The organism is Nitrospira sp. CMX1 (assembly GCF_054902215.1).
In genome coordinates, this window is sequence record NZ_JBUBKD010000055.1 from 1 (window position 1) to 57671 (window position 57671).

A 57671-nucleotide genomic window follows, 5' to 3' on the forward strand; every position below is an offset into this window, starting at 1 on the left:
CCCCCCCCCCCCCCCCTCCCCCCCCCCCCCCCCCCCCCCCCCCCCCCCCCCCCAGCACGAGTCAGATCGCTGTCTACGGTCTCTACGCGTAGCAGCTCTTACTCTCTTCAACATCCTTCTCTAACGTATTGATGCTGACATGCGGCCATCGGATAAGACCGGGGCAGCAACCGGGTGGCAATCCATCCCGACGTGGGAAAAAATCCAGTATGACCACCTGTAAATACTGCAGGCGGAGTTTCGGGTCTCCATACTTATCCTTCTCCGCCAATTCCTGAATCCAGAAGATAGACTTCATGGCAGCAGCATTGGCCTTCCTCACGATAAAAGGAATATTCGAAATGCCACCCGTTGGATTCGTTGTGTCAACCGTGAGTGTTGTGGTCTTCACAACATTGACACCCTGATTGGCGAGTTCCAATAAAACATGGGTGCGTGTTGGGTCGAAGCCTGGGAATCCTGGAGCAGTGACATTTCCCTTAAATGGACTGTCATGGAATTGTTTATAGGGGCGAAGATAGGGATTACCATCTACATCTTGGGTGACCCCTTCCGGCAACGTATTAAGATGGGGAATACATGATGCCCCAGCATGTTCGCTGCTCTGACCGAGCGCCAGCACTGCGTCCCCATGTGGAATCGTCGCAAGCCTGGCGATATCAAATCCATCGGTGATCTGACTTTTCATATGCAACCACAAGCCTGGTTCATGATGGATGGCCAGACCTGGCTTGCCAGCCAACCCGCCGCTGTCCGGAGAATCGGTGGCCGCAACTTGCTCGATGGTCTGCTGATAATCCAACGTGACGATAAACTGGTCAGTTTGAACGGTTGGGGTGAAGTTCTTATCAACTCCACGATTCGGTACGTTATCATCAACAAAGTCAAATCGAAGCGTTTCGTTATACTGATTGAGCAACAGCCGATAATCCAGCGGGCTCGGCGCCGTTGAAAACGGCAATGCGATCATATTCCATCCACGCCCCTGGCTTTTCCACACGCCAGGAAGTAGTTTTAATGGTCCAAGATTCTTGTCGAACTTTTGAGGCCTGCCATACTTTCGCCAAGGGTAGTGTTTTTTCTCCTCAGACGGAACCGCCATGGCTATATCTCCTTTTTACATAATGTTGAGGGACACATCACCATTCAACAGAGGCACGCGTCCGCACGATAGAAAGAATGAACGGTTGATCAGTCATGAGGCTGACCTCCACCTCCTTTCCTTGACTCAGCCGATCGGCAGGACGCTGTGTCTCAGTCAACAGCAGTTGTTGACAGCACGACTCTTGAGCGCCATAGCACTCCTAAAAAGCAAGCGAGATGCCAGTGAGGTCAGGGAGAGGGTCACACTTGGTGCAATTCGCAATACCCCTTTGCTTTCAGCACCATAGTCCACTTTGAGACGTGTCCCATCGTAGAACGCTCTCTACAAAATCTTCAGACCTGTATCGAATGAGATTCAGCGATGTATCAGATCTGATTCAGATCGAGAACCATACATCCTGCTTTGAGCAGGGCGATGAAACTGCTAACGGGATGGGTTTGATAGACCAGCCAGTTCACCAAATGACGGATGGATAATGGCGGACGTAAAGACCGAGGAGACAAAGGACTGAATGGTCTCTTGAGAGGGCGGATCAAGCAGGATCAGAATGTCAATGTCGGTGGTCGTGCGAGGCTCAACCACCGGCCGATGCATACTGAACATATCGTCGGTCGAACTCGGCGAGAAGCTCAGTCGAAATGCGGACTAGGTCTGCTTCTCCTGTCATGCCCATTCTTTTGCTAAGCGAATCTTGTGCGTCACATCTGCCATGATGCAAGCATGATTCTGCTGTCGGAAAGCGGCAAGTCGTAAGGAGGGTGCCAGGTTTGCGAGTTCAATTCCTCGTCACAGGTTCGCGGACATCCGCGCTCTTTCTCGCTGATCATCCTGTAGGCGCATGGGCAATTCTGACAAAGAAATTGATGGGAGTCTACAAAATGGTCGGAGCGCCAGCTACGGAAGAGTGACAGTTCCGTTACGGCTCCGACTTCTCAGCGTTTGGCGCCGGCTGCTCTTCCGCCAGTTTTTTATGCAGATACTTCTTGCTCATCGTCGTGATGAGAAAAGCCAGGCCGATGGCGATGGGGACGAAGATCGCCGAGGCCAGATTCGCATTGCTCAGCCAACCGAGTTCATACAGCCCCTTGAAGACATATCCTGCCAATCCGGCTAGGTAGTAGGCGATGACGATCACCGACAACCCCTCAACCGTATGCTGGAGGATCACCTGGCTCTTCGTTGTCTCATCGACGCTCTGAAGAAGCGTGAGATTTTGTGATTCCACGATCAAGTCGATACGGGTTCGAATGATGGCGATGATCCCTTCAAATCCACCTCGGAGCGTATCGATCCGGCGCAAGAGCTGTTGATACCCTTCCGCCACCCCGGTAATGCCTCCCAACACGTAGTCGGAGATGGGGCGGTAGGAGGCTGTGGGTTGCTCCGCCAGCGAGGCCAACGTGGCATGCACGATCTTATCGTACGGAATCGAGGCCGACAGTTCGAAGTGCAGCTTGCCGGCCATCCGATTGGTTTTCAGCAAGTCTTGCGTGAGACTGTTCAACCACCGTTGCAACGTCTCCGAATTGGCATGCCCGATATGCCCTGTGATGATTTCTCGTTGCTTGAGGTGCACCTGCTCGAATTTATAGACTTGATCAATCGCGGCAGAGAAGAGCGGCTTCTGCATCAACAAGAGATGATAGTAGGTTTCAATCCGTACGATGGCATCGACGATGTCTTTTAGCCGTGAGTGGTCGCCCTGCAACGGGCCGACGCTCACCCAGTACCGTTCTCGCCCATGATTGTCCGGAGTAAAACTTGTGACGACGACTGCCTGCTCATTAAAGATTCGGCTGCCATACAACACAGGCCCCGGTAACTGCCCTCTCACCTCATCCCGAGAGGGCAGCGCACCCGCCTTCAGAATGATATCCAACCGACAGACGACAGTACCAAGTGGAGCCAACGACACCGGGGCAGCGGGAAACGTCAACGGTCCAAAGGTCACGGCGCTCGTTGTGGACGAAGGCACATGCCAAAACTGGTAGTTGTAGTATTCCGTGTGCGCTTGCCAGATGAGAATGAGCCGATCCCCATTCTCTGCTTCCTTCACGCCATAGCCAAAATTGTCTCGCAGCTCGATCCGTTCCTCGGGAATGTTGAATCGCTCCAGTAGCGATTGAAATTCAGCTCGGCTGGCAGGACGCTCCGTGGGCGGGTCAGACATGCGAAAGGCTTCGTACTGCACATGGGCCGGCGCGCGAAGCCACTCACTGATCGGCTGATGCGGACGTTCGTGCAACTTCCGCAAGAATGCGTCAGAACCCGATTGCGCGATATCCGACTGACTCACGTTGTGTTCCTCCCTGACTCACGACAAACTCACCCCTGCTCGCCCCGTGCCGTCTGTCTCGTGTTGTCCCTGAATCGCTCCCGCGCCGAAACAACCCTTCCGTCACGCGGTGCGGCCCCGGACAAACAACAAGCCGCAAACGATCTGGATCCGCATGACCCTACCATCCGGCACGACCATGTTCAATGATTCGGTGGTTGGCTCAAATATGTGCACCGCACGAGAGGGGTCAGTTGCAGGATGGATCGACCGGCATCTCTGCGTACGGCCGATAGGCTTCGCCCAACGTGCACAAGATGTCTCCCCAGACACGCGTCGGATCCTTTTCGAACACTGCCTGAGGATCGGCAGGAAGAATAATCCATGAGCCGGTTTTCATCTCGCCTTCCAATTGACCAGGTCCCCATCCCGAATAGCCGAGATAGGCTCTGAAGAATTCTTTGGTCTCGGCAGCGGTGAGAATACGTTCAACCATCCCGACATCCCCACCAAGACAGACGCCGTCAAAGACAGGATGAGCATTGTCCGGGAACTGGTCCCCCCGATAGAGCAGCATGACTTGATTGGTTTGTACCGGACCACCGGCATACAGGACATGCCCTGCGCCTTCGATGACTGGAATCTGTGGCAACGCCTCGGAAATCGACATGGCGGTCGGCCGATTCACAATGACACCCAGTGCACCCTCCGGTCCATGTTCGCACAACAACACCACGGTCTGGCGGAAATTTGGGTCTCGCAGGCCTGGCGCGGCGATCAAAAACATCCCTTTCCTAAGTTCCGTACTCATGATCGAAATCCTACCCTGCCCATGCGACTTGCGCAAGCTCCGGGCTTCTCTCAGCAGAATACGCGCGAGGGGTTACAACTTGTACAGGGATGCACGCCGGTCACGAAGCAGATCGTTGTAGCGATTGAGACTCTTATTGCGGGCTTCAGTCGGGTCGATCTCAATGATGGTCAGTTCTTCTTTGTCGCGAGCCGCTCGCTGCGTGATCACGCCTTTCGGTGTGACGATTTCACTCTGGCCGATATAGGTCAAGGGATCCTTCCCACCACGGGCTTCTCGACCGATGCGATTGCACGTCACGGCAAACACTCGGTTTTCAAGGCACCGAACGGGCATCGAATCCGGACAGTTCGGCAACACGAGGTTGGAAGGATGACAAATAATGTCAGCACCCTGAATCGCCAATGTGCGGGCAGCCTCCGGGTAGTACCAATCGAAACAGATCATGACACCGATCTTCGCTGGCCCGATATCCCACACCAGAAATCCAGAATCACCAGGCGCGAAGAACTGGGTTTCCTCGTAAAACAGATGGGTTTTTCGATAACACCCCAGAAACCCCGAAGGCCCAACGACCACAGCGGAGTTATAACACGCTGATCCGGATCGCTCAGGCAGTCCTGCCACAAGATGCATCTTACGGCGTTTTGCGATATCGACCAGCCGACGAACCGTCGGGCCATCCGGAACCGGCTCGGCGAGACGCTGGGCCTCCTCACGAGACACGAATTGATAGCCGGACGCGAACAATTCCGGAAGCACGAGGAGATCGGCATCCGCCTGTTCCAGTTTTGCCGCCACCACATCAAGATTCGCAGCGACTTCACCGAACTGTGGATCAAACTGGTAAAAGCCGACTCGCACCAGACTATCCCTCCAGATAAGAACGGGTAGGGATTCTCTCCCTACCCGCCTCAACTTCCCGCTGTCGGAAGACAGCGCGCATTCCTCGTCGTTACTTCACTTCAGCCAGATGCGTGGCACCGCCCTCAGCGTGCTCCGTGCATGCCTCCGCATGACCGGCTTTGCCATGCTTCACAGCTTCCGTAAGGTGTTTGACCCCTTCGAGTAAATGAGGGTTTTTCCCACCCGCAGCCGTCGCATGCTTCAGCGCTTCTTCTGCATGCTGCACACAAGCATCGGCATGCCCTTCTTTCCCATGCGATGCAGCGCCCCTTGCATGTTCAACCGCTTCCGCCACATGCTTGTCGCCAGCCAGTGCCACACCGTTCACCAACGGCGCCCCCAGCAACAGACCGCACCCAAACACCATCAACGCACTCCCAAGAACTCTTCTCATCATGGCTGCCTCCTTGATGGGTGAAGATTCACAGTTCAAAATACTGCTACGTCCCATGAATTCACCTTACACAGCGTGTCTCACGACTGTCAAGAATGTTGGGGGGCTGAGGAAAATCCAAGAATTTTCTGCAGCGCCTGCAAGTCCTTTTCGACTGGAGCGGCGAAGTCCCGGCTCCATTCCCACCACGACCCCGGGTAATTGCTGACCTTCGGATACCCTACCAGCTTGAGAATAAAGTAGAGCCAGGCCGACCGTACTCCTCCGGTGCAGTAGCAAATCACCTCCTGATCAGGTCGAACGCCCTTCGCCTCCAGCATTTCCTTGATGATGGTGACATCTTTGATCGTGGCATCCTTATTCAAGAAGCCGTTCCATGCCAAATGAATGGCTGATGGAATATGCCCGGGCCGTGGGATCCCCGACACTTCTTTTCCGAGGTATTCTTCAACACTCCTCGCATCCAACACCGCCGTCTGAGGATGCGGCATCTTCACGATCGTTTTCAGATCGTCTTTCACCATCATCAAGGCTTGCACTGGTCGAGCAGTAAAGTTCCCCATCGTTGAGGACACCGGCCCATGTTCGAAGGGCCGCTTCTCTGCCGTCCACTTCACCCACCCCCCATCCAGGATACGCAAGCGTGGGTGCCCCAGATATTCCAACATCCAAAACATCCGCCCTTCATCGCCCCAATTGTCGAACGGGTTCGAATAGATCACGACGTCACTGTCGTGATTGATCCCGAGACGACGAAGGATCTGCTCAATCCGGCCGAGATCTGGATTCAGCAACCCCTTCACGACGGCCTTGGGGTCACTGTACTCATGCCACGTTGAGTGAACGGCTCCCGGAATATGGCCGCCGAATTCATAGGCCGCTCTACCGCGCACGTCGATCACGACCAGCCCAGGCTTCCCCGACTGTGCTTGGAGTGTCTCAGTATCGATCAAGAATGGATGGTTCACGATGTCTTTCCTTTACGATCCAATCGCGCCTAATTCACGCACTCAATAGTGCCTGGATATGGGCATCCACGGAGTGGGCTAATGCAGTAAGGTTGTAGCCGCCTTCGAGCGAAGACAGAATGCGGCCCTTGGCGTGGCGCTGAGCGATCCCAGCGACAATGTTTGTCAGATCCCTGTATCCGGCCTCCGTTAGCCCCATACCGGCCAACGGATCGTCTTTATGAGCATCAAATCCCGCGGAGATGATCACAAACTCCGGCTTGAACTGATCGGCTGCAGGTACAAGCGATTGGAGGAAGATTGCGTGGTACTCCTCATCCCCCTCCCCGGCCTCCATCGGGGCATTGATGGTCAATCCTTCCCCGGCTCCCTTGCCTCGCTCGGTTCCGCGACCGGTACCGGGATAGTGCGGATACTGATGCGTGCTGAAAAAAAGGATAGAAGGATTCTCCTCAAAACTGTGCTGCGTCCCGTTGCCATGATGCACATCCCAATCCACGATCAGCACCCTGGCAAGCCCGTATTTCTTTTGAACATAGCGCGCGGCAATCGCCACATTATTAAAAAGGCAGAACCCCATTGCACGCCCGGCTTCGGCATGGTGCCCGGGAGGTCGGACGGCGCAGAAGACATGATCCACTTGATGGGCCATGATGGCGTCAACCGCTGCCAATGCGCCGCCTGCCGCTAAGTAAGCAGCCTGCAATGAGCCAGGTGACATCAAGGTATCAGGATCGAGCGAAACACGGCCCTCCGTGGGTGCATGCCGATTGAGCGACGCCACATAGTTCGGCGAATGGACCTGGGTGATCCATTCATCTTCGGCTCGTCGCGGCTCGATGCGCGTCAGGTGAGCGTCAGTGCCACTCTCCCCTAACCGTTGCATGATGGCACGAAGCCTGTTGGGTGATTCCGGATGTCCCGGACCCATGTCATGCTCAAGATATGCAGGGTGATAGACGAGGCCAGTTTTGCCCATGACAACGTCGCAAAACATGAAATGCAGAGGAGTTTCGGGTTACGGGTTTCTGGTATCGATAACCCGAAACCTTCAACTCTGAGCTCGATCACCTGTCAGATTAGCATGCAAGAAAGTTCATAGACAATGCACCAGCGGCGCTGCTATCGTCCTCACATGGAGGAAACCCATGCCGAATCCCAGAATTGAACCGCTCAAGAAAGTGCTTGCCATCGATCCGAACGACGATGTGGCCTGGTTTGGATTGGGGAAAGCCTATATGGACGATGGGAATTTTGAAGAAGCAGCCAAAGCCTTGCGGCAATGTGTCACCGTCAAACCCACCTATTCCGCCGCCTATTATGGACTGGCTCAATCTCTCCAGCGACTCGGCCGTCTGGACGAATGCCGAGCCGTCTGCGCCACCGGCATCGACGTCTCAACCAAGAACGGTGATGCCATGGTGACGAAAAATCTTGAAGCACTGAAGCAGTCACTTCCTTCGTGAAATCTGATAAACCATCCCCCTCCTCCCTTTCACCTGCCTGCTGAGCCACGGGTGATAATACCCGCCCGCAAGAGCCTATTGCTCGACAGGGCAGCTGGGCCTGCGTAGAATGATGGCGGTGAGGAGACGGTTGCGTCTCGCTTCTCACACGAGAAGGCCATGAAAACCATCAATGACATTCGCGAAATTGTTCGTCAACACCGTGATATTCTTGCCGACAAATATGGGGTGAGTGTCGTGGGGTTATTTGGTTCATATGCCAGACAGGAACAGCGCCCAGACAGCGATATCGACTTACTGGCCGACATTCTACGCCCTATCAGTCTGTTCGAATTGGTTGGGGCCGAGCTGTATCTCGGAGAGGTGCTCGAGACGAAGGTAGATTTGGTCCCTCGTCGAGATGTACGCGACGAACTAAAGTCCTCGATTCTGGAGAGCACCGTGGCCCTATGACCAGGCACGTGGCACTATATATCGGGCAAGAACAACGGGGTCTGACCCCTTAAGCTTCTTCACGGTTTTTGAGATACTCGATCGCGTCCTGGAGTGCATCATTCAGGGCTCCATCGCCCCGTTTGGTTTTTGCGCTGTACCAGCAGGGCTTGAGTGATGGGAACGTGAGGAGCGCATCATCCACCGGAAGGCGATGGACGTCTTGCTCCGGTCGGTCACAGCGAGCCTGGACGACAATGACCGGGCAGTCCTTGCGGCCCAGCGTGCGCACGTATTCCAACCAGTAGGGGAGCGGATAGTTGCGGAACCAGATGCCATCGGCGGACTGCTCGCCCGTGGTTTCGAAATCCGGGTGCCACGCGATGAGGAAGACCGCACTGGTCTTCATGAACAGCGTGTGGGCACCGTGATAGATGTCTTGCCCGCCAAAGTCCCAGATGTTCAGGATCTCTTCGTTCGTCGAGTCGGCCCACGGTTCTGCAGTCACGTTAATGCCGTGTGTAGACACCACGGTGTCATCGTACGGAAGTCCACGCAAGCGTCGACAAATCTGGGTCTTGCCGACTCGACCATTCCCCAGGACGACCAACTTGACCTCGCGGATCTCTTCGCTGCCACTCTCCACATCAACCAGGTGGGCTCGCAATTCTTCGAGACAGCTTGAAAATAGATCGGCCGAAAGTACCTCAGTCGGGATCCCAGGAATGGTCGTTTCATGGAGAACGAGCTTTTGTAGGTTCTCCCGAAAAAGTAACCGTCGTGGAAAATCTTTGAGATGACAGTCGTCCCCAATGAATCTCTGCAAACTCGGGATGCTGATGAGAGGGCTGAGGTCAGTGACTTGAGTGCCCGCGCAGTTCAGCTGCTGTAAGGCGGTGCAGGCCTGAAGCGGGCTGAGGTCGGTAATAGGATTGCCGGCTAGCGACAGCATCAGAAGGGAAGGCAACGCGCCAAACGTGCTTGGTAATACGCCTAGGCTATTGGAGCTATTGCTATCGCCATTGCATGACTCTTGATATTTTCCGTCCTTGTCCAGATACCAACTGCCAAGATTCAATTCTCGTAAATGGGTGAGTTCGAACAGCTCTGTAGGAACTTCTGTGAGTTCCAGGTTGCCGAGGTCAAGGAAGCCGGTTTGTTTCTCACGCTCCTCGGCGATCAGCTCTCGAGCGATCTGCATGCCGTCCATGTCTGTCACGCTATGGCTCAGGAAATACGCAGGTGCACCTAATGTGCCTGAACCGGAAGGTACCGATGAAGCGAGGAAGCTGTCAATGCCGCGAGGCCGATTACGGAAGTGGACTCACCACGCTGGTCGCGTAGAGTCATCCATCAGAGCGTCAGCCTGATCGCGTCTTCTTGTGGTTCACTCAATGCTGCTGCGGCACTGGGATTCTGAATCAACAGCCGCACCCGTGGCTGAGTCTTCTGGTGTCGTGGACGCTCTACCAATTCGACATTCGCCAATCTGGTTCCGGCTTTCGACGGCAAGGGTTCCACATCCCACAACGAGATCAACACGGCACTCACGGTCGAGATTTTGGTGAGTAAAACCGTGACCACCCCGGCAAGGGCTTTGAGGTCTAACCAAATCGGTTCAGGCCGAGAGGGCTTGTCACCCTGGAGGTCTGCCCGTGGGATCGAGATCCCGAGGATAACCGGATCACAGTAGTCAGCCAATTGTTTGGCCTTCTGGCGAATACGCGCGAGAATCCGGTGGGTGAGGATCACCCCTCGATCTTCCTCCTCACCGGCTATCTCATCCAGGTCAAGCCCGCGAAGCGGCAACCGTTGCCGTTCCGCCGATCCCACCATCGTGGTGACTTCCACGAAGAACCGTTCACCTCCAACGCGGCACTCAAGATCGGCTGTGCGGGCTTGGGATTCCGGCAAGAACGTGACGTGGGCCCCGGTGCGAATTAACTGGGTGGCAAGTGCTAGCTCGGCGAGCGCGGATTCCCTCACCCCGTAATCATAGTGTGTGAGACGGCGGACAAGTCGGCTCAGGCGCAGATGGCTCGATTGGTCCGCGCAATGCCGATGGAGGGAAGACCACTGCTCATGGAGACTGCACGACAGTCCTTGTTCCTCCCGCCTCCACGCGGGTATTTGCGCCGGATACTCACCGTGAAGGTGTGCAACCAACCTGAATGTCTTTCGCGGACGAAATCTCGCCATCGCTCATACCGGCGCCGAATCTTCGTCATCGTTGGGCGACAAGCCGAGTGACTGCGGCCGACGCTGCGCCACCTCTTCGTACAGATCGTCCAACCACCGGCCGGCACAACCCAACACCTCACGGACCAGCGGTTCAGGCTGACCGGTTCGCCTGATCGTCCATTGCGATACATACTCCAAGAGCGTCTCCCGGTCGAACTGCCGGCTGGCCTGCGTGGCCAACGTCACAAGTTCACCCAGTCCGATATGCAAGATCTCGGCGACCATGTCCTTCCCATAAGAAGTACTGGCCGTCACATATTGAATGGCGCGATTGATTTCTTGTTCTGTCATGGCGACGACACCAAAAACCTGTCACATTCTCGGCATCTCCGTCAATGCAGTCAGTCGGATTCCGCCTGCGGCCTCACATTTTTCTCTTCTCCTGAAGGGAACCGATGATATGATCGGCCTTTATTCGATTACGCATCAAGGAGTACCCAATGGCCGGAACGCCCACGACGCAACGTGCGACCAGACGAAGCCGATCGACATTTCCCGACCGATGGGACCTGACCCAGCTGGTCAACGATCCCGTGACCGATATCGACGCGCAGCTCGCCGAGCTGGAGTCAAAGGTTGCAAAGATGGAAGCCGCACGATCAACGCTGGCCCCCTCTATGTCCAGCCAAGATCTTCTCAGGCTGCTCCGGCTCAGCGAGGCAATCGCGCAGGGCGCATCGCGCCTCGGGGCCTATGCGTATCTGCGGTTTTCCGAAAACACCAAAAATGCCGACACCCGTTCGTTGAAGACCCGGGTGGAGGAGCAGCTGACAGGTCTGACGAATCGGCTGCTGTTCTTCGAACTTTGGTGGCAAAGTGTAGATGACGTCAATGCTGCACGCCTGATGACCGACACAGGCGACCTGCGTTATCACTTGGAGACCATCCGGCGCTTCAAGCCGCACACTCTATCGGAACCGGAAGAAAAGATCCTCAACCTCAAAAACGTCACCGGCCGAAGCGCCGTCCACACCCTCTATGATGTTGTAACGAACGGATTCACCTTCACCATGACCGTCGGCGGAAAGAAAAAGACGGTTAATCGGGAAGAGCTGATGACCTACGTGCGAAACCCGAAGGCCGCCGTACGTCAGGCCGCCTATCAAGAGCTCTATCGCGTCTTTGCCACCCAGCGTGATTTGCTGGGCGAGATCTACAAAGCACTCGTGAACGATCTGAAATCCGAAAACCTCGGGCTCCGCCGTTTTCCTTCTCCCATCGCCAGTCGCAACCTCAGCAACGACGTACCAGACCAGGCCGTCGATGTCCTGCTGGCGTCCTGCGCCAAGAACGCCGATATCTTTCAGACCTATTTCAGATTGAAAGCCAAGATCTGCAAGATCAAGTCGATGAGCCGATACCATCTCTACGCCCCGCACCGGACAGAAACCAAAAAGTACAAGTACGCTGACGCCGTCACGATGGTGCTCGCCGCCTATCGGGGCTTTTCGCCTCACCTGGCTGAGTTAGCCGAGCAGGTCTTCCGCGATCGACACATCGACGCCCCGACACGCCCCGGCAAACTAGGCGGCGCCTATTGCTACAGTATCGTTCCTGGCATGACCCCCTATGTCATGCTGAACTACACAGGGGAAGCCAGAGACATTGCGACCATGGCGCACGAACTCGGTCATGCCGTCCATGGCATGCTGGCCAAAGACCACTCCACCTTCACCTTCCATTCAACCCTGCCGTTGGCGGAAACTGCATCCGTCTTCGGAGAGCGCATCCTCTCCGACGCCCTCATGTCCCAGGAACGGAACAAGTCTGTTCAGCAAGGCCTTCTGTTGGGCCAATTGGACGACATCTATGCCACCGTGCTACGGCAAGCCTATTTCGTTCGGTTTGAAAAGCTAGCGCATCAGATGGTCGCGGAGGGCGCTACGGCCGATCAATTAGCGAAGACCTATGGGCAGGAACTTCGGCAACAGTTCGGCAAGGCCGTGACAGTACCGGAGGAATTTCACTGGGAGTGGCTGACCATTCCCCATATTTTCGCCAGCCCGTTCTATTGCTACGCCTACAGTTTTGGAAACTTGCTCGTGTTGGCGCTGTACCGTATGTACAAGGAACAGGGAACCTCTTTTGTGCCCAAGTATTTGGATCTTCTTGCCACGGGCGGCTCGCAGTCGCCAGAACAGATCCTCGCCACCGTCGGCGTCGATATGACCTCCGAAGCCTTCTGGCAATCAGGGTTCGATACGATCCGGGAGATGGTGGAACAGCTGGAAGAAACGATGTAAATCGCCGAACGACTGGTTATTGAAACCGGCTCATGCGTCAGCAAGGGGAGGGTGATGCCACCTGTGAAGAGACATCATGTCATCCTCTCTCAAATCCCGCCATTCACCCGGTCGGAGATCACCGAGACGCACTGCGCCAATGGCGATGCGCACCAGCCGCAAGGTGGGATGACCTACCGCCGCCGTCATGCGACGCACTTGACGATTCATTCCCTCATGAATCGTGATCTCCAGCCAGGCCGTTGGAACATTTTTCCGAAACCTGATAGGCACCGGCCGCTCGGGTAGCGACGGCTCCTCAATCAAGATCCTCACCTTCGCCGGCCTCGTTCGCCTCCCGCCAAGTACCACCCCCTGGCAGAGTTGTGCCATTGCACGTACATCTGGAATCCGTTCAACCTGCACCAGATACACTTTCGGCAGTTTATGCTGTGGGTCGGTAATCCGATGGGCGAGGGTGCCATCCGAGGTCAAGATCAATAGTCCCTCGCTGTCCTGGTCAAGACGCCCTGCCGCATAGACATCGGGTACGGTGACATAGTCCGCCAATGTCGGTCTTCCTTCCGGATCGGTAAAACAGGGCAACACCCCGTAGGGCTTATTAAATGCGATGGTCCGTAGAGACATGCCCCCTCAAATCCTACCGTGATCCATTCACCCTACGTGTTTCAAGTCTCCGTCAAACAAGGGGAAAGTCTTGATCCCGCCAAGCCTCGGGACAACGTTCCGTATGGGTTGACAGAACGTCTACCTTCTGGCATACTGAGAATGCTTCTCATAATCGTCGAAGGGAGAATTCCATGTACATGTGCTTGTGCAAAGGAATCACCGAGTCAGAGGTCAGAGCCGCGGGGCGGGACGGAGTTGTGATGCCCAGTCAACTCAAGGCCAAGTTTGACCTCAAGTGTCACGGCTGTTGCGGACGCTGCGCCAAGAACATCCATGAATTTGTCGAGGTCGCAAGTCAGGGGGCCGCGGCCTCCTGCCCTAGACGATAGAGCTGTCTTTTTCCTGAAACCTTGCTGAGACGTTCACAACCCAGCGCGCAGCGTTCCCTCACCGGATCAGACCCATCCGATCGTTTCGTCATCACTGTCCATGTAACGTTTCTATGCGAGGACACACTTATTTGGAGGAGGCTCTACTGATCAATATGGCCACGTCCGCGACTCGCTGCCCGAGAGCCCTCGCATCGGCCAGTTCCTTTTTGTCAATTCCCGGGCTATCGCCTTCTGTTGTAGCAGATGCTCCGAACGCACCCCCGCCGCTCACCACGATCATCTGATTACCCAGCATCGCGGCAAGAATCGTCAGCATCGTCACTTCCTTGCCGCTGGAGACCTGCCCTCCGGTCGCAAAGGCCGCACCGACTTTGTTCTTCATTTTGAAGTCAGGAAACACGCCAAACTTGAACTGCCAATTATCGAAGAACGTTTTAACCTCTCCGGACATGTTGGACCAATAGACCGGAGACCCGACGATCACTGCGTCGGAAGTGAATAGGTCTTCCGCCGTCACGAGGCCTACACGCTTCATCACTACCAGAGCGTTCGGCACAGACTTGGCTCCCTCGACGACCGCCTCGGCCATCCGCTCCGTATTGCCGGAAAGAGAGTGATAGGTCACAAGAATCTTCACGCCCGGCAAATCCTCGTCCGCCCAGGACCGCACGGCACAGCCAGTAGATAGGATCACCGACATGAGGACGACAGCGAAAAAAGACAGCGGGAAGTTTGAGGAGGGTCGTTGCGTACGGGGTGTCACCACGGGGTGATAGTCCAGATAGAACAAAGCCAGAGGATTAGTGTCGGAACGTCTCTTCCTCCATATGCTCTTCAACCGAGACTTCTGTCAGCGTCCCTCGGTAGGTACAACGGTGACATCGAATCCGCCACTCTTCAATCCATTTCTCCTGGACGTAGGACTGGCGACAGCCAGGACAGACGAACACGCCTTTTTTGTACAACACCCGCCGCTTCTCTTGCATGGGCTCCTCGCTTGATTCGGTTGGAGAATCGCACAGGACGCGACAGAATTGCAACATAACGCTGTCTCTCGTCATTACCACGAAGGCCGCCTCCTTGACTGGAGATGATCTCGATCATTAGGATGCGCGGATGCGACACACACTCTCGATGTGGCTTTTTCCCTATATCGTGCTCACTGGAGGATTGCTCGCCAGCGATGTGCAGACAGCTCGCGCCACGGGATCTGATCTTATCTCCATTCAAACGCCTTCGGGAGTCACGATCAAGGCCGAAGTCGCCGATACGCCGCTCAAGCGTTCGGTTGGCCTCATGTATCGAGATCATCTCAAGAAGGACCACGGCATGCTATTTTTCTTCGGTCAGCCCCAGGCCTGGAACTTCTGGATGAAGAACACCAAGATGGCACTGGATCTCATCTGGATTGACGAAAAAAAACGTGTGACGCATATCGAACGCAATGTGCCGATTTGCACGAAGAGTGATGATTCCTGTCCGCAGTATCGCCCAAACACTGATGACGCGCTGTACGTCCTTGAGATCGCAGGAGGAACCGTTGACGGGTACAAGATCGAGAAAGGGTCTAAGTTGCAGTTCGGCCAACCGTAGTGTTGGGTCGCAAATCGGTTGCGAGGAAAGCCCGTCCGGCAAGGTCTCCCCCGCCTGAAAAAACGAATCGTACATCGCTTCCCAGGTTCTCCTCTGGATCGAATCCCACAGGAAACTGGACGATCGTTCGACGACCAGACTTACAGTGCTTCTCAGCGCATATCCAGTCTGATCAGTGCTGCCAGGATCGAACCCGTCGTGCCGTAATGACACCATCGATCCGCTCAATAGTTTTCAGCACGCGATTCAGATGAGCCGTGTCAGCGATCTCCACAATAAAATCCAACTCAGCCTTACGGTCTTCTCGCGTGATGATTTCGGCACGGCTGATATTCGCCTTGCATTCGGCGATCGCCGAAGAGACATTCGCCAGCACACCGGTCTTATCTTCGGCAATGACGGCAACTTTGACGGCATGGAGACTGGGAGCAGCCGTATCCCATTCCACCTCCACCAACCGAGCGCGGTCGTAATCCAATGCCTCCAGATTCGGACAATCAACGGAGTGGATCGTCAGTCCTCTTCCTCGCGTGATGTAGCCTAAGATTCGATCGCCGGGAACGGGATTACAACAGCGGGACAACTGCATCAGCAAATCACGCCCACCTTTGACCTGAACCCCCGGTTCCTCCCCTCGACCACTCGATACCCTCTGGGGTGTTGCCGGTTCGTGCGAAACCGGCGTTGTCTCGGATGCCGGGGCAACCAGCCGATTGACAATTTGCGCGGTCGCAATATGCCCAAATCCAACGGCGATCGTCAGTTCGTCGGTCGTTTCGTACCCCTCCTGTTTGGCGACCTCCGCCAACTCGCTCGATTTCAACACTTGAGCAGGAGCCAATCCATGCCGCCGTAACTCTGTCTCCAGCAATCGCCGCCCGATCTCCAAACTTCGCTTCTGCTCCTCGGCCTTAATCCAATGTTTGATTTTTGTCTTGGCTCGTGATGTGCGGACAAACTTGAGCCAATCCTTATGCGGCGTCTGATTCGGCGAGGTCAGGATTTCGATCGTATCGCCGCTCTCCAGCTCGTATTTGAGCGGCACGATCTTGCCGTTCACCTTCGCTCCCACGCAATGATCACCGACCTCAGTATGGATCGCATAGGCAAAATCAATCGGTGTCGAGTCTTTCGGTAACTCTTTAACCGTCCCTTTGGGGGTGAAGACATACACGACGTCATGGAATAGTTCGAGTTTGACCGAATCCATGAACTGACGATTGTCCGGCAGATCGCTTTGCCATTCGATAAACTGCCTCAGCCATCCAAAGGCCTTACTGTCCTTATCCTGAACACGCCCCTGCTCCTTATACTTCCAATGCGCCGCAATCCCGTATTCCGCCACTCGATGCATTTCTTCCGTTCGAATCTGGAACTCGACATGCTCGCCTTTGGGTCCCACCACAGTGGTGTGGAGCGACTGATACAGATTCGACTTTGGAATGGCGATGTAGTCCTTGAAACGACCGGGAAGCGGGCGCCACAGCGAGTGGATCACCCCGAGCATGGCGTAGCAGTTCATCTTCGTGTCAGTAATGATCCGCAAGGCGGTGAGATCGTAGACCTCTTCAAAGGAGATCGACTGTTTGTTCATCTTTTGATAGACGCCGTAGAGATGCTTCGGTCTACCATAGACCGCGCCAGAGAGGCCGTGTTCTGCCAAGGCGTTCTCCACCAGCTCCCGCACCTCTTGAATGTACTGTTGGCGATCTTCATCACGCTTCGCGACCCGCACCCGTAACATCTCATATACATCCGGCTTCAGATGTTTGAGGCAGAGATCTTCCAATTCGTTCTTCACCCATCCGACCCCGATCCGATTGGCCAAGGGAGCATAGATCTCCAGGGTCTCCTGCGCGATCTCAAGTCGCTTCTTCTCGCTGAGATGCTCGAGGGTGCGCATATTGTGCAGTCGATCGGCGAGCTTAATGATCACCACGCGGATATCGTCCGCCATCGACAGCACCATTTTCCGAAAGTTCTCGGCCTGCTTCTCCTCGGAACTCTTGAACGTAATCTTCCCGATCTTTGTGACCCCATCGACAAGATGTACGACATCCTTGCCGAACTCTCGTTCCAACTCGCCGGCCGTCGCAACCGTATCCTCCAGGGTATCGTGCAGCAACCCGGCGACAATCGCCGTCACATCGGTTTTCAGTGAGGTCAGCACACCGGCCACGGCGATGGGATGTTTGACATAGGGCTCTCCGGAACGACGAACTTGTCCTTCATGCGCCTTCGCAGAAAATTCGTAGGCTTTGCGCACCATCTCGAGATCAGCATCAGGCTGATAGGATTGCACTCGCTCCAGCAGTTGATCGATGTTCGTCACCGTTTCGTACTTCATCAGTTACTCGATTCCTGCCGCCCGTATGTCTCGAATGCGCAATTGGATTCGATCGTAGCCGTTCCAGTGATTGAGTTCCGGCGTAAATGCGACGTCGATCGGTGTATTGATTGACAATCCCTGCTCCTCCAGGGACGGCATCCCAAATCCGATGCTATCAAACGGCACTGATCCTCCCTGCCGGACCGTCATCTTCAAATGCTTATCCCCCACGACGCGGGCTTGTAAGACATTCAATCCTCTTACGGCAAAAGTCGGTTCTGGATTGCCCGCGCCGAATGGATGCAGAGTCCCAATCTCTCGGATCAGTTTGAGCGTGACCTCGTCCAGCCGCAGTTCAGAGTCGAGGTGCAACATCGGCACACTGTGCGTACTCCGCATCCAGGCTTCCGCCGTGGCAGCAAAGCGTTCGGCAAACTCGGGTACTCGCTCCTCCTTGAGTGTCACCCCCGCTGCACTGGGATGGCCTCCGAACGCAATCAGTACATCCCGGCAGCCGGCCAATGCCTGATACAGATCGAAACCCGGCACCGTCCTCGCCGAACCTTTTCCGATACCGTCTTCATTGACGGCGATGACGATCGTCGGACGATGAAAACGTTCCATGATACGGGCAGCCACAATACCGACGACCCCAAGATGCCATCCCCGCGCATATAACACGATCCCACCAGGCAATTCCCTCGACTCGACTTGAGCCAATGCCTCGTCGAGTATCGTCGCCTCAAGGTCCCGGCGCCTATGATTCAGCTGATCCAGCTCCTCAGCCAACCTTTGCGCTTCCTGCTCAGAGTCCGTCGTTAACAGCCTGACCCCTTTGATCGCCCCATCCAACCGCCCTGCGGCATTGAGCCGAGGGGCGAGCTTAAACGCGATCGTATCCGCCGCACAGTCACGAGTCACGCCGGCGACCTGCTTCAAGGCCCGCAGCCCACAGCGTGCACCGCGCGAAATCTGAACCAGGCCTTCGCGAACAAATAGTCGGTTTTCATCCTGTAGTGGAACGACGTCGGCGATCGTCGCCAGCGCCACCAAATCCAACAGTGACTCTACACGCACCGTCCCAGAGCCGTATTTCGTCTCATACGCCTGCACGACTTTATACGCGAGACCACCGGAGCAGAGTCCATGAAACGGATACCGTGCATCCGGCCGATGGGGGTTCATCACCGCCAACGCCGGTACCATCGCCAGATCGCTCTGATGGTGATCCGTCACGATGACATCCATCCCCAGTTGACTGGCGAGAGCAATCTCACGATGCGACGTCGTCCCGCAATCCGACGTCACTAATAGCGTAGTGCCGTCCTGCGCCAGGGTTCGAACCGCCTGCTCATTCAGCCCATATCCTTCGCGCAACCGATGCGGGACGTAGGCTCGGACCTGTGCCCCAAGGCCACGAAAAAACGATACGTACACACTCGTCGCGGACATGCCGTCCACATCATAGTCGCCATAAAAGCAGACACGCTCCTGCCGCTGCATGGCTTGATGCAAACGATCAACGGCTCGCTCGATGTCGGGGATCAAGAAGGGATCATGCGTTCGGAGTGGAGACATCCAGGCCACCGCCTGGTCGACATTCATCACACCCCGGTTGAGCAACAACGAGGCGGTTGCGGAAGAAATTGATAAGGCCTGCGAGAGACGGCCCCGTTGGATTGGGTCGACCTGCCGAAAGACCCAGAGCTTAGACTTCACCGCTGCCTCCTTATTAAACTGGGCCTGGGCATCACTCAGGATATGATACTCAGAGAAACGTGCCTGACTCTAATAAGTCGCTTCTTCTTTGTCAAACAACGACAGGAGGGAAACACCGACGGGGTACACAGAAGAGGAAACCAGAGAGACGTGAAGAGAATCGATCGCCTACTCGCCTCCTTTTTGCACGTAGTTCTTCACAAATTCCTCCGCGTTCTTTTCAAGGACATCGTCGATTTCATCAACCAGCTTATCGATATCTTCTTTCAGCTTCTTCCCGGTCTCCACCACCTTCGGATTGGCTTTAACCTCTTCTTTACCTTGTGGTTCTCGTCTCGGCTCTTGCTTTCGTTCCTGCTTTTCCATTCGAGCACCTCCTGTCGGCCAGGTAAATCCTCGCGATCAGCCCGCAACCGCCGGTCATATGTTCACCATACTCTAGGGAACAGAAACCCGTCAAGGCAAGGGGGAGAAACGAAAAAGCGCCGTGCCCGGATCGGACACGGCGCTTCATCATTGGAATCAGGATGAGATCGGAACGAGCCTAACCCGCGATGAGCGACACAATGAGCAATGCCACGATATTGATGACTTTGATCATCGGGTTCACTGCCGGTCCAGCCGTGTCCTTATAGGGATCGCCGACCGTATCACCGGTCACCGCCGCTTTGTGCGTATCGGTACCTTTTAGACCTTGCTCTTCGATAAACTTCTTTGCATTGTCCCAGGCGCCGCCGCCACTCGTCATAGAAATCGCGACAAACAAACCGGTCACGATACTGCCGACCAACACCCCACCAAGTGCCTGTGGCCCAAGTACCAGACCGATGACCACCGGGGACGCCACCGGAATCAAGCCCGGGATCATCATCTTCTGGATCGCCGCCTGCGTCACAATATCGACACAGGTGCCGTACTCCGGCTTACCCGTCCCTTCCATAATTCCCTTGATCGTTCTAAATTGACGCCGCACCTCTTCTACGATCAACCCGCCCGCTTCACCGACGGCCCTCATACACAGTGAGCCAAAGATGAACGGCAACATGCCGCCGAGGAACAACCCGACCAACACTTTTGGATTGGAGAGATCGAATGCCGCCAGCGCTGGATTATGCGCAGCAACTTCGCGCGAGTATTCGGCAAAGAGGACAACTGCCGCCAACCCTGCGGACCCGATGGCATAGCCCTTGGTGACTGCCTTGGTCGTATTACCCACGGCATCCAATGGATCGGTAATGTCTCGAACTTCCTTGCCCAAATGAGACATTTCGGCGATACCGCCGGCATTGTCTGTGATCGGACCAAAGGCATCGATCGCCACCACGATCCCGGCCATCGAGAGCATGGCCACAGCCGCCACGGCCACACCATACAGACCACCCGACTCGGCACCGCCACAGATCCAGTAGCTGCCAAGAATCGCCATGGAAATCACCACGACCGGAGCCGCCGTCGATTGCATGCCTACGGCCAAACCGGCGATGATGTTCGTTGCATGGCCGGTTTCGCTTGCTTTCGAAATGTACTGCACCGGCTCATACTCTTTTGAGGTGTAGTAATCAGTGATGAACACCAGCGCCAGCGTCACACCCAGGCCGAGCAATGAGGCGATGTAGTAGCTGAATCCACCGACTCCACCAACACCCCCCATAATCATGAACGTAAACGGGAGAAACGCCACTGCGGCAATCCCCCCGGCTACAAACAATCCTTTGTATAGAGCGGGCATAATTTCGCCGCCCGGAGCGACCTTGACGAAAAGAACCCCTGCAATCGTCGCAAAGATCGTAATCCCCCCCAACGCGAGCGGATACAGAATAGGTGCCGTCACACCCTTGAACATCGTAAAGGCCAGGACCATCGCCGCAACCGTCGTGACCGCATAGGTTTCAAAGAGATCCGCCGCCATACCGGCACAATCACCGACATTGTCACCCACGTTATCCGCGATGACCGCTGGATTACGCGGATCGTCCTCAGGGATCCCCGCCTCCACTTTTCCGACTAAGTCTGCCCCGACGTCCGCGGCCTTTGTATAAATTCCGCCGCCGACCCGTGCGAACACGGAGATCAAGCTCCCCCCGAACCCGAGGCTGAGCAACGCATGGATGGCTTTTTCCTGACCGGCCATCGATTCAGCGATCGAATAAAATCCGGTAATAGCCAGCAGTCCAAGACCGATCAACAGAAGACCTGTCACCGCGCCACCACGAAAGGCCACGACCAAAGCCGCGTTCATTCCGTTATGGGCAGCTTGCGCCGTCCGCACGTTGGCCCGAACCGCGATGATCATGCCCACATAGCCGGCAATCGCCGACGCACCCGCGCCGACCAAGAACCCTGTCGCCGTGAGCAGACCAAACTTATCCGAGACCACGCCGGCGAGGGCCAACACCACGAACAATCCCGCCGCGACATAACCAACGGTCTTATACTGCCGATTCATGTAGGCACTGGCGCCTTCCTGAATGGCCTTTGCAATTTCCTGCATCTTCGCATTACCGGCATCGAGCTTGAACACCCACATCGCCAGGTACAACCCATAGCCAATGCCTGCCACGGCCGCGATGAGGGCAAATGTGATAATCGCTGAGTCACTCACGGGAAACCCTCCTACTGGTTAAACGAATTCCTGATGTCACACGGCTCTCCGTGGCTTCAACCCATCCTAAAGTACATGCGCGAGTGGGTAAATCCTAAGGTGGGCAGTGTCGAATTCGAAGCGAGCCACCCGAAAAGCTGGGCTATTCTATAGAGTCCCACAGGTGGGATCAAGACCAAATGCGGCCTACTTGCAAACACCTCCCCAGCCTGGTTCATACTGGTACACATCGAATTGGATGTGCCATCCCTGACTGGCACAGTGGTCTCCCCTTACAATAATGGAGCGAAAGGGGAGCTGCCGGGTGGAGGAGCACAGATCCAGACTATCTCCATAGGGAACAATGGGTTACAAATGAGATCCTTCATCATTCAGATGATCCAGTTCATGTGCTTGGCCGTCCTCATCACGGCCTGCAGCAGCGAAAGCACCACAAGAAATCCTGCCTCCGCTCTGATCAGTCTCAAGCTCCAAACGGTGACGAGCGACCTAAGTGCCCCCGTTTTCTTGACCGCACCCTCTGGGGATGCCGATCGCCTGTTTGTTGTGGAACAAGGAGGGACGATCAAGGTTCTCGAGAGGATGACCGGCACCACGCTGGGGACGTTTCTGACCTTGACGGAGATCACCAGCGGAGGAGAACAAGGATTACTGGGGCTCGCCTTTGATCCTCACTACAACACCAACGGCCGATTCTATGTCTACTATACAGACAGTAGTGGCGCGATCACCATCGCTCGCTTTGTGACCTCGGCAACGAATCCAAATATCGCTGATCCGGCTTCGCAAGCCATCCTCGTCTCTATTCCCCATCCGACCTTTCGCAACCACAACGGAGGGATGTTGGCGTTCGGACCGGATGGCTGTCTGTATGCAGGAATCGGTGATGGTGGCAGTGCAGGGGACCCGAACAATCATGCACAAACTCTCACAAGCCGACTGGGGAAACTCCTCCGAATCGATCCAGCGACTGGAACGGTCTGCACCAGTGGAACGCTGAACCCATTTGTCTCGGGCAACGGTCATCCGCTCGTGTGGAGCTACGGGCTACGGAATCCCTGGCGATTTTCGTTTGATGGCGATGATCTCTACATCGGCGATGTCGGCCAAGGTGCCCGAGAGGAGATCAATATATCGACAGGTCCTCACGCGGGACGCGGGCTGAACTACGGCTGGCGACTCATGGAAGGGTCGGCTTGTTTCAATCCTACGTCGAACTGCGATCCTGGCACCCTCACCCCCCCGATCGTTGAATACACCCACGACAAGGGAGCCTGCTCCGTCATCGGCGGATACGTGTATCGTGGCCAGGCCATACCAGCCATCCACGGGACATACTTCTACGGGGATTTCTGTGCCGGTTTTGTCCGCAGTTTCCGTTTCAGGAACGGCGCCGCTACCGAGCAACAAAACTGGCCACTCCTCGTCACTCCCTCCATCTCAAGTTTCGGCCAAGACGGCCTGGGAGAACTCTACCTAACCACTCTGAGAGGGACGGTGTTTCGGATTGTCCGGGATTAGAGCCCTTCTCGTGAGCGCGTAACCGGACAACACGCTGGCTGGTTTACGACTCCTGCTGACTTTGCTATAGTTCGCCAACCTGATCACTATGGGACTTGAACCGAACTATATCGTGATTGACGGGCAGACCTTCTCACAAGCGAAACTCGCCCTGGATAATCACGTCTACAAAAACTGTCAGATCGACGACTGCGATCTCTACTACAGCGGCGGACAATATGAGCTGCTCGACACCCATATCACCAACTCTCGCCTGATCCTAAACCATCCCGCGAAAGGCATTTACAACGCCTTACAGATCTTCAAGATGAAGTCCCCGGGCTCCCGTATCGTCTTCGAGTGATCGTTTCCTCCATGCCCTACACCTACGACTACACCAGCGCCGCTCCCGGCAACGAGCGCACGTCCGCACGTTATTGGCGCGCCATGAAAATGGCCTTGACCCGCTGTATGCGAGACAAGACATTCCGATTCAATGGCCGCGAGTACGAGTACCTATACCATCCCTATAATCGAACGTGGAAAAACGAGCGTGGGGTCGAAATCCCCATTTTCCGTGAACTCCTGCTCCAGCACGAAGGCAAGCGGGTGCTCGAAGTGGGCAACGTCTTGTCGCATTACTTTTCCATTCAGCATGAGGTCGTCGACAAATACGAGGTCAGCCCCGGCGTGATGAACCAGGATATCATCAACCTGGTCCCTCAACAGCCATACGATTTAATCGTGAGCATCTCGACACTGGAACATGTCGGATGGGATGAACAACCAAGGGAACCAGCCAAATTGCTCCAGGTGCTTGCGCACCTGCGATCGACCTGCCTGGCTCCGTGCGGTCAGATCGTGGCAAGCCTCCCGATCGGATACAACCACTATTTTGACGGTTTACTGAATAGCGGGAGAAGTCCGTTCTCGACCCAGCTCTTCCTGAAACGCATTTCCAAACAAAACTACTGGATCGAGTCAGATTGGGAGCAATGCCGCGACGTGCCCTACGGCCGGTTCGTCGCCCATGCCATTGTGATCGGGACGATTCAATAGTCGCCACGCGACAGCTCCTGCCCTCAGATCATGATCCTCCCTGTTCGGCTGACTCAGCACATACCAGACTGACCAATCCGATTTGGTTATAGGTGGACACCATGCATACAGCAACAGCTCGTCGAATGCCTTTTCGATCGCTGCGCCTATTCCTGACAGAGACGATATTCTCCCAACAGCGAGGCGGCTCATTCCCTCACGGCATGTTCACCGGTCTGCCAACCCGCAGTCTCATCGATCGAAACATCCTTTAGAAGAGGGACAGATCTTCCGATAAGGAAATGACAGCCGGCAGGCACTCCTGCCATGGGTATACTGCCGAATCGATTGGCACACGGTCGAATATGCTCGCAATATCAAGGACACCAGATAGATGAAACGCGTGGTTGTGTACGAACTCCTGCCCGATATGGTCCTTGCACGACCAATCACCAATGCCAACGGACTCCCCATTGTGGCAGCAGGAACGATCTTGGACGCGGCCTTGATCGAACGGCTCCAACAAATGGGATTACCATCGGTGTATGTGGTGGGCGATGCCCTGGACTCCGGCGGAAAAACTTTGGCTGAACTAGAAGCCGAACTCGATTATCGGTTCCGACGTGTCGCACATGATCCCCTTCAGCAACTCATCCTCCGAACACTCCGCACACACTTACACGCGACCCATGGAATGGCCACGAACATCGAGAAACCGGAGGCTGCATGACGCTCTTCACCCCGACCGACCTGCGCAACCGGATTGAGCAGGTGGGAGACCTCCCCACGCTGCCCCATGTCGTGCAACGGCTGGCCACGATGATCGGTTCTCCCACCGTGTCGGCTGAAGAGATCGGTACCATCATCGAGAAGGATCAGGTGCTGGCCGCAAAAGTCCTTCGACTGGCGAATTCCCCATTTTATGGGTTTCCTTCGAGAATCGGCTCCGTCTCGCACGCCGTGATCGTGCTGGGGTTTAACGTCGTGAAGGGGCTGACGCTTTGCGCCTCAGCCCTGACCATCATGAAAGACGCCGGCATGGATCAGCTGTGGCGCCATTCGCTCGGCGTCGCCATCACCGCCAAGCTCCTCGCAACCAGACTGGACATCAAGAACTCCGAAGAGCTGTTCGTCTCCGGCCTACTCCATGACATTGGAAAGGTCGTGCTTTACGTAAAATGGCCCGACGTGGGAAACAGCATCAAAGACGCCATGAAAACTCGTACTGATCACTCGCACTTCGACATCGAGCAGGAACTGACTGGCCTCTCGCATGCCGAGATCGGCGGCTACCTGGCGAGCGCATGGCATTTACCGGTGACACTTCGCGAACCGATCCTCTACCACCACAACCCCATGCAAGCCAAGGACGCCACACTGCAAACGGCCATCGTCCATGTAGCGGATATCTTGGTCAAGGGACTCGCCTGTGGCAACCCCGGAGATGATCTCATCCCACCGCTGTCCAAGCCAGCTTGGGACCAAGTTGGGCTGGATGAACAGAGTCTGGCGGAATACATCGACAAGGCTTCGCAAGAATTTCTGACCATTGACGACTACCTATGAACCACGCCAGTGCCGACCGGCGAATTCTGTTGCTGCACAATGAACTGACCTCAACCCCAGCTCTGGTCTCAGCCCTGGGAAAAGCCGGTTACCAGGTAGTGGAAGGCCATCTGCCCGAGCTCGCGCTGCATGAACTCGTCCACGATCCCCCCTGTCTCGTCCTCGCCGCGGAAGGATCCGGGGGCCATTCCGTGGAAACCCTCACACGAAATCTGAAGCTCGATGCCTTCCTCGGGCGTTTGCCGCTCATCGTCTTCGTCCGAGACAGTCGGCTCAACGATATCGATTGGGGTACCTTGGGCGTGGACGACTTCATCACGGTCCCCTATCGCACCGAAGATGTCGTGCATCGCATCCGCCTCTGCCTCAGCCGACTGACTCGATCACTCGACGCAAATCCCCTCACTCGGCTGCCGGGCAACACCACCATCCTCTGTGAAACTACTGCTCGAATCCAGGGCCAGCAGCCCTTCGCGCTCGCGTACCTCGACATCGACAATTTCAAGTCGTTCAACGACCGTTACGGCTATGGACGGGGAGACGAAGTGCTGATTGTGGCCTGCCGCATCCTCACGACGGTCGTCGGCGAGTTGGCCGGCTCGGAAGGATTTGTCGGCCATGTCGGCGGCGACGACTTTGTCTTCATGAGCCGACCGGACACCATCGACGCAATTTGCGAGACCATCATCAAGCGGTTTGACTTGGTGATCCCGGACTTCTACGACCGTGAAGATCGCCTGAAAGGCTACATCGACTCCGTGGACCGTCGAGGCAACAAAGAACAGTTCCCCATCATGAGCCTGTCGATCGCCGTCGTCACCAATGAGCGAAGTCCCATTGCCCATCCCGGTGATGTCAGCAAGCTTGCCTCCGAGCTTAAGAAACAAGCCAAGACGATGAAAGACAGCGTTTATGTGAAGGACCAACGCGGCCAGGCTATCGAAGCCTTTTCCACGACGACTGCTTACACCACACAGCTGCCCACCGAGCGATAACACCTTCGTCGAGTTCGCCTCTACGTCACCCGAGCGATATAGCTGCCGTGATCACGACCAATTTGCACGTTCTGAACATCCTTCCAATTCTGGCCTGGCAGAGCCCTCCTGTAGGATCGACCTCACAAAAGTCGTGAGAGACAATGTCTAGGTCAATGACCGGCCATAGAGATATCCGACCTCGTACACTCCCTGCCTTACATACAGGTGCCTTCGAGGATATACCCGCTCGAAGGAGTCTTCGAGATGGGCGGCCCCTCTATTTCTTCGAATTGGCCTCTCAGTTATGTTCGTGGCGCTGAAGGGGATCATCCCAGCGAAGATTCGGGAAGCGAGCGAAGTCACGATCTGTGGAGCAGAGGGTCAACCCATGCTCGATCGCTAACGCCGCCAGATGCGCATCTGGCACCAAGTTAGAGCGAGGAATAGTACTGAGTAAGGAACCCAAGATGTCACGATGGCGCTCTGTGGGCTGGGGAATCCAAGCGACTGGACAGGCAAGCCATTCTTCAACCTGATTCCAGGCATTCGGGATTGATTCCGGTCGTTCAAAGATACGTGGGTTCGATACCAGCCGTACAAAACCAAGCATCGTCGGCCACGGCAAACCCACTGGGGTCGGTCCGTTCAGATGTCCATCAAGCCAAACGCGCGCAGCCTGATGCTGGGGTAGAGAGGCCACATGGGCGTAGACGAGAATGTTCGCATCGAGCAGAATCATCGGAAGGCTTCGTCTTCCGCCGTAGCTAACACCTCTTCCACATCGTCCAGGCTGCCGACAAGACAACGCCCCAACGAGACGCTCTGGGTCCGGAATGGCTTCTTAGGTCGCGCTGGGGGCACTAAGAGATCTTTAAGCCCCTGGCGCATTGCATCGTTGACGACCGTCTTGAAACTGGCTTTGCGGATTTTCTGGGCCCGTTTTAAGAGCGCAGCCACATCGCTATCAAGACTCAAGGTAGTTCTCATGCATCAAAGCATAATATAGATGATGTTTTGATGTCAATGAACCAATAAGATGGTCCCGTGCGAGCATGAGGGAGAGTCGCTGGCCAACGTGTGTCGTAAAGTGCCACGTTGACACGGGGCCTTTTAAGCACCGCGGGTGAATTGTAGAATCAGGGCTGTCCAAACGGAATGCACGAAGCAAGATTTGAACCCACCGTTGCTGTGAGCACGCTTACTCCAGAGATCAAGACGCGAGCCAATGCCATGAAAGAGCGCTCTCTACGGTAAGGGCCAGCTATATAGGTATCCGACCCAATATTACAGGCCAATTCTTACAGCCGACCGTCGGCTCGCATCGGAAGCCCGGAGGTTGGGAGTGTCAACCAAACTGCTCACTGTGAGGCGTGTGGAGTAACCCGCAACCGAGTCAGGTTGATGCACTCTTCATCGACTCTGTGGACCATTGAGGCGATAAAGAGCAGTTCCCCATTATGAGTCTCTCGATCGCTGCCGTCGCCAACGAGCGAGTTTCCATTGCCCACCCCAGCAACGTCAGCAAGATTGTCTTAGAGATCAAGAAACGAACTAAAGCCATGAAAAGCAGTGTCCAGTTAAGGACGAGCCACAACATCACTTGCAGGGATCTGCACCAAGACTCCAACGAGACTATTTGAAGCCGTCTCGGATTCCTTTGGCAATACCGGCGCCGAGCCACGAACCGACCACGCCAATGTCGACGGTTATACCAGCAAACCCACCAACGCTGAGTTTTTCACTTTGTGGAGGCGCAGCGGTGCTCGCCACAACTTGACCATCCTGGAAGCCTCCGTCGAGGTGGTTCACCTTCGATATATGGGCACCGGCGACGATGTCCACACCTTGGATAATGTCGAAGCTCAGCCCGGCATAAAAGTTTTTCAGCGGGCTGTCGACCATATTGATGCCGACGATAGGAGCGACTATTTTTGTGATAGCTCTCCATTTTGGACAAAGACCATCATGCTGCCATTCCTTTTTGGCTGCCCCCCAGCCCGATTCGAGAATGTCTCGTTCAGTCAAATGAACCTTGAGAAAAACCGGAAAGTTAACAGGGGAGTCATTCTTCCGGCTCGACGTAATAACATATTGCCCATTGACATTAGTGATTGTCGAAAATGTTTGGTTACTAGCAGCCAAAGAGGAATAGACGGGACCGGCGATGATTCGGAACCGATACAGATCGCGGACAATAAGTTCATCATCGATGACAGAAGGTTTTGAAGAGGCACCGGTGTCTTTAGGATTGGGGGTAGATGGCATAGGCGCGTTTCCTGGCTTTTCTGATCCGGAAGAAGGTGGCGGAGCGCTCACTCCTGCATTTGTTCGTGTGGGAGGTGGTCCCCCGCCTGGTTTCCCCATCTTCTCGGAGGTGTTTTCGAGTAGAGCCGCAAGGTTTTTGAGGGTAGTGTTGAGATGGGCTCGTACTTTGGTATCAGTATCTGTATCAGAAGGGAACTTATTGGATAGCTCTTCGGATTTTTCCAGACCGGAGAGAAGGTCACTGAGATTCAAAGCTTGAGGTGTACCTGGTGTTCCAGAGTCTTTATCAATCGTGGGGGCAATCGAGATTTGATAGCCGATCTTAGTGCCACCCTTCAGCAATGTATGCAAATCGCAAAGCCAGATGGTTTTCTTATCCACTAGCTCCAAGAACGGTATTGGGTTCTTGGCATCGATGATGCTTTGGAAGGGTCTCATCTATTTTAGCAAGCTTCTCATCTCTTGACTTTTTGGTCTCCTTATTACCATCTAATTGAGCTTTCAACTCTAACGAAAGGTTAACAAGTATCTGTCTATCCTTAGTGAGTACATCGGTAATAGCCAGCCGTAGTTCATCGAAGGTAGTTTTACCAGGAAAGAGCTTCGATAGATTTTCCAGGGTGTCTTTACTTGGGAATTTCGTCAACAAGTCATGGAGGCAGTGAGGTGTTTTTGGGCATCTTGGAGACCATCATTGAGTTCGGTGAGGCGACTGAGCGGGGGGGGGCTGAGTTCAAGACCGTTTCCCTCTGCGGAGATGGAAGCAGGTTTTTTCTCCTGCCTAGGACTTGTTGGCGGCACGATCGCGGCATCTGTCGCCGTAAAAGCATTCTCCGTCAGCTTGCATACTAATGGGTTTTGGCCAAGCACCAAAACACGGGCGTTATCACGTTTGGTAGCAATGGGTTTATTGTAATGTAGGGCATTTGCAAGATTAGGGAACTTGTTCGATCCTTTGGCCGTGCAATCAGGGTCATTCGTGAACTCCAGCTTGCCGTACTCCTTCGCAAGACATTTGGCCGCATGCTGAAGATCCTCTTGGGTAACTGCCTCAGTGTCTTGTTGGATGCTCTGGAGATACCCGATATATTCGTAGTACGGAGTGAACACCTTGGCATCATCTTTTGATGCATCTGTCCACTTATTAAGTCGGTCGTTGACCCATTTCTCGTTGATGCGTTGGTCGTAGACTAACCAATAGTCCTTGCAAAAGCAGAGGTACTGAGAAACCAACTGAGCGTGAGAGCGATGGCCATAATGCAAACATGCATAAGCTTCTCCTTTAGTGGATGCTCACTACTAAATGATAATGCTCAAGTTGCTTGCCAGGCTCGACACATTGATTGACTGTGAAGTCGTAAATAGCTGCTCGGGCCAGACATGCATTATGCATTCCATGTCACATCCCCCTCATCCGCTAACTCTGACAAGCCTTGGCAAAACGAAGCAAATAGCGGTCGAGCGAGACCAAGTCAGTGCTGTAGATTGTCTCGCTGGTGTTTCGGTGATGCTGGAAACCACCCTTGCCGTCACGCATCACTAGACTTTCGACTTACCCCCCCATACACCCTTCTCACACATCGCCAATAGATCCGGGGAGGATCTGATTCGTTACCATTTCTCTGAACCTTCCCACCTTTCCCATTCAAAGACCGGGACGATAGCGTCCAGTACGCATTCGCATGATTCCTCTTTTGAATAAGCCAGAACGGCCCAACCTTATAGGCCCGTAGAGCTTAATCGTCAATAGATACGTACGTACCTATTAACGGTGGCCTGCCCACTGCTATCCACTCCTCAGCAAAGAACGGGCCGCAAAAAAATTGTGAGAATGGCCTCAATTTGGAAAGATTGCGCTGCTGTTCACGAAGTAAGGGACTCTGAAGGTGAATCTTTTTCGATTCAGTGAATCGAAAAGGATTCAATGCGCCTATAGATAGGTAGTTCAGCAGTCGAACAGACAATAAGAGCCCGATGCTGGGTCGATGAATACCAGGGAAACGTCTGGCTGCAGTGGAGGGTGTCGGGAAACAGTTTTGAGCGTCTCCAGTGGATTAATCAATGGCTTGCGCAGGGCTGATCCAGGCGGCGGGTTGATCGCATTATGTCCTGCGATCGACAAGAAATTCTCGACTCCCTTGGTACCTTGTCTTCGTTCCATCGACGAGAACCCTCATCCTTACCAACCCAATACATGGGGCGACGCTTCAGATTCATCACTGCAAGCACTCTCACCCGATCTGACTTGATAGTATAGAGGAGCGCGTAGGGAAACCGGAGAAGGAGTCGGCGACGAATGGTCTCAGTAATCAACGGAGCAGCTTCTGGAAAATTCGCGATGGCTTGTGTGCAATGCTCAACTTCATCAAGAAACGCCGTTCCAAGACCAGGACTTTCTGACTCGTAATACTGGGCGGCTTCGTTCAATTCACGGCTGGCCAATCGATGGTACGAGACGTGCTCCATTCACTTCAGCTTGGCTCTCGCTTCACGGAACACGTCCTTCGCAGAAACGACGGACTCTGGTTGAACATCCATCTCCGCTGATCTGCGCTGAGCCTCTTCAGCCCAGAGCCTAGCATTTTCCTCTTCAGACAGATTTTCCAAGCTCGCCAACAATTTTCCAGCCAAGCGGGCTCGGGACTTTAGATCGAGCTTTAGCGCCTCGGCTTCAAGTTCGGTGATACTCATGGACGCATTTTACTCCAAACCAGCTTATTGAGCCAACGATATCATCCAGGAATCCAACTGGTACATCATTCGCTCGGCTTCGCTCATACTTCTCACGACAGAAATCACTCGCACTTCTGCAGCAACGTCCCGAGGCATTTGAGCGTCCCCAGTGGGTTCATCAACGGCTTGCGCAAGACTGACCCAGGCGGGGGATTGATCGCATTGCGCCCGGCGGTCGACAGGAAATTCTCGATGCCCTTGGTACCATTCTTCGCCCCATCGACGAGGGACGTGATGACCCGCCCCATTCCAAGGTCATGCTCGAATTCAATTCCAGCAACATGCACTTTGATCGCATCCGGCTTGCCGCAATCCGTGGCAGATGGAAAGGTCTCGTCCTTGTTGACCAAGGCCGCGATCTCTTTGACTCGGTCTTCGGTGTCAACGTCATCCCCCTCACTCCACGAGGCCGATGTTGAAAACTCAGCCCGGAAGCCGTTCGCATCAGCGAGGAACTGTGTCGGTGCATAGGTGATCGCCGCAAACGGTTTGGGCGCTGTGACGGTGACCCCCTTGATCCCTCGAAGCACCTGATCCGCCTTCATCATTTTGGGGAGACCCATCAACGCAGGAATGAGGCTGGGCTTTCCTCCTCCGATGAGTTGACTCACGGTCACGCCAAGAGCTAGACCTCCATCATCCATCACCGTGATGGGGAATTTTGAACAGTCGAGCTGATTCGCAATGACCAAAACCGGTACTCCCCGATAGGTGCGGAGTGCAAACGACAGCGTGCCGGCGAGGACAGGGGACGCAGTCCCTTCCAGCGTCGCGCGCTTGCCGACGCCTCCGCCGATCAAGGGATCGAAGTGGACATACATGATGGTGTTGGCCTCAATATCAATCGAAGCGGAATAGGTCAAACCCTTTTCGCTCCACGCCGAGGTGACCTGCTTGAGCATCACAGCTCCCCAGGCTGCATCACGGCTATCCAACTCGACCGAAAGCCCACCGTCTCCGAGCAGATTGTCCCGCCATTGCTTCTCAAACAGCTTCCCTCGGGATCTGGTTGATTGAAACGACACGGTGCGCTCATCGCTGGACCGTTCATTGAACTGCGTCGTGAGTTTCTCAAGCAGTGGCTTCCTGACGATGACCGCTGAATCACCGGCCGTGAAGGCCAGCCCGACTGCAGCAGCACGAATGGCATAAGTCAGCCGTCCAATTTCAGACTCAAGCTGTTCCGTCGGCACCTGAGCAACGGGTTTGGGCACATAGGGAGTCTTGTCACTGTACCGTGCAAAAATCCAGAACCCCGAGTCGGTCATCAGAAACTGTGAGTACCTCGCCACAACCGACATCTCGAACTTTGGACTAGCATAGACAACCTTGATCTGGAACCCCTTTTCCTCATCCTTCAGCACTTCAGTTCCCGAAAGACCCAACACAAGCTTGTCCAGCTTCGCCGTGGGCACTTTCACCACTAGGTCCTTTTCAATCTGGTCGATCATTCGGTTCCTGAGGTAGTCACGCACCGCCGCGATATTTTGGAACCGCAGGGAATACCAGGAGAGATCTGGATGGAGGTCTCTCACTTTTACCCGAAATGCAAGTTGGTCTTCCGGTGTACCGATATCCAGCTCGGGTGGCAAGAACAAGAGATCACCCGTCATCCTTGCGTCGAATTGGAGATGATTCGTGGGACTGGCAACGGAGACCTGAAGCTCCAGTTCACTGCGGCCGGCCCTACTGACCAGTTCAATGTCTTCTATTCTGACAGATAGATCTTCAAGACCCTCAGATGGCTGGTCGGGGGTGATGACAAGCCCCTTGAGCAGCGACAGCAACTTGCTCATGCCTCGATTCGAGATCCCAATCCCGAGATCAGCCGCAGCATGCCCACCGCCCTGCTGCTGAAGCTGGTCTTGCAACGCCAGACTCTCATACACTGCCTGCTGATGGTCGACGATCAGTTGACCTTCCCGGTCGGAACCACAGCCGGATAGCACCATTACCCACAGGACTACTAGCAACGCATACCTACGTCTCATAGCCATTCTCAATATGGTGGTGATCGTTTCACCGAACGCAATGAGGACTCAGTTCTTATTCAATCATGGCAAATACTTGGAGCCGCACATTCATAGCGAGGGTCAATAAGGAGAGTCAATGCTCAATTCAGCATTTCCTAGGCGGAAGCTCTGAGAAGCACTATAGGGGTGGAGTCAGATTGACAGCAATGCCCAGACGCACCTTACAGAAGGTTCGTTGAACAGGTCATCCGGATGACCTTTCTCCAGAATCTTATTTTCACAAGACCTTGTTTCGGATCTCTGCTTTGGCGGTTTCCCAATCGACAAATTGAGATTGACCATCAGTGAGTCGTTGGCGGCGCTCATCAAGGACGTCTTTGTGCCAGGCGGGGGACTCAATGTCTTCCGGAGTACGAGCAAGGTCTTCCCACAGGGCCTCCATCGCAGTAAGTTTCTCATGGAGGCTCATGGCTTTGAGTGGAAGGTTGAAAGACATGGGTTTAGTATACCTCAGCGCCGAACAGATTCAAATCCATCTGGTTTCACGCCTTGCCTTTTGCGCCTCACAGCTACCTCACAGCTATCTTCCAACAGGCACATTCTCTGTCCGCTTGACGATCTCGATGGGCTGAAAAACCGGATCTTGTGAGCCCTGGGATGATTCAGCTTCGACACGTTGGAGGAATGAGGCGGGGCCATTCACCGGACCGTAATTAAGCCCAACTTCGACATCAAAGGTCTTGGTATCTTTGGGCGTTGCGAAAGTAAAGGTTTCCTCTCTCGTCTCTTCCGGCTTCAAGATCGTATCCTCAGCCACTTTGACAGCTTCAAAATCGAAGATCGTGGGTTGCCCCTGCGCGTCCTGGTACGTCCGACCATAGACTCGCTTGTCCGAAAACACTGTCTTGAGGTTTTTGCCCTTGACCTCCAGATTCAACACCACCGAAGCCCAGGCCGGATGGGTCGCTGGCAAGTTGTGTGGAACCAGGCTCTGTACCTTGACCGTCACCGTTGTTTTGTCGCCATCGACTTTCGTCTGCACTGCTAACTTCGCCGCCTCCTGGCGAAGCTTGCCGAGACGCCCTGGGAAACTATGGTTGGCGATGGTCCGCTTCTTTTCCCCATTGGCCGATTCGCCTACTTGTTGCGGCATGTGGCAGGTCTGACATTCTTTGCCGGACTTCACGGCCCGACTCTGGTCCCAATTCCCTAGCAAATCGTTGGCCTTCCCGAGATTCGTCGCTGACGGTACCGACTGATGACAGTTCAAGCAGAGATCGGACTTCTGGAACAGACTCGATTCCATTGACTGATGGGCCAGATTCTGTACAAAGTCTTTGTAGGGACCATAGAGCGTTTTCCCGCCAACCTCATATTTCGGCTCAGGAGGTTGCTTCGCGCGGTCCACGTGCTTGATCAAATGGCACTGGCTGCAGGCCACGCCGTCCAAAGAGGGATCGCCCCCTTTCGCTTGATCCACAAACAATTGCGCCTGTTCCGGAAACTCCCGAACGTGCGGTGCATGGCATCGAAAACACAATCCCTGATCCTTTCCACCTGGAGACTTCAGATAGGCATCCAAGGCGGTACGGAACGTGGGAGAATGAATGGACTTTGCCAACGGGGACGTTTCCCACTCTTCATACACCCGTTCGTGGCAGCGTTTACATTTATTGGAATGGGGAAAGGTCTTCTCGATTAACGACTGATTTGCCGTACTCTGTGCCAACACAGATATGGGGGCGCCATTAAAGAACACCATGGCACAAGCCAGCACGACGAGACCGACTGCGCTTGTGGTATCTAATCGTTTCACACCCGCTGCTTTTATCAAAGTCACGTCAAAATCCTCCGTCACGCTTCGACCGGCCTGTCCTGAGTGTATCGAAGGGTTCAGGGTATACGGATAGGTTCCTAGACTCCTTCTCTTTCTCCGTTCGTGCTGAACTCGCCGAAGCACGGTCATGGAGTATTGAACTAACTTCTAGGAAAGTGATTTGACACGATACGTCAGAAAATGTCGCTGAGTATATTCTTGAATAATCTTCTTGGCCTCTTCCCGTTCGTTCTCCGTCTGCAAGGAGGCAAGATACTTACCCTGTAAGCCTGATTCCGGCATCGGAATCAGCGCATAGGTGAGCATTACCTCAACCGAGGTAGCGACGGTCCCATTCGGAAGCGTAAGGGCGAAGGGCACCTTCCTCGTATTCCCACCCTTAATGAAGGGATCCGGAATCGGGCCACGAAGAAGCTGGTCATAGGATAATCCAAACTGCCGTGTCTCCTCTGCCAAGGTCTGCCCTTTCCCATCCCTCGCCGTCACGGTCAAGAAGAACTGCTTCAGCACCGGATCTCCGTCGGGAAAGATATGCGGCAGACTGCCGATCTTCACAAGACTTCTTCCTTCCACGGTCGTGCCGGTCTTCGTCACCTCCACATCAATTCGAGGCATCCATTCCGCCTGCACGTTCCTGTTTTTGAGCATCGTTCCAGCGGCGACGACACCTCGAAACCAGTGGCGGCCGATGGCTCGAGTCATAGCACCACGTCGTGACGTTGAACTCCCAGTTGAAGGCTCCATATGGCAATCCTGACAAATGGTACCTTCGAGTATTTCACCTGGAAGATTCTTCTGCGTGACATCTTTCACTTTATCGAAGTGACAGGATACGCAAAAACTGGCTTCTCGAAACTGCGTCGACTGCACGGCAGGATGGACGAGATTCTCTTCCGGATTGGCATAGGGGCCGTAGAGAGTTCGGCCGGGCTGCAGAGTAAACGTCGGCGGCGAAGCTGCACTCTTGTCCATCCCCGCCATTAAATGACACGCCGCACAGCCGATCCCTTCCACCCCTGACTTTCCCTTCAGGACCTGTCCCACGACCTTCTCAGCATGTTCAGGAAACACAGTCACGGCAGGTGCATGACACGACAAACATCGTCGTTGCTCATCCACTGTCGGATTCGTCTCTTTCCAGAGACCGAGAACCGTTCGAAAGACCGGTGATGTCAACGAGGTCCCGTGCAAGAGCGCTGCATCCACACGGCCAAACGTCTTCAAATCCGGTGTCTGCTCTCTGGCGCCTTTCCACTCTTCATAGTGCCGCTCATGGCACTGCTTGCAGTCTTCTGAACGGATGAAGACCTTTTCAATTTCCGTTACCCAATCCGGTGACGACTGCTCGCTGGTCCCTTGCGCCAACACCTGGCCGTCATGCCACACACTCAACAGACTGAACAGCATAACAAGCGATAGGAGGCAACCTACCGCAATGACTCCTCCTACTCGCGCCCACTTGCCTTTTCCGCTTGCCTTATCCCTCACGCCTACCCTTCACTCCCCACACAGCAAAGCTAATCTCGCTTGCACCCGACAAAGTGAAAATTCACTCCCCATCCTACTGGATCGCCAGGATCTGCCGGCTCATAGGTTCCAACGGTAAAGTTGCACTCCTTCATTGCCTTCTTGATGGCTCGGCCGAAATCTCCCATGTTTCTGATCTCTTGCTTATTAATCTCCTTGATGACGGACCGAACTTTAATACCGGCATAGTCTGCACGGGAGTTGCCGATGACCTCGAAGACCGCAACCCCCTGCGGCTTTTGAAGATTGAGCTCCTTCTGAATCGCTTCATCGACGGCGCCGACGATGATCCCGAATTCCTCACCGAGCCGAGCCGCTTCTTCCTCTGTCATCCCATCAGATTGCGCCTCAGTCTCTGGAATCCAGACCGCAGCGAAGAGGACCAAGCCCAACAACACCACACCCAGCATTCCCCCATTCACTAATCGTTCCTCCGAACCTCGTGCAACTCTTCCTTCTTGCAGGGTGGCCAAACAGGCTGTCCAGCAAGGCCGCAGGGAGTCCGGCAACTGAGGCGTACCTTCTGTGGTACGTCGCAAGGAGACGGACGACTGAGAACAAAGTTGGCGGCCTTTTTCACCATCCTGCTACAGCCCTGCTACCGGATCGATGCGCAGCTGAAACCAGGGCGCCACCGCTTTTTGGCCGTTCCGTTCCTTATTTTCTCCATTCCAGACAGAAAATGACACAGTTTGGATGCGTCCAGGAATGAGTGTCGCTTCGTTCTCCTGTTCCTCGCTGAGCAGTGGACGGCGCATCATGACGTGCCATACTCCATCTTTCCAAAATGCTTGCCCCTGCACGCGTCCCTGTTTATCTTTCGTCGTCAACGTACTGAAACCTCCGCCGATGAGGTCCTCCACGGAGGATACTCGTCGTGGAATGACTTCGAATGTTCGCACGCCTCCGTCTTTTTTCTCAGGAGCTCGCGCGGCCCGGCGATCGATATCGCTTTGCCAGTCCGCCTTCCAATGCCAGATATTGACGTAGTGGTCCAACTGCCCCATACAAAAGAACGCCGGGGCATCACCGAGTGGGAACCCGATCGCCACCCCGTCCCGGAACGTCCCAGGAGTCAGCCGATCGTTCTTCGTGTTGTCTTGCCATTCCAGGAGAAAGGCAATGTCGGTTCCATTGTGGATAGATCGCACCGTCAGAGCCCGAACCGTCGGTTCGGGCCAGACCGGCCTGGTAATGACTTGACCGCTAAGCGGAATGGTGATGGGCGAGGCCGTTTGCCAGACCGCATCATCGGCGGTCTTCGGCATCTCACCTTGAAGCAAAAACGATCGGATCGTCATCCCCTCGGAACTGACCAACGGAACTCCGAAGGCGCCGAGGACACTGGCACTGACGATCAGAACAGACAAGAGCCCAAGCACATGAAACCGAACGCTACTGATGGACATCGTTCGCACGGGGCTGTACTCCGAGGAATGATCCCGCTCAGAATACCACAAAACGTGATCGAGACAAATGTGAGGAGAGGACAGATATTGGTAGGCTGTTTACGAGAGTTTCAATCGACGGATCTTATTTTCGCCACGTTCGCAGATATAGAGATGGCCCTGTGAGTCCAGCGCCAAGCCGACAGGAGAATTCACCACCGCCTCGATACCAAGCAGACCGTCGCCATGCTTCAACTGTCCGGCAGATTCTTTGGCGACAAATCGGGCAGCGCCGCAGCCACCGATATTCTTGTCTTCGTAGCCGCTGTCCCCGTTTCCCGCGACCGTGGTGATCATGCCCGTCTTGCCGTCCACCTTCCGCACGCGATGGTTCATGGTGTCGGAAATATAGAGATGGCCATCTCGGTCAAAGATCGCGGCTTCCGGAGCATGCAACATGGCCCGAACAGCCGGCTTGTCGTCACCGTCATATCCATACCGACAGACCCCTGCAACGGTCGAGATCACACCAGTCTGAACATCGATCTTTCTGACACGATTGCTTCCCTTGTCGACCACATACACATCGTCCTTACTGTCGACCGCAATCCCGACGATGTCGTAGAGACGCGCGTCCATGGCAGGCTTTCCATCATCCAGATACATCGACATATCGAGCCCATCGGAACAGACCGGCATGAGCCATCCTTGATCATCACTGAAATCGATCCCGATCGCATCACCGGAAAGCACCACGAGATTCCTTGCTACCAGCGGCTGTTCCCGCGCATCGTCCTCAGCCGTCCAGGTTCCCGCGATCGTCGTCACCAGATCGGTTTTGGGATCGTACCGTCGAACCTTATGCGCTTGTGTGTCGGCGATATACAACACATCGTCCGTACCGAATGCGATGGCGGCCGGCCATGTCAGATTGACCTCACGTGCCGGTCCGTCCCCGTTAAACCCATGCTGACCGGTTCCGACCACGGTGGTGATGATGCCTGTCTCATGATCGACTTTCCGAATCCGATTGCTCCCAGAGTCACAGATGTACAGATTATTCCGAGAGTCAAAGGCAACCCCGAGAGGCAAGTAGAGCCCTGCCTCCCCACACACCCCGTCATCGCCGCTATAGCAGGTTTCCCCGATACCGGCGAAGTTGTGGACCGTCCCTTCTTGCAGATGCACACGTCGGATGCGATCCGATCCCGATTCCGCGAAATAGAACCACTGTTCTTCCCGATCGAGCGCCGCATGATGGGGAAGCGGGATTCCCGCTTTCACTGCACGCTTACCATCACCCGTACTTCTGGCCTTCCCGTTACCAGCGAAGGTCTCTATGTATCCGGCAGCTAAACAGAGTTCGGTTTCCATAAGTACGACGCTTTCTAGGGGACTATTAAAAAATTATCTTGCCGCTTACGCACGTTCGACTCTCAGCGCAGAATGTCCAAAATGGCCATCGTTTTTCACCCGCCCACCCCAGCGCGCGGCTCGACTGAGCTCGCCGAAGTCCAAGACGCGCTGTTCACCGACCAAGGCCGCACTCTCGTGCCTCGGTGCTCGCCTCTCGTATTTCACACGCGAACGACGTTTCACCGTTCGACATACTCACGGCCCTGAGTCCCGTCGAAGGGCGAGATACGTTTCACGCGTTTGAAGGCGCCGCGAGAGCGTCGCTGGATGACTTTTTCAACATCCTGCTATGCGCGTGGAGCCGGCTGCACCGTAGCCCCTGCCGGCTGACTTAAGGGAGCACTCTGAGCCGGAGCGGCCGTGGCCACTTGAGGAGCAGCAGTCTGTTGTGCCGTTGCTTGCGCTTCGGCTTCGATGGCCTCCGCCTCATGCACGGACTTCTTGAAGCCCTTGATCGCCTTTCCAAGCCCTTCGCCTAACTGTGGAAGTTTCCCGGCGCCGAAGATGATCAACACGATCATAAGGATGAGGATCAGCTCGGTGAACCCTAGACTGCCGAACATAGGACACCTCGTTCTTAAAGTGAATCAGGACCTCGGACCATCCTTGGCCTTTTTGGCAAACCGCTCCTTCAACCGCTTTCTGGCCTCTTCGGCCTGTTCAAACATCTTGCACTTGTCGTACACGCTGATGAGATTGTAATAGGCCAGCGGCTCGTCTGGATTGTGCTCCACTGCACTTTCCATGACGCGAATCGCCAAATCGGTCTTTTTATGATTGAGCGCGATCTCCATCAGCTTGAAGGCCGATTCCAAATGCTTGGGGTCCAATTCCAGCGTACGGAGATAACACTGGATCCCCATGTCGATCGTGTTGTAATCGGACACCTGGGGGTTATCCAGCTCGATATAGACGCCGGCAAGGTTATACCAAGCGATCGGATCATCCTGTGTGATTTCTACGAGGCGTTCATAGTACCCCTTCGCCTCCATATACTGTTTCTTATCCGCGTAGAGTCTCCCCAGGTTGAAGAGCGCCAGCACGTCATGGGGAAAAACTTGTAGCGCATGCTGAAACTCGGCCTCTGCCTCATCGGCCATGCTCTTGGTCGCGTAAATCGTGCCCAAGTTTGCATAATACATGGCGAGCGACCGGTTCATTTCAGCGCGAAGGGATTCCGCCATCTCTATGGCCTTCTTGACCTCCGCCAACGCATCGTCGAGGCGCCCTTTGCTAAAATATAATTCTCCCAGTCGGCAGCGCGCCTGAAAATCTTCCGGCTCACTGGCCAACAGTTTTTCAATCCCGGCGATCTCTTCGTCCGGAGTGAGAGGCTGATCCCCAAGATCAACGGCAGTATCCCCTTGCGGGGGCATGGATGCAGGTGTGTCCATTGTTCAACTCGTTCTGGGCTTATGCCCGACCGGTCATCAATCCATCCGGTGCCGGCATCATGGGACCGGCACTCGCCGATAATGCTTCGGCTGTCGCTACCTTCACCCGATCACAGGTCAGCAGCATCACCCCAAGCACCACCATCAACGTCAAGTTTGAAAATAACAACGCATAGCCGGCAATGAACATCAGCCCGATTCCGTAGCCGGCCAATCTCCCCATGGTCACGAGCTTCACCACCGTGTAGGACCAACAGAGTAATCCTGCGACATAGACGGCAAAAGGAAGATAGAACGTGTAGCCCATCCCGAACTGGAAGATCCACCCGATGCCTTGCGACGCTTGCCGAAACGCAGACGCGAATCCAGGAGTAATACGATCCAACAGGTAGTCCACCACAATGAGAGCGGTAAATGTGACGCCCGTGACTGCCCAAAACCAGATGGCTCGGTTGCGTTGCTGCCGATTCTTCGTTCGCAACGAGAGGCTCTTGCTTTTGCCATAGGCCAGAAAAGCACAGAAACTGGCCAGTACCATCAACGCCTCTCCCATACGATGTGATTCGTACACCAGGGGAGGCTGCGCAATCGTTCCCATCAGACTATAGCTCGTCGACACGATCTGATAATACAACCATCCGGATATGCCCAGGCAATAGGTAACGGCCAACGCTCGTTGGGCAGGTTCCCTGTGCGTCATCACATAGTCCGAAACAAACACCGTCAGCACCAACAGGGTCAACCCGTTGTAGACAATTGCACCGAGCATCCCCGGTTGCACGACCAAAAACCCACCGGTGAGCAGCAATAACAGGGCTGTCCCGATGATCCCCAGTTTCACCAGCCGACTGTTGTCAGTCCCTCCCCAACGATTGACCATGGCGAGCGTCAGGCCCAAAAACAACAACACCGCAACGATGTTGAGAAGCCATGCCCCCACTTCGGTCAAGGCCGTGAATGTCGGAGTGATCCATGGATGCGTGGCGGCCATCTTACTGAGATGCATCCCAAGACGCGACAACAAACGGTACAACACAAGTTCAAGGAAGGATGCGAGAAATACGAGCTTGATCGTATAGTCAAACAACGGACCAAAGTCCGATACTTTTCCGATCACTCGTTCGGTCAGCGTCGCCGACTTCATCACTCCATCCATAGGAATCGATATTATAGCTGCCGTAGAAAAAGAGGGTCAATGTGCGGCCATCGACACCGGTTTTGCTCCTGCTTTAGCGCGCGAGATGTAGAGCAACCCGTCCGCCATCGCATAATTGAACGGCAGCTCGCACACCACTTCGCTGATCCTGCCGTACACGTACTGATACAACCGTTCCGCTTCATCCGGAGTCATGCCTTCTTGTACTTCGTAGAAGAACCCAAGGCTCAGATCTTCTGCGGACGGTCGCATGATCCGACGGATGCCATAGCCGCCGGGATCACTCATGATCGGCGCTTCCTTTTCCAAGTCAAACAGACAGGGCTGGCACGAAAAGCCGTACGACTCGTGCAGCCGCTTGTTTTCAACGACGAAGTTCATGGTCTCGAGCGCTTCTTCTTCCTTCTCCGTGGGGAACCCGACGATGATGTAACAATGCACAGCAATGCCGAGATCCACACAGTCATCCGCCACCCGCCGGACCCACTCCTGCTTGATCCCCTTCTTCATAAAATCCATGATGCGCTGATTGAAGGACTCCAACCCAAACACGATCTTCAGACAGCCGGCATCCCGCATCGAAGCCAACAGCTCGCGGGAGAGGTTTTTTTCGAAGCGCATCTCGCAGGTCCACTTCACGTCGACCTGCTTGTCGATCAGTTGCTGACACAACCGTTTGGTCGGTGACAGGGCAAAACACTCGTCGGTGAAAAAGAAGTGTCGTGCCCCGTAACGCTGTTTCAGCCATTGCAATTCTTCGACCGTACGACTCGGGTCCTTCTGCCTGAAATTCTGGTGGTCAAGGGTCAATGCACAAAACGCGCAATCCTTGTAGTAACAGCCGCGCGAAAACTGAACCGGAAGGACTGGTTCAGGCGAGAGGTAGAGATCCAGGGGGAAACCATCATAATTCGGGGCCGGAAGCTGATTCACATTCTCAGAGTAGAACGGCTGGTTGACCGTGATCTTGCCGTTCTGGCGATAGATCAGGTTGGGCACCTTACTGTAGTCTTTCTTGCCCGCCAATTGATTGACCAACTCCAGCAAGGCCGTCTCCCCCTCAAACACGACGATATCGTCGGTGAGCTCGAACAAGCTAGGGCACCGGCGGATATTATCGACCAAACGGGTAAAAATGCTGCCGCCGATCGTGATATGCAGATCTGGAGCGGCTTCCTTGATCAGTCGACAGAGGGTGAGACCTGGGATGATCTGAGAGGTGGCGGTAATCGATACCCCGATAAGATCCGGACGGCTGTTGACGATCGAGGGAATGAATCGGTCACGGAAGAGACTGAGAAACGGGTTCTGTGCTTCGTCGCGCACGACCCGCATCAGATCCTTTGAGGAATAGATCGAGTAGCTCCCAAACTGATTATCGACGACAGTCAATCGGGTCGGGAAATAGACGGAAGAGACGACTTCCAGCCACTTGTCGATCATGAACAGACTGGCACGATAGGCATCAGGGTCGTAAAACTCTTCGCTTCGCAGGGTTTCTTTGGCCAACTCAATCCGGTCGACCAAATAGGCGAACCGATCAAGCGAGTTCGTCACCTTCCCATAATGCTCACGACTACCGGGCCCGGTCTCTCCAGTTTGACTTCGCTCCAATTCTCGCTGCTTGGCCGTCAACTGTTGGTATATCTCTGCCGCATAGCTCTTGGTCAGTATGACATCCAACAATTCGATGCCCAGATCGCGCTGAGAGACATTGGAAATCCCACCTTGGTGTAAAAACCCCGTCAGAGACGGCAAGCTGAGGTAGGGCTGCGAGGGGTGCCATGTCGGAGGAAAAAGGAGCGAGACATTCATGGTCTGATGTCCTTTTACTCTTGAAAATCAGTTACTTTGATTTCTTGAATTTTATACATTCCGCTCAAGGCGAAATGCAATCCTACCCGGATGGAACATGCGGATGAATCCACGTCACGACACAAAAAAAGCCTCGGATCGTTCCCCACTCCAGGGCATCAATCCGAGGCCTCTTTTGAAAGCGTGTTACAAGACAGCGCGGGGGCTGCCTCGCACTAATCAGACACTACAGCTTCAACGTAAACCAGGTTGACAGCGACTTCATGCCGTTTCGCTCGATGTTGGCACCGTCCCACACCGCAAACGCGATGGGCACCGACATTCCCGCCTTGAACTGCACATCGTTCGCATCACCGGTTTCCAACGTCCGCTTCACGACAACCCGCCAGGTTGGTCCAGTGTACCCGCCGCCCTTCACGGACCCTGACGGCTCCCAGACACCGTTTCCGAGAACATCCTGGTGAGCTTGCGTCGTGAGGGTGCTGAAGCCGTTGGCACTCAAATCCTCAACAGAGCTCACACGAAGCGTCGGGTCAGACATAATGTTTCCAGACCAGATCCCGGAATTGAACGGCCCGAGACTGCGACCGATACGGTCAGGATAAGTGACGCCTCCCGCCGGCTCTTCAAAATAGTAATCCCAGAAAATGCCGGGGTACTGATCGTCGACATCCCAGATTCCGGCGCTGTCTTTACCGATATCCTTCTGCCACTCAGCATTCCATCGCCAGATGTTGGTGGTACCGCCGGATTGCCCCATACACTGGAACGGTGGAGCTCCAGCCGTATTCACCGGGAACATCAGCGCCACCTGATCGCGAAAGTCTTGTGGGCCGATCGCCGTATCATTCTTCGTCTGATCGAGCCATTCCAATCGCAACCCCACCTCTTTGCCGTTCGTCATCGCTTTCACGAACACCGACTTCACCGAAATATTCGGGTGCATCGGGGTGGTGATCAACTGACCGCTCAGAGGAACGACAACTCCAGGGACGCTCTCCCACACGGGATTGGCACCGTCCATTGGAATTGGCCCCTTAACCGTCTTGGCCGGTATCGTCACCGGCTGACTGACGGCGAGTGGCACTCGCCCCAACGTCAGCATCAGGCCGACAGTGAGGGCGGAGAGAAGAATGGCAAACACCAATTTCTTGTTGGTCGTCTGCGCTACCCTCATAGTATTACTCCCTCCTCATGAATAATTGGATAAAGATAACATCTACTCTCGAACCGTACCGATCATGTTGACAGTCACTCAGGCCGTTCCAGAAGGCCGGCCCTCTTCTTGATCCTTGTCCTTGTCTTTCTCTTTCACATCCATGAAGGACTGGGCCCCGACTTCGTTCAGCAACATGCTCAACTCATTCCCTTGGTCTTGCGCACCGCATTCATACGTTTGACCTTCCGGCGAACTGAACGTTGCGGGTCGATAATCGGTTTCTGTGTAGGGTTGAGGCGTCACCGCTAAGAACGCCGTCTCAAACTCCATCCAATCGGCCGTCATATCGGCGACCAACTTGAACAGGCCGGAGTCTGCCTTTTTGGCCAACATGCGGCAGAACAACGGCACCCATCGACCGATATGATTCTTCACAAATTTCTTTTGTGCCTCCACCACGATCTGGGTCTTTTCAGGCCCATCATGGCAGAGCGAGTAGGACTCCTTGTACGCAAGGAAATGCATGAACTCGAATTCCACACTGAGGTGATCCAGCCGTTCATGGATGTCCTTGGAGAGTTCGACTCCAAAGGCCTTGTAGAATCCAGAGATGTCGCCCATGACATGAGACTGGGCGAACACATGGTCGTTTCCGAAGAGGGTCTCATAGGGAGGACAATCGAGCGTAATCACGTTACTGAACACGCGGCGATGTTCCGACTGGAGATCGCTCAGTTGCCAATTGACGCATTCTGAAGCGATCAGCCCCTCCACTAAGTCCAACTGTTTTTTCAGCGCGACAAGCTTGTCCTTGGCACGTTGGCTCCCATCAGCGCCGAGGGCAACGCCCAGCGCATCAAGCGCCGTCCGACCGTCCTCGACAAATTCACCACACCGCAAATAGTCCAGAAATTCTTCATCTTCCGGATAGAGGAGGCTCCAGGAGACCAGCAGGTAAACCTTGCTTCGACTGAGTGCCCGCTCAACGGCAGGGGAATCCTTCATTGTGGAAGGGTTCGGCAACATGGCGGTTGCAGATGCAGAAACTCTGTGCATCGGCTGTTGACTCGTCATAGAAATCGCCTCCTGTCCGTCATCTTCACCCTGTCTCCCGACCATCACGGTCCAAGGTGCGACGGAAAAGCCATGTATGTATATGAAATGGCCGGGGTGAAGTCAAGGGAGAACTCACCGGCCTTCCTAGGGTCGCGATCACGCCGATACGATCATGATTGAAGCACCACCGGCTCATGGGGCAACCCTCGCCCTCTGCCTTGCCGGGATCACACGGATCGCGACACGATCATTGACTGTCTTGCAAATCATCTCGCATATGCCGCACCCCACGCAAGCTTCCTGAGAAACCGACAGGCGCAGCGAGGCGACATCCAGAGCGAGGGCATTTGTCGGGCACTTCGAAACACAGGCATGGCAACCCTGACCGGCCGTGCAGAGTCGATGCGATACCTCCGCCATCCCCATTCGAACCTGGTCAATCCCCAGGACCGGCACGAGCGCGTCCGTTTGACACGCCGAGATGCAGGGGAAATCTTCGCACAACAGGCACGGGGACTGATCGGCGTAGAGGATGGGGGTCCCGTCAACCGGATGCGCAGCAATGGCCCCCGGAGGACAGGCCGTAACACAATCGTTGCACATGGTGCAACGGTTCAGGAAAACTCCTTCCGCCACAGCACCGGGAGGACGCAACCAATCCGGTCGCACTGAAGGCGCAGCGGCCTCGACAGCGGAAGCATCCGCGTGCGTGACGAGTTCCTGTGCTGCCCTGACAGTCGAAATGACTGAATCTTTCAGAAACGCCCGTCGACCATATGAGGAGTTGGTGGCCATGAGAAATCTTGACAAAGGTTGCGGATGGTCAAAATCGCTGTCCAGCGCGGCCGCAGCAAGCGAGAGGCCGAGGCGTACCCCTTGTGTACGTTGAGGCCTTGAGCGACGCGAGAACAAAGCTGGCAGCCATTTTCACCATCCGAGCTACATCACGCCGTCGGCTCGCAACTTATACACTTCCACACAGCGATCACAGGCTCCGAATTCGATATCCCACCCGGGGTGATTCTCACGGATGAAATCCAGCACGTAGGATTCCAGCTTCGTCCCCATATCTTCGACCCATGAATAGGTCGGAAACCGGCACAGGGGACAGGGAAACCCGGGCATCAGCATGATTTTATTCTGCGTCTCCGGCACCTCCCCGCCTTCGACATCCACGGCCCGATCCATCACGCGAAGAATGTCGGCGGCCATTTCGATCAACTCTGAATGGGAGAAGTAGGAGGTCTGCCAAAGCCCCTCAAACACCGACTTCAGTTGAGGAGGCGGAATCTTTCGGTACCAGGACCGGAATTCCTTGAATCGATCCTCCTTACTCAACATCGGCTCCTTGCCCGCCGCAACGAGCCGGCTATCCACGCTCAAACTCCATAACACGCGATACCGCTGCAAGATCAGGGTCTCTTCACCGGGATTCAGTCCCACCTTCGTGTCGGGGTCGTAGCCGAATGACGGATCAATCATGTCGGAGATATGCATCAGCTCGTGGCGGCAATAGCGAGTGAGCGCCGGATCATAAAATCGACGAGGGATCAGCTTAATCCCAACCCCTTTCATCCCCTTTTCCTCAAACTCTTTGGCCAAGTCCCTTTCAACCGATCCCCATTTTCTCAAGATATCGACGCCTTCCTGATCTTCTTTCAAGACCCCTTTGACCAAGACGATACCGATCTTCTCCTTCAGCAACGGGTTCTCATTGAAGGAATCACGAACGATGTCCGAAAACCCCCAGGTCCCGAAGAGGTACTGATACAACTTCTTGAATTCTGCCTCCCGATCTTCGAGGATGAACTTCTCGTAGATGGGATCGGCATATTCATGGAATTCCTTGTAATAGGTCGGATCCCCCTCTCGTTCTGTCTTTTCGACGAACGAGTCGATCACTTCCTGGAGCAATGCTGGTTGGAACCTGATTTCCATTGAAATACTCTCAATCTCACGTTGAGGCCATTGCCACACACCTTGCCGCACCGTTCAGATGCGAGGAAGTTGGAACACCGGCTTGTGATTTCAGTGACGTCCGCTCAACACCCTCGGCATCAACCTAGAGCCGCCTGTTCACACAGACAGACTCATCGAAGAGTTGACTTGATCATGAGGCATCTCTTACGATCCGAACGGTCAGTGAATTATACTGGGCGCATTGTTAACCAATCAAGGACCAGACAGCCAAGGAAACGCACGACCTATGCCCGATCCAACGATGACTCCTTTTCTCGCGCCCGGCTCCACTCAAGCACAACCCACATCAACCCCACCCATCGATTTCCTCGAATATTGGGGAGCTGATTGTCGGGAAGTGAAGACCTTCCGAGGCCATTCACATGGAGTGTGGACTGTCGCCTTTTCACCAGATGGGACCATGCTTGCAAGCGGGGGGGCAGAACGCCTCGTCCGCATGTGGGATATTGAAACCGGTCGGCTTCTCCGTTCTCTTCGCGGCCACACCCACGATATCCGTGCCATCGTTTTCACTCCCGATGGACAAACCCTGGCAACCGGCAGCGAGGACCGTACCATCCGACTCTGGAACGGCAAGACCGGCGAACCTGTGAAACTCCTCTTCACCCGGTATGACCATAATGTCTGCAGTTTATCTCTCTCACCGGATGGCCTCATGCTGGCACGTGGGAGCCATAACAAGGACATCAAGATCTGGGAAGTCACCACCGGCACCGAGCTGATGACCCTTCTGGGCAAAGACGAGTACGACCACCATTGGTCTGTGTGCGTCGCATTCTCACCGGACGGCATTCATCTCGCCAGCGGGACCGATATCGGAAAGATTAAAGTATGGGAAGTACTGCCGAGCGGAGAGGAAAAGGTCCTCCACGACGGCCATTGGCGAAAAGACCAAGTGGATTCCACCGAAACTCGCGGCTACTTTGTTGAAGATGACGGCGGATTCCAAAAGCCGATGGACTACTGGATCGGGGCCATGGCCTTCACCCCGGATGCAAAATTTCTGATTACCGGCAGCCGGGACACCACCATCAAGCTCTTTGAGATGCCGACCGTGGTCGAGAAGAAAGCGTTGACCGGACATAAGGGCTGGGTCCGTAGTCTCGTCGTCTCCCCGGACGGGAAAGTCTTGGTGAGCGGGAGCGACGATGAGACTATCAAGTTTTGGGATCTGTCCACAGGGCGAAACTTCCGAACCGTCAAAGGTCATAGTGGCCCGGTCCGAGGGTTGGGCTTTTCCCCCGACGGCAAGCGCCTTGCCAGCGCCTCCTGGGATCGCACCGTGAAGCTGTGGGAAGGGGGAGCGAAATCAACCGAGTAATTTAACTACCTATTTGCCTCACTTTGTGTCACTTCGGCGCGATTTCGTAGACGAGCGTCACCGTGGCTTCGATTTTCAGTTCTCCCGACGAGATCGGCACATCACCGGCGCTAGCTTCCATAGCCATACGTGCCATGGGCACAGGAGGTCGAATCATCTGGCCTCCTTCAGTGACTGAGAGAACCCGCACAAGCTTTACATGAAGTGCGTCGCTCAGCACCGATGCTTTTTCACGTGCCTTGGCTGCGGCCTGCATCAAAGCACCAAGCCGTACTGATTGCTCCTCGCGTAACCCCCAGTGCAACCCCTGAAAGCTGTTCGCCCCAGCCTTCAAGACCTCTTCGATCACCGTCCCGACCTTGTCGAGAGCACGAATTTCCACAGTCACCATGTTACTGACCACATAGCCAATGATTTCCGGGGACGCAGGCGAGACATCAGTAGGACGGTTCGATGGGGGTCGATATTGCGGCGACACGGTAAAAGAAGATGTCTGGATTCGCTCCTTGTCGATTTGTAAATCCTTGAGCCGATCCATGACTTTACTCATGACGGTGCTGTTCCGCTTCTGCGCTTCAGCGAGAGACTTACTGACCGTCTCCAATCCGAACATCACAAAAGCCGTATCCGGCGCATGCGGCACGATCCCGGTTTCGCTGACAGTAAGAGTTGATGTCGCAGAACTCGTCTCATCATGGGCCAGCGTTACAGCCGGAAGACCCACCAGTATCAACAGCCAAACGATCCACATGCGCCACCTCCTTTCGCACCCAGCTCTATTCGGAGCCTTACCATGACCTCATGCTCAGAAGGCCCAGGATAGTCTGGCTACTACAATGACGCAAGAAATATCCCCTCATCGCCACTTGACCCAACATAAAGACATGCGGCATCTTCTTTCTTAAAGTCGTCGACAGAAGCACTCTCATGGCCATGACTTCAACCATGCTCCCGCTTGGAACTACAGCACCGCCGTTCGTGTTACAGAATGTCGTGACTGGGCAACGCTATTCGCTCGACTCGTTCGTTGAAAAGACGGGACTGCTCGTCATGTTTATCTGCCGGCACTGCCCCTACGTGGTGCATGTCGAACAGGAGCTTGCCAGGCTCGGACAGGACTATCAGGATACGAATTTAGGAATCATCGCCATCAGCAGCAATGATCCAATCAACTATCCCGACGATGCCCCGCCGAAACTGAAGGACATGGCCGTACGTCTGGGCTTCACGTTTCCACTCTGTCACGACGAGACACAGGAGGTCGCGAAAGCCTATCGCGCGGCCTGCACCCCGGAGTTCTACCTTTTTGATCGAGATCGCCGCCTGGCCTACCATGGGCAACTCGATGACAGCCGCCCCGGAAACAATAAGCCGGTCACCGGTCGTGATCTCCGTACAGCCATCCAAGCAGTGCTCACCGGTACGCCTGTCGATGGGAACCAGAAGCCCAGCATAGGCTGTAGTATCAAGTGGAAGCCGGGTCATGCTCCGCCTTATGCTTGAGAGGCGATTGAAAAAAAGCCTCTCAGCATCGTACTCAAATCCTGGAAGCCTGTTCAGTTCGGAAGGCCCAACCCCGCCGAGAATCCATCTATCCACCTATCATCAAAACGGTCACGCAAAGACGACGGGCGCATTACCCTCCAGGAACCTAAGAATTCAAGACGGCTGACCAAAATCCTTCCGTCTAGATTAAGCGTGGCACGAGTATTCACATTCCACATCTTCTGTGGATAACCATGTGAACAAGTCGCGTAATCCTGAAAAAGACGGTGCAAACAGCATATATATTTATCAAACTGCCTATTTTTTAGTCATCCGCTCTATCACGACAACACTACCAGTAATAGTGTTGATGGCCTAAGTTCATTGCTTTTTTGCATATTCCTAGGAACAGCTATTGACATGGCCTACTCGTTCACACTGATTTTCGTTTGCTCACCGCCAATCCAATGGATATCCACAGGTTCAACACTTTTCTGGGGATGACGGCCCTCCGCAACAGGAGCGGTGTTTCGTTTCTGTCAAGAGGGGTGAGATAAGAAAGAAGGCTCAATAATGCGCTAAAGAGGACCTAGGGACGAAACTCCTGCAACCAGGTCCACATGGCACACCACACCTACCTGGCCATATTTCAGAAGCAGTCCAGATGGTCTATCGGATCACTATCTCTGGACTGGATGGAAGGGAGCCAAGTGGGAAACCGACCATGAAGCGGGAGAACAGCCTAGGACAGCCAGCGGCAACTTGACAGCTGACAGCATCCCCTGATCGCAATGGGGACAGGAGTCAAACAATATAAATTGGGTAGAAACGGAGGCGTGATCGGACAGATACTGTCGGAGGCAACCGGCAGCTATCGACACGTTACAACCTGCCACGAACAACCGCTTTCTGCCAGTCTGTACCTATCTCACGATCACCCGGAAGCCCTCGTCGTCCGCCAGGCAATCGCCATCCCCACGAGCAACAATAGGGACGCCAGAAGAAACGGTGCGCCAGGGAGATGCCAACTGGTTTGTGTGCCGATAAAGAGCGCGAAGGTTTGCGTGAAGAGCCCCGGCCCAATGAGGCTAGCGATACCGGAGAGTCCCGCAATGGCCCCTTGGAGCTGTCCCTGTTCGGAGCTGCTCACGCGGCGGGACATGAACGCTTGCGCGGACGGACCGGCGAGGCCCCAGAAAGCCATGATGGGAATCCCCGCACAGTAGATCCATCCGTTGATCGCCGTGCCGTAGACCGCAAAAGCCACCGCGCCGCTCAACAATCCGGCGAGGAGAACCGTCCGTTCTCCGAACCGGGCTATAAGCGGCCTCATGAGCAGCCCTTGCACGATCATGGCGCCGATGCCGACGCCGGTCAGCATGAAGCCGACCGCTTTCGTGTCCCACTCGTAGCGATAGCCCACATACAGCACCATGACACTCGTTAAGACCGTGTGTGCGAGGTGGCCGAGAAAGACGACCGACGCGAGAGTGAAGAGTTCGCGATGTGACCGCAACAGTGTGAACGAGCCGAACGGATTGGCCCGCTTCCAGATAAAGCGCATACGCTTCTCGCGTGGGAGCGATTCCGGCAGCACGAAGAATCCGTAACAGGCGTTCACCAAACTCATCGCCGCCGCGCCCCAGAAGGGGAGACGCGGATCGCTCGCCCCGAGCCAGCCGCCCACCGCCGGGCCGAGTACTAAGCCAAAGCCGAAGGCCACGCCGATCATCCCGAAGGCGGCCGCTCGTTTCTCCGGCGGCGTTACGTCGGCGATGTATGCACCGGCGGTGCTGAAGCTGGCCGCCGCGATGCCAGCAATCAGACGGCCAACAAAGAGCCAAGTGACGTTGGGCGCCACCGCCATGAGGATAAAGTCGAGACCTAATCCGACGTTCGAAAACAGCACGACTGGCCGTCGCCCGAACCGATCGGATAGTGCGCCTTGAATGGGCGAGCAGACGAACTGCATGAACGCCCAGGCTGTGCCCATCAGGCCGTAGGTTGAGGCGGCCTTCGCTGTATCGCCAGACATGAAGTCTTCGACGAGTTTCGGTAGCACGGGCATGATGATGCCGAACGAGAACATGTCAAGCATGATGGTGACAAGAATGAAGATGGTTGCCGCCTGCCGCGGTTGGGTGGATGAATGGAGAATGCTCATGCAATCATGCGGGATCGGAGATCCCTATGCGCGAACCCAACCTAACAGGCTGCCTTCTCATACGTACATGAAGAGACAGAGTGAGAGGTCAAAATATCAATCTGTCTATGCACATAGATGCTCAAAAAACACCGCTAGTCCTTCCGGGCTCCAATCATGGGTAAAGCCACCTTTAACAAGACTCTCGCTCCATCATCTCCCCACGGACGCATTGACGTCACGGTTGACCTCTCCTCACCGTTTGGTGCAAGCGATGCTGCGTTGGCCTGAGCCACGACATTCACGCTCGTGTCGCCGTGGCGCGTAGCGCGCGCTAGATGGCAGGGAAAACCTTACTGCGGGGAAAATGCTTACGCCCCCATACGACTAAAGCCTTCAACACCGGCTTGAGGCCTTCGCCTTTCTCTGTCAAAACATATTCGTAGCGTATAGGGTTCTGCTGGTAGGCTTGACGGGTCACAAGGCCGGAGCCCTCCAATTGCTTCAGTCTATCCGCAAGGATGTTGGAGGCAATTCGTTCCGGAGAGGCCATGAATTCCTGATAACGTTTCTTGCCCAAGGCCAGATCTCGAATAACCAACAGCGTCCACTTATCTCCAAGGATATCCAGCGAATTAGTGATCGGGCAGCATGATCGCTTAAATGTGACTTTGTCATTCATTGTTCAAGGGCCATCCGGAAGCACTCACCACCGACCTACTGAGAGATGGCTGAGTGGCCTAAGACACTGTAATACTGTCACTTGCATTTTGCAATATAGTTGAGCTATAGTGACTTTCAATATGCAAGTCATGCGGCCGACATTCTACTTGGAGGATTATTTCATGTTGGTTCTCTACCAATTTAAACGCACCTGGGGCATTCCCAACCTCAGTCATTTTTGTTGCAAGCTGGAAACATATTTGCGGATGGCAGGCATCAAATATGAGATTGAGCCGACGCTGCCCATGAGCGGGCCCAAACGCAAGCTGCCTTATATTAAGGATGGCGACACCATTTTAGGAGATTCTGGTTTTATCGTCCTGTATCTCAAAAAAAAGTATCACGATCTGGATAAGGGGCTCAGCGAGGCGGAATTGGCACTATCCTTGGCGATGCAACGCTTACTGGAAGAACATTTGTTTTGGGCAACGATGTATTCGCGATGGCAATACACCGACGAAAATTGGCATGCCAACAAGCAGGCCATTTTCGGGGTTTTGCCACCTGTCATTCGCGACATAGCGGCGATGTACTATCGTCCCAAAATCCAACAGCAGATTTATGGACATGGTATCGGCCGACACACAGCGGAAGAGATCTTTGCGCTCGGCAACCAGGATATAGATGCGCTGTCAGCGTGCCTCGGTGACAAGAAATATTTCTTGGGCGACCGACCGACAACCCTAGATGCGAGCGCATTCGGAATTTTGATCAACACCTTTGGATGCCCGATCGAATCGCCGGTCAAGGAACATGGTTTATCGAAACGCAATCTGGTCAGTTTCGTCAATCGGATCAAGACCGACTATTATCAGGATTTGCAAGTGGCGTGATGGCAAGCTCCATTCCCATGTCGGTGCCTCATCTCACCACGGCCTTGCGTGGCCCGATACTCGACCTGGAACAGCGTATTCTTGACGCCATGCCGGTGATCGAGCAGTGGTTGCACCGGCAATGGCAGGATCATGCTGCGCCGTTGTATTGTTCGGTGGATGTGCGCAACAGCGGATTCAAACTGGCGCCGGTGGATACTAATTTGTTCCCTGGTGGCTTCAACAACCTCAGCCCAGACTTCATGCCGCTTTGCGTACAGGCGATGCGGGCGGCGATGGGAAAAATCTGTCCCGATGCCCGCACAGTGGTGCTGATCCCGGAAAATCACACTCGCAATATTTCATATCTGCACAACATCGCGGCGTTGCACGATATCCTGCTGCAGGCAGGAGTGAATGTTCGTCTCGGCACTCTGCGTCCGGAAATCACCGTAACGGCCACCATCGATCTCCCCGGCGGCGGTAGTCTCACGCTGGAGCCGGTACACCGCCAGGGCAACCACCTGGGCGTAGAGGGCTTTGACCCGTGTATGGTGCTGCTCAACAACGATCTTTCGGCAGGTATTCCGACGATATTGCAAAATCTGGAGCAAACGATCATTCCACCGCTGCATGCGGGGTGGGCGACCAGGCGCAAATCGCAGCATTTCACGGTGTACGAGAACGTGGCGCAAGAGTTTGCGAAGCTGATCGGCATCGATCCGTGGCTCATCAACCCGTACTTTGCTACCTGCAGCAACGTCGATTTTCACGCCAGAGTGGGAGAAAATTCCCTCGCGGAAAAGGTAGACGAGACGTTGCAAGCAATTCGGTGTAAATACACAGAATATGGCATCAAACACGATCCCTTCGTCATCATCAAGGCCGATGCGGGAACCTATGGCATGGGAATCATGACGGTAAAAGACGCTGCCGAAGTGCGCACCCTGAACCGCAGGCAGCGCAACAAAATGGCGGTTGTGAAGGACGGCATGCCCGTGACGCGAGTCCTGGTGCAGGAAGGGGTCTATACCATCGAATACATCAATCACGCGGTCGCGGAACCGGTGGTCTACATGATCGACCATGACGTGGTGGGCGGGTTCTACCGGGTGCACGCAGGACGCAGGGCGGATGAGAACCTCAATGCCCCTGGTATGCATTTCGTACCACTGGCGTTTGAACCTACCGGTTTGGCACCCGCCTCCGAGGCCCCCCCGGATAGCCTCCCCAACCGCTTTTATGCGTATGGGGTGGTGGCACGGTTGGCGCTGCTGGCAGCGGCGCTAGAGCTGGAGAGGGACCTGGGGGCAACCTATGCGTCGCTCTCGATGGAGACCGAAGACGCGTCACAAACCTGGAAATGGCAGTCATGAAACTCGCCGTCATTCTCGACCCGCTGGATACGCTCAAAACCTATAAGGATTCGAGTGTGGCCATGATGCGGGAGGCCGCCTCGCGCGGCCATCGGCTGTGTGTGATACAGCAGGGCGATTTAGCGTGGAAAGGCGGCCAGGTGGTCGGGTATGCACGTGCGCTGGAGTTCACCGGCCAGGAAGGTGATGGACATCCCTGGTATCGGACTGAGGAACCGAGAGAAACACTGCTGCAGGAATTTGACGCGGTGTTGATGCGCAAAGATCCGCCATTCGACATGGAGTATGTGTACAGCACCTACTTACTGGAATTGGCAGAAGGCCAAGGCGCACGCGTCTTCAACAGTCCACGAGGTGTCCGGGATCATAATGAGAAGCTCGCAATCGCGAAATTTCCGCAATTCACTGTGCCTACACTGGTAACCAGGCAGGAGCGCCTCATCCGAGATTTTCTGGGAGAACACCGCGACATCATACTGAAGCCGCTCGACGGGATGGGTGGGGCCGGTGTATTTCGCGTCGACAGCGCTGACCACAATATCAGCGTGATTCTTGAAACCCTGACACAGTATGGTACCCGCACGATCATGGCTCAGTGCTACATCCCAGAAATTGCGCGGGGCGACAAACGCATCCTGCTCATAGACGGAGAACCAGTGCCTTACGCACTGGCGCGGATTCCCAAACCAGGCGAGTCGCGTGGCAATCTGGCAGTAGGCGGCACCGGTGTGGCGCAGCCGCTCAGCGGACGCGACCGTGACATTACCGCGGCGCTGGGTCAGGCAGTACGCGATCGAGGATTGATGCTAGTGGGCCTGGACGTGATCGGTGACTACCTCACTGAAATCAACGTCACCAGTCCGACCTGTATGCGGGAAATTGCCGATCAGACCGGCTTCAATGCCGCCGCAATGATGATCGATGCGCTTGAAAAACTTGTCGGTTC

The 57671-nt window shown here is 54.8% G+C and carries 58 protein-coding genes (1 of these 58 running past the window's edge); 16 read left to right on the forward strand and 42 right to left on the reverse strand.

Annotated elements, in window-relative coordinates; genetic code table 11:
- Positions 1–82 precede the first annotated feature (82 nt).
- The 7 genes from ACYX34_RS13650 to ACYX34_RS13680 form a co-directional block, all read right to left on the reverse strand.
- Positions 83–1102, reverse strand: a complete 1020-nt coding sequence (locus ACYX34_RS13650; RefSeq protein ID WP_462077121.1) for a heme-binding protein — start codon at positions 1100–1102, stop codon at positions 83–85.
- A 919-nt stretch (positions 1103–2021) separates the two neighbouring features.
- Positions 2022–3401, reverse strand: a complete 1380-nt coding sequence (locus ACYX34_RS13655) for a DUF3422 family protein (RefSeq protein WP_462077122.1) — start codon at positions 3399–3401, stop codon at positions 2022–2024.
- A 229-nt stretch (positions 3402–3630) separates the two neighbouring features.
- Positions 3631–4191, reverse strand: coding sequence for a YqgE/AlgH family protein (locus ACYX34_RS13660; RefSeq protein ID WP_462077123.1), 561 nt, complete (start codon positions 4189–4191; stop codon positions 3631–3633).
- Positions 4192–4263: 72 nt separating this feature from the next.
- Positions 4264–5055: a nitrilase-related carbon-nitrogen hydrolase gene (locus ACYX34_RS13665; RefSeq protein ID WP_462077124.1), complete on the reverse strand. Its 792-nt coding sequence runs from the start codon at positions 5053–5055 to the stop codon at positions 4264–4266.
- A 91-nt stretch (positions 5056–5146) separates the two neighbouring features.
- Entirely contained in the window at positions 5147–5494 is a 348-nt protein-coding gene (smbP, locus tag ACYX34_RS13670) for a small metal-binding protein SmbP (RefSeq protein WP_462077125.1), read from the reverse strand.
- Positions 5495–5580: 86 nt separating this feature from the next.
- The gene (locus ACYX34_RS13675; RefSeq protein WP_462077126.1) at positions 5581–6459 is read right to left on the reverse strand and encodes a sulfurtransferase; all 879 of its coding nucleotides are present in this window, start codon (positions 6457–6459) and stop codon (positions 5581–5583) included.
- A 34-nt stretch (positions 6460–6493) separates the two neighbouring features.
- A complete protein-coding gene (locus ACYX34_RS13680; RefSeq protein WP_462077127.1) occupies positions 6494–7456 on the reverse strand; it encodes a histone deacetylase family protein in 963 nt (320 codons plus the stop codon).
- 151 nt (positions 7457–7607) lie between these two features.
- Between ACYX34_RS13680 and ACYX34_RS13685 the strand changes: the two genes are divergently transcribed.
- Together ACYX34_RS13685 and ACYX34_RS13690 are read left to right on the forward strand one after the other, a co-directional pair.
- Entirely contained in the window at positions 7608–7925 is a 318-nt protein-coding gene (locus tag ACYX34_RS13685; RefSeq protein WP_462077128.1) for a tetratricopeptide repeat protein, read from the forward strand.
- Between the two features lie 159 nt (positions 7926–8084).
- Positions 8085–8378 carry a nucleotidyltransferase family protein gene (locus tag ACYX34_RS13690; RefSeq protein WP_462077129.1) on the forward strand — a complete coding sequence of 98 codons (294 nt, stop codon included), beginning with the start codon at positions 8085–8087 and terminating at the stop codon, positions 8376–8378.
- Between the two features lie 49 nt (positions 8379–8427).
- Here the strand turns inward: ACYX34_RS13690 and ACYX34_RS13695 are convergent, their stop codons facing one another.
- The 3 genes from ACYX34_RS13695 to ACYX34_RS13705 form a co-directional block, all read right to left on the reverse strand.
- Positions 8428–9567, reverse strand: a complete 1140-nt coding sequence (locus tag ACYX34_RS13695; RefSeq protein ID WP_462077186.1) for a leucine-rich repeat domain-containing protein — start codon at positions 9565–9567, stop codon at positions 8428–8430.
- A 143-nt stretch (positions 9568–9710) separates the two neighbouring features.
- Positions 9711–10556 (reverse strand): hypothetical protein, encoded by an 846-nt coding sequence (locus ACYX34_RS13700; RefSeq protein WP_462077130.1) that lies wholly within the window; start codon positions 10554–10556, stop codon positions 9711–9713.
- A 3-nt stretch (positions 10557–10559) separates the two neighbouring features.
- Positions 10560–10889, reverse strand: a complete 330-nt coding sequence (locus ACYX34_RS13705; protein WP_462077131.1) for a hypothetical protein — start codon at positions 10887–10889, stop codon at positions 10560–10562.
- 149 nt (positions 10890–11038) lie between these two features.
- Between ACYX34_RS13705 and ACYX34_RS13710 the strand changes: the two genes are divergently transcribed.
- Positions 11039–12841: a M3 family oligoendopeptidase gene (locus ACYX34_RS13710; RefSeq protein WP_462077132.1), complete on the forward strand. Its 1803-nt coding sequence runs from the start codon at positions 11039–11041 to the stop codon at positions 12839–12841.
- Between the two features lie 30 nt (positions 12842–12871).
- Here ACYX34_RS13710 and ACYX34_RS13715 read toward each other — a convergent pair whose 3' ends face one another.
- A complete protein-coding gene (locus ACYX34_RS13715; protein WP_462077133.1) occupies positions 12872–13468 on the reverse strand; it encodes a pseudouridine synthase in 597 nt (198 codons plus the stop codon).
- 179 nt (positions 13469–13647) lie between these two features.
- Here ACYX34_RS13715 and ACYX34_RS13720 point away from each other — a divergent pair, with 179 nt between their 5' ends.
- On the forward strand, positions 13648–13839 hold the full coding sequence (locus ACYX34_RS13720) for a (2Fe-2S)-binding protein (RefSeq protein ID WP_462077187.1): 192 nt from the start codon (positions 13648–13650) through the stop codon (positions 13837–13839).
- A 127-nt stretch (positions 13840–13966) separates the two neighbouring features.
- Here ACYX34_RS13720 and ACYX34_RS13725 read toward each other — a convergent pair whose 3' ends face one another.
- Both ACYX34_RS13725 and ACYX34_RS13730 read right to left on the reverse strand, forming a co-directional pair.
- A complete protein-coding gene (locus ACYX34_RS13725; RefSeq protein WP_462077134.1) occupies positions 13967–14542 on the reverse strand; it encodes a flavodoxin family protein in 576 nt (191 codons plus the stop codon).
- A gap of 100 nt (positions 14543–14642) precedes the next feature.
- Complete coding sequence (locus tag ACYX34_RS13730) at positions 14643–14828, reverse strand: hypothetical protein (protein ID WP_090747688.1); 186 nt, start codon at positions 14826–14828, stop codon at positions 14643–14645.
- A gap of 130 nt (positions 14829–14958) precedes the next feature.
- Here ACYX34_RS13730 and ACYX34_RS13735 point away from each other — a divergent pair, with 130 nt between their 5' ends.
- Positions 14959–15435 carry a DUF192 domain-containing protein gene (locus tag ACYX34_RS13735; protein ID WP_462077135.1) on the forward strand — a complete coding sequence of 159 codons (477 nt, stop codon included), beginning with the start codon at positions 14959–14961 and terminating at the stop codon, positions 15433–15435.
- 172 nt (positions 15436–15607) lie between these two features.
- Here ACYX34_RS13735 and ACYX34_RS13740 read toward each other — a convergent pair whose 3' ends face one another.
- The 4 genes from ACYX34_RS13740 to ACYX34_RS13755 form a co-directional block, all read right to left on the reverse strand.
- Positions 15608–17782 carry a RelA/SpoT family protein gene (locus tag ACYX34_RS13740; protein WP_462077136.1) on the reverse strand — a complete coding sequence of 725 codons (2175 nt, stop codon included), beginning with the start codon at positions 17780–17782 and terminating at the stop codon, positions 15608–15610.
- A gap of 3 nt (positions 17783–17785) precedes the next feature.
- The gene (gene recJ, locus ACYX34_RS13745) at positions 17786–19483 is read right to left on the reverse strand and encodes a single-stranded-DNA-specific exonuclease RecJ (protein WP_462077137.1); all 1698 of its coding nucleotides are present in this window, start codon (positions 19481–19483) and stop codon (positions 17786–17788) included.
- Between the two features lie 168 nt (positions 19484–19651).
- Entirely contained in the window at positions 19652–19849 is a 198-nt protein-coding gene (locus ACYX34_RS13750) for a ubiquitin-like protein Pup (protein ID WP_086426610.1), read from the reverse strand.
- A 178-nt stretch (positions 19850–20027) separates the two neighbouring features.
- Entirely contained in the window at positions 20028–22085 is a 2058-nt protein-coding gene (locus ACYX34_RS13755; protein WP_462077138.1) for a sodium-translocating pyrophosphatase, read from the reverse strand.
- A 375-nt stretch (positions 22086–22460) separates the two neighbouring features.
- Here ACYX34_RS13755 and ACYX34_RS13760 point away from each other — a divergent pair, with 375 nt between their 5' ends.
- The 6 genes from ACYX34_RS13760 (at position 22461) to ACYX34_RS13785 (ending at position 27184) form a co-directional block, all read left to right on the forward strand.
- The gene (locus tag ACYX34_RS13760; protein WP_462077139.1) at positions 22461–23606 is read left to right on the forward strand and encodes a PQQ-dependent sugar dehydrogenase; all 1146 of its coding nucleotides are present in this window, start codon (positions 22461–22463) and stop codon (positions 23604–23606) included.
- A gap of 88 nt (positions 23607–23694) precedes the next feature.
- Entirely contained in the window at positions 23695–23949 is a 255-nt protein-coding gene (locus ACYX34_RS13765; RefSeq protein ID WP_462077140.1) for a hypothetical protein, read from the forward strand.
- Between the two features lie 11 nt (positions 23950–23960).
- Complete coding sequence (locus ACYX34_RS13770) at positions 23961–24644, forward strand: methyltransferase domain-containing protein (RefSeq protein WP_462077141.1); 684 nt, start codon at positions 23961–23963, stop codon at positions 24642–24644.
- Positions 24645–25017: 373 nt separating this feature from the next.
- Positions 25018–25353, forward strand: coding sequence for a hypothetical protein (locus ACYX34_RS13775; protein ID WP_462077142.1), 336 nt, complete (start codon positions 25018–25020; stop codon positions 25351–25353).
- Positions 25350–26189: an HDOD domain-containing protein gene (locus ACYX34_RS13780; RefSeq protein WP_462077143.1), complete on the forward strand. Its 840-nt coding sequence runs from the start codon at positions 25350–25352 to the stop codon at positions 26187–26189. Before ACYX34_RS13775 ends, ACYX34_RS13780 begins: the two co-directional genes overlap by 4 nt.
- Positions 26186–27184 carry a GGDEF domain-containing protein gene (locus ACYX34_RS13785; RefSeq protein WP_462077144.1) on the forward strand — a complete coding sequence of 333 codons (999 nt, stop codon included), beginning with the start codon at positions 26186–26188 and terminating at the stop codon, positions 27182–27184. Before ACYX34_RS13780 ends, ACYX34_RS13785 begins: the two co-directional genes overlap by 4 nt.
- Positions 27185–27464: 280 nt before the next feature.
- On the opposite strand, the gene ACYX34_RS13790 is transcribed toward ACYX34_RS13785, so the two are convergent.
- The 22 genes from ACYX34_RS13790 to ACYX34_RS13895 form a co-directional block, all read right to left on the reverse strand.
- Positions 27465–27905: a TA system VapC family ribonuclease toxin gene (locus ACYX34_RS13790; protein WP_462077145.1), complete on the reverse strand. Its 441-nt coding sequence runs from the start codon at positions 27903–27905 to the stop codon at positions 27465–27467.
- Entirely contained in the window at positions 27902–28153 is a 252-nt protein-coding gene (locus ACYX34_RS13795) for a hypothetical protein (protein WP_462077146.1), read from the reverse strand. Before ACYX34_RS13795 ends, ACYX34_RS13790 begins: the two co-directional genes overlap by 4 nt.
- 645 nt (positions 28154–28798) lie before the next feature.
- Positions 28799–29812 carry a hypothetical protein gene (locus tag ACYX34_RS13800; protein WP_462077147.1) on the reverse strand — a complete coding sequence of 338 codons (1014 nt, stop codon included), beginning with the start codon at positions 29810–29812 and terminating at the stop codon, positions 28799–28801.
- A gap of 261 nt (positions 29813–30073) precedes the next feature.
- Positions 30074–30694, reverse strand: a complete 621-nt coding sequence (locus tag ACYX34_RS13805) for a hypothetical protein (protein WP_462077148.1) — start codon at positions 30692–30694, stop codon at positions 30074–30076.
- 795 nt (positions 30695–31489) lie between these two features.
- Positions 31490–31897 (reverse strand): type II toxin-antitoxin system RelE/ParE family toxin, encoded by a 408-nt coding sequence (locus ACYX34_RS13810; RefSeq protein ID WP_462077149.1) that lies wholly within the window; start codon positions 31895–31897, stop codon positions 31490–31492.
- A complete protein-coding gene (locus tag ACYX34_RS13815; protein ID WP_462077150.1) occupies positions 31898–32122 on the reverse strand; it encodes an addiction module protein in 225 nt (74 codons plus the stop codon).
- Positions 32123–32226: 104 nt separating this feature from the next.
- Positions 32227–34155, reverse strand: a complete 1929-nt coding sequence (locus ACYX34_RS13820; protein ID WP_462077151.1) for a hypothetical protein — start codon at positions 34153–34155, stop codon at positions 32227–32229.
- A gap of 259 nt (positions 34156–34414) precedes the next feature.
- Positions 34415–34633, reverse strand: a complete 219-nt coding sequence (locus tag ACYX34_RS13825; protein ID WP_462077152.1) for an addiction module protein — start codon at positions 34631–34633, stop codon at positions 34415–34417.
- 84 nt (positions 34634–34717) lie between these two features.
- Positions 34718–35977, reverse strand: coding sequence for a multiheme c-type cytochrome (locus ACYX34_RS13830; protein ID WP_462077153.1), 1260 nt, complete (start codon positions 35975–35977; stop codon positions 34718–34720).
- Between the two features lie 144 nt (positions 35978–36121).
- Positions 36122–37381, reverse strand: coding sequence for a multiheme c-type cytochrome (locus ACYX34_RS13835; RefSeq protein WP_462077154.1), 1260 nt, complete (start codon positions 37379–37381; stop codon positions 36122–36124).
- Positions 37382–37491: 110 nt separating this feature from the next.
- Positions 37492–37974, reverse strand: a complete 483-nt coding sequence (locus tag ACYX34_RS13840; protein WP_462077155.1) for a hypothetical protein — start codon at positions 37972–37974, stop codon at positions 37492–37494.
- A gap of 114 nt (positions 37975–38088) precedes the next feature.
- Positions 38089–38910 carry an ethylbenzene dehydrogenase-related protein gene (locus ACYX34_RS13845; RefSeq protein ID WP_462077156.1) on the reverse strand — a complete coding sequence of 274 codons (822 nt, stop codon included), beginning with the start codon at positions 38908–38910 and terminating at the stop codon, positions 38089–38091.
- A 99-nt stretch (positions 38911–39009) separates the two neighbouring features.
- Positions 39010–40263, reverse strand: coding sequence for an NHL domain-containing protein (locus tag ACYX34_RS13850; RefSeq protein WP_462077157.1), 1254 nt, complete (start codon positions 40261–40263; stop codon positions 39010–39012).
- 45 nt (positions 40264–40308) lie between these two features.
- Positions 40309–40488 (reverse strand): hypothetical protein, encoded by a 180-nt coding sequence (locus ACYX34_RS13855; protein WP_462077158.1) that lies wholly within the window; start codon positions 40486–40488, stop codon positions 40309–40311.
- Positions 40489–40592: 104 nt separating this feature from the next.
- Positions 40593–40868, reverse strand: a complete 276-nt coding sequence (gene tatA, locus ACYX34_RS13860; RefSeq protein WP_462077159.1) for a twin-arginine translocase TatA/TatE family subunit — start codon at positions 40866–40868, stop codon at positions 40593–40595.
- A 24-nt stretch (positions 40869–40892) separates the two neighbouring features.
- Complete coding sequence (locus tag ACYX34_RS13865) at positions 40893–41699, reverse strand: tetratricopeptide repeat protein (protein ID WP_462077160.1); 807 nt, start codon at positions 41697–41699, stop codon at positions 40893–40895.
- A 19-nt stretch (positions 41700–41718) separates the two neighbouring features.
- A complete protein-coding gene (locus tag ACYX34_RS13870; protein ID WP_462077161.1) occupies positions 41719–42843 on the reverse strand; it encodes a hypothetical protein in 1125 nt (374 codons plus the stop codon).
- Positions 42844–42891: 48 nt separating this feature from the next.
- Positions 42892–44670 carry a B12-binding domain-containing radical SAM protein gene (locus tag ACYX34_RS13875; RefSeq protein ID WP_462077162.1) on the reverse strand — a complete coding sequence of 593 codons (1779 nt, stop codon included), beginning with the start codon at positions 44668–44670 and terminating at the stop codon, positions 42892–42894.
- Between the two features lie 226 nt (positions 44671–44896).
- Positions 44897–45847 (reverse strand): ethylbenzene dehydrogenase-related protein, encoded by a 951-nt coding sequence (locus ACYX34_RS13880; protein ID WP_462077163.1) that lies wholly within the window; start codon positions 45845–45847, stop codon positions 44897–44899.
- A 78-nt stretch (positions 45848–45925) separates the two neighbouring features.
- A complete protein-coding gene (locus ACYX34_RS13885; RefSeq protein ID WP_462077164.1) occupies positions 45926–46903 on the reverse strand; it encodes a TorD/DmsD family molecular chaperone in 978 nt (325 codons plus the stop codon).
- Between the two features lie 174 nt (positions 46904–47077).
- On the reverse strand, positions 47078–47680 hold the full coding sequence (locus tag ACYX34_RS13890) for a 4Fe-4S dicluster domain-containing protein (RefSeq protein ID WP_462077165.1): 603 nt from the start codon (positions 47678–47680) through the stop codon (positions 47078–47080).
- A gap of 144 nt (positions 47681–47824) precedes the next feature.
- Positions 47825–48823 carry a hypothetical protein gene (locus ACYX34_RS13895; RefSeq protein WP_462077166.1) on the reverse strand — a complete coding sequence of 333 codons (999 nt, stop codon included), beginning with the start codon at positions 48821–48823 and terminating at the stop codon, positions 47825–47827.
- Between the two features lie 268 nt (positions 48824–49091).
- On the opposite strand from ACYX34_RS13895, the gene ACYX34_RS13900 reads away from it, so the two are divergent.
- Positions 49092–50186: a WD40 repeat domain-containing protein gene (locus ACYX34_RS13900; RefSeq protein ID WP_462077167.1), complete on the forward strand. Its 1095-nt coding sequence runs from the start codon at positions 49092–49094 to the stop codon at positions 50184–50186.
- Positions 50187–50214: 28 nt separating this feature from the next.
- Here ACYX34_RS13900 and ACYX34_RS13905 read toward each other — a convergent pair whose 3' ends face one another.
- A complete protein-coding gene (locus ACYX34_RS13905) occupies positions 50215–50937 on the reverse strand; it encodes an SIMPL domain-containing protein (protein ID WP_462077168.1) in 723 nt (240 codons plus the stop codon).
- 176 nt (positions 50938–51113) lie between these two features.
- Between ACYX34_RS13905 and ACYX34_RS13910 the strand changes: the two genes are divergently transcribed.
- The gene (locus ACYX34_RS13910) at positions 51114–51689 is read left to right on the forward strand and encodes a thioredoxin family protein (protein ID WP_462077169.1); all 576 of its coding nucleotides are present in this window, start codon (positions 51114–51116) and stop codon (positions 51687–51689) included.
- 916 nt (positions 51690–52605) lie between these two features.
- Here ACYX34_RS13910 and ACYX34_RS13915 read toward each other — a convergent pair.
- Together ACYX34_RS13915 and ACYX34_RS13920 are read right to left on the reverse strand one after the other, a co-directional pair.
- Positions 52606–53835, reverse strand: coding sequence for a TCR/Tet family MFS transporter (locus tag ACYX34_RS13915; protein WP_462077170.1), 1230 nt, complete (start codon positions 53833–53835; stop codon positions 52606–52608).
- Positions 53836–54148: 313 nt separating this feature from the next.
- Positions 54149–54496 (reverse strand): winged helix-turn-helix transcriptional regulator, encoded by a 348-nt coding sequence (locus ACYX34_RS13920; protein ID WP_462077171.1) that lies wholly within the window; start codon positions 54494–54496, stop codon positions 54149–54151.
- A gap of 163 nt (positions 54497–54659) precedes the next feature.
- Here ACYX34_RS13920 and ACYX34_RS13925 point away from each other — a divergent pair, with 163 nt between their 5' ends.
- The 3 genes in view from ACYX34_RS13925 to gshB are tightly spaced (at most 17 nt apart) and all read left to right on the forward strand, a layout consistent with a single transcriptional unit that may run on beyond the window.
- The gene (locus ACYX34_RS13925) at positions 54660–55370 is read left to right on the forward strand and encodes a glutathione S-transferase family protein (RefSeq protein WP_462077172.1); all 711 of its coding nucleotides are present in this window, start codon (positions 54660–54662) and stop codon (positions 55368–55370) included.
- Positions 55371–55387: 17 nt separating this feature from the next.
- Entirely contained in the window at positions 55388–56725 is a 1338-nt protein-coding gene (gshA, locus tag ACYX34_RS13930) for a glutamate--cysteine ligase (RefSeq protein WP_462077188.1), read from the forward strand.
- A protein-coding gene (gshB, locus tag ACYX34_RS13935) for a glutathione synthase (RefSeq protein ID WP_462077173.1) crosses the window boundary here: on the forward strand, positions 56722–57671 show its 5' portion. Its footprint extends 19 nt past the window's final position; 950 of the gene's 969 nt are visible here — the first part of the coding sequence; the start codon lies at positions 56722–56724; the stop codon falls past the right edge of the window. Before gshA ends, gshB begins: the two co-directional genes overlap by 4 nt.

Bases quoted from the DNA above. Each gene is read 5' to 3' on its own strand.
- ACYX34_RS13650 (WP_462077121.1), bottom strand. From the start codon at position 1,102: ATGGCGGTTCCGTCTGAGGAGAAAAAACACTACCCTTGGCGAAAGTAT.
- ACYX34_RS13660 (WP_462077123.1), bottom strand. From the start codon at position 4,191: ATGAGTACGGAACTTAGGAAAGGGATGTTTTTGATCGCCGCGCCAGGC.
- smbP (WP_462077125.1), bottom strand. From the start codon at position 5,494: ATGATGAGAAGAGTTCTTGGGAGTGCGTTGATGGTGTTTGGGTGCGGT.
- ACYX34_RS13680 (WP_462077127.1), bottom strand. From the start codon at position 7,456: ATGTTTTGCGACGTTGTCATGGGCAAAACTGGCCTCGTCTATCACCCT.
- ACYX34_RS13685 (WP_462077128.1), top strand. From the start codon at position 7,608: ATGCCGAATCCCAGAATTGAACCGCTCAAGAAAGTGCTTGCCATCGAT.
- ACYX34_RS13690 (WP_462077129.1), top strand. From the start codon at position 8,085: ATGAAAACCATCAATGACATTCGCGAAATTGTTCGTCAACACCGTGAT.
- ACYX34_RS13695 (WP_462077186.1), bottom strand. From the start codon at position 9,567: ATGGACGGCATGCAGATCGCTCGAGAGCTGATCGCCGAGGAGCGTGAG.
- ACYX34_RS13700 (WP_462077130.1), bottom strand. From the start codon at position 10,556: ATGGCGAGATTTCGTCCGCGAAAGACATTCAGGTTGGTTGCACACCTT.
- ACYX34_RS13705 (WP_462077131.1), bottom strand. From the start codon at position 10,889: ATGACAGAACAAGAAATCAATCGCGCCATTCAATATGTGACGGCCAGT.
- ACYX34_RS13710 (WP_462077132.1), top strand. From the start codon at position 11,039: ATGGCCGGAACGCCCACGACGCAACGTGCGACCAGACGAAGCCGATCG.
- ACYX34_RS13715 (WP_462077133.1), bottom strand. From the start codon at position 13,468: ATGTCTCTACGGACCATCGCATTTAATAAGCCCTACGGGGTGTTGCCC.
- ACYX34_RS13720 (WP_462077187.1), top strand. From the start codon at position 13,648: ATGTGCTTGTGCAAAGGAATCACCGAGTCAGAGGTCAGAGCCGCGGGG.
- ACYX34_RS13725 (WP_462077134.1), bottom strand. From the start codon at position 14,542: ATGTCGGTGATCCTATCTACTGGCTGTGCCGTGCGGTCCTGGGCGGAC.
- ACYX34_RS13730 (WP_090747688.1), bottom strand. From the start codon at position 14,828: ATGCAAGAGAAGCGGCGGGTGTTGTACAAAAAAGGCGTGTTCGTCTGT.
- ACYX34_RS13735 (WP_462077135.1), top strand. From the start codon at position 14,959: ATGCGACACACACTCTCGATGTGGCTTTTTCCCTATATCGTGCTCACT.
- ACYX34_RS13740 (WP_462077136.1), bottom strand. From the start codon at position 17,782: ATGAAGTACGAAACGGTGACGAACATCGATCAACTGCTGGAGCGAGTG.
- ACYX34_RS13750 (WP_086426610.1), bottom strand. From the start codon at position 19,849: ATGGAAAAGCAGGAACGAAAGCAAGAGCCGAGACGAGAACCACAAGGT.
- ACYX34_RS13760 (WP_462077139.1), top strand. From the start codon at position 22,461: ATGATCCAGTTCATGTGCTTGGCCGTCCTCATCACGGCCTGCAGCAGC.
- ACYX34_RS13765 (WP_462077140.1), top strand. From the start codon at position 23,695: ATGGGACTTGAACCGAACTATATCGTGATTGACGGGCAGACCTTCTCA.
- ACYX34_RS13770 (WP_462077141.1), top strand. From the start codon at position 23,961: ATGCCCTACACCTACGACTACACCAGCGCCGCTCCCGGCAACGAGCGC.
- ACYX34_RS13775 (WP_462077142.1), top strand. From the start codon at position 25,018: ATGAAACGCGTGGTTGTGTACGAACTCCTGCCCGATATGGTCCTTGCA.
- ACYX34_RS13780 (WP_462077143.1), top strand. From the start codon at position 25,350: ATGACGCTCTTCACCCCGACCGACCTGCGCAACCGGATTGAGCAGGTG.
- ACYX34_RS13785 (WP_462077144.1), top strand. From the start codon at position 26,186: ATGAACCACGCCAGTGCCGACCGGCGAATTCTGTTGCTGCACAATGAA.
- ACYX34_RS13790 (WP_462077145.1), bottom strand. From the start codon at position 27,905: ATGATTCTGCTCGATGCGAACATTCTCGTCTACGCCCATGTGGCCTCT.
- ACYX34_RS13795 (WP_462077146.1), bottom strand. From the start codon at position 28,153: ATGAGAACTACCTTGAGTCTTGATAGCGATGTGGCTGCGCTCTTAAAA.
- ACYX34_RS13810 (WP_462077149.1), bottom strand. From the start codon at position 31,897: ATGGAGCACGTCTCGTACCATCGATTGGCCAGCCGTGAATTGAACGAA.
- ACYX34_RS13815 (WP_462077150.1), bottom strand. From the start codon at position 32,122: ATGAGTATCACCGAACTTGAAGCCGAGGCGCTAAAGCTCGATCTAAAG.
- ACYX34_RS13820 (WP_462077151.1), bottom strand. From the start codon at position 34,155: ATGAGACGTAGGTATGCGTTGCTAGTAGTCCTGTGGGTAATGGTGCTA.
- ACYX34_RS13825 (WP_462077152.1), bottom strand. From the start codon at position 34,633: ATGTCTTTCAACCTTCCACTCAAAGCCATGAGCCTCCATGAGAAACTT.
- ACYX34_RS13835 (WP_462077154.1), bottom strand. From the start codon at position 37,381: ATGCTGTTCAGTCTGTTGAGTGTGTGGCATGACGGCCAGGTGTTGGCG.
- ACYX34_RS13845 (WP_462077156.1), bottom strand. From the start codon at position 38,910: ATGTCCATCAGTAGCGTTCGGTTTCATGTGCTTGGGCTCTTGTCTGTT.
- ACYX34_RS13850 (WP_462077157.1), bottom strand. From the start codon at position 40,263: ATGGAAACCGAACTCTGTTTAGCTGCCGGATACATAGAGACCTTCGCT.
- tatA (WP_462077159.1), bottom strand. From the start codon at position 40,868: ATGTTCGGCAGTCTAGGGTTCACCGAGCTGATCCTCATCCTTATGATC.
- ACYX34_RS13865 (WP_462077160.1), bottom strand. From the start codon at position 41,699: ATGGACACACCTGCATCCATGCCCCCGCAAGGGGATACTGCCGTTGAT.
- ACYX34_RS13870 (WP_462077161.1), bottom strand. From the start codon at position 42,843: ATGAAGTCGGCGACGCTGACCGAACGAGTGATCGGAAAAGTATCGGAC.
- ACYX34_RS13875 (WP_462077162.1), bottom strand. From the start codon at position 44,670: ATGAATGTCTCGCTCCTTTTTCCTCCGACATGGCACCCCTCGCAGCCC.
- ACYX34_RS13880 (WP_462077163.1), bottom strand. From the start codon at position 45,847: ATGAGGGTAGCGCAGACGACCAACAAGAAATTGGTGTTTGCCATTCTT.
- ACYX34_RS13885 (WP_462077164.1), bottom strand. From the start codon at position 46,903: ATGACGAGTCAACAGCCGATGCACAGAGTTTCTGCATCTGCAACCGCC.
- ACYX34_RS13890 (WP_462077165.1), bottom strand. From the start codon at position 47,680: ATGGCCACCAACTCCTCATATGGTCGACGGGCGTTTCTGAAAGATTCA.
- ACYX34_RS13895 (WP_462077166.1), bottom strand. From the start codon at position 48,823: ATGGAAATCAGGTTCCAACCAGCATTGCTCCAGGAAGTGATCGACTCG.
- ACYX34_RS13900 (WP_462077167.1), top strand. From the start codon at position 49,092: ATGCCCGATCCAACGATGACTCCTTTTCTCGCGCCCGGCTCCACTCAA.
- ACYX34_RS13905 (WP_462077168.1), bottom strand. From the start codon at position 50,937: ATGTGGATCGTTTGGCTGTTGATACTGGTGGGTCTTCCGGCTGTAACG.
- ACYX34_RS13910 (WP_462077169.1), top strand. From the start codon at position 51,114: ATGGCCATGACTTCAACCATGCTCCCGCTTGGAACTACAGCACCGCCG.
- ACYX34_RS13915 (WP_462077170.1), bottom strand. From the start codon at position 53,835: ATGAGCATTCTCCATTCATCCACCCAACCGCGGCAGGCGGCAACCATC.
- ACYX34_RS13920 (WP_462077171.1), bottom strand. From the start codon at position 54,496: ATGAATGACAAAGTCACATTTAAGCGATCATGCTGCCCGATCACTAAT.
- ACYX34_RS13925 (WP_462077172.1), top strand. From the start codon at position 54,660: ATGTTGGTTCTCTACCAATTTAAACGCACCTGGGGCATTCCCAACCTC.
- gshA (WP_462077188.1), top strand. From the start codon at position 55,388: ATGTCGGTGCCTCATCTCACCACGGCCTTGCGTGGCCCGATACTCGAC.